This is a genomic window from Mitsuaria sp. BK037 (assembly GCF_014193045.1).
Taxonomy (GTDB): Bacteria; Pseudomonadota; Gammaproteobacteria; order Burkholderiales; family Burkholderiaceae_C; genus Roseateles.
Genome location: NZ_JACHYS010000001.1, coordinates 1,019,069 through 1,075,158 on the forward strand (window position 1 = coordinate 1,019,069; position 56,090 = coordinate 1,075,158).

52 protein-coding genes and 6 tRNA genes (2 of these 58 running past the window's edge) are annotated in these 56,090 nt (G+C 69.4%); 39 read left to right on the forward strand and 19 right to left on the reverse strand.

The annotated features are described in order from the left end of the window. The 4 genes in view from FHT37_RS04435 to FHT37_RS04450 are tightly spaced (at most 21 nt apart) and all read left to right on the forward strand, a layout consistent with a single transcriptional unit that may run on beyond the window. Positions 1-481, forward strand: partial view of a cyclopropane-fatty-acyl-phospholipid synthase family protein gene (locus FHT37_RS04435; RefSeq protein ID WP_183479081.1) — the 3' end only. Its footprint begins 581 nt before the window's first position; 481 of the gene's 1,062 nt are visible here — the last part of the coding sequence; its start codon lies beyond the left edge, outside the window; it ends in the stop codon at positions 479-481. A gap of 14 nt (positions 482-495) precedes the next feature. Further along, positions 496-1,305 carry a DUF1295 domain-containing protein gene (locus tag FHT37_RS04440; protein WP_183479084.1) on the forward strand — a complete coding sequence of 270 codons (810 nt, stop codon included), beginning with the start codon at positions 496-498 and terminating at the stop codon, positions 1,303-1,305. Continuing rightward, entirely contained in the window at positions 1,302-2,120 is an 819-nt protein-coding gene (locus FHT37_RS04445) for a DUF6134 family protein (protein ID WP_183479086.1), read from the forward strand. Before FHT37_RS04440 ends, FHT37_RS04445 begins: the two co-directional genes overlap by 4 nt. A 21-nt stretch (positions 2,121-2,141) precedes the next feature. Beyond that, the gene (locus FHT37_RS04450; RefSeq protein WP_183479088.1) at positions 2,142-2,621 is read left to right on the forward strand and encodes a DUF2177 family protein; all 480 of its coding nucleotides are present in this window, start codon (positions 2,142-2,144) and stop codon (positions 2,619-2,621) included. Here FHT37_RS04450 and FHT37_RS04455 read toward each other — a convergent pair. Both FHT37_RS04455 and FHT37_RS04460 read right to left on the reverse strand, forming a co-directional pair. Beyond that, positions 2,584-3,273: a ChrR family anti-sigma-E factor gene (locus FHT37_RS04455; protein ID WP_091724302.1), complete on the reverse strand. Its 690-nt coding sequence runs from the start codon at positions 3,271-3,273 to the stop codon at positions 2,584-2,586. The two genes, FHT37_RS04450 and FHT37_RS04455, sit on opposite strands and share 38 nt — an antisense overlap. 99 nt (positions 3,274-3,372) lie before the next feature. After that, positions 3,373-3,966, reverse strand: a complete 594-nt coding sequence (locus FHT37_RS04460; protein WP_254783275.1) for a sigma-70 family RNA polymerase sigma factor — start codon at positions 3,964-3,966, stop codon at positions 3,373-3,375. Positions 3,967-4,227: 261 nt separating this feature from the next. On the opposite strand from FHT37_RS04460, the gene FHT37_RS04465 reads away from it, so the two are divergent. The 4 genes from FHT37_RS04465 (at position 4,228) to FHT37_RS04480 (ending at position 8,483) form a co-directional block, all read left to right on the forward strand. Beyond that, entirely contained in the window at positions 4,228-5,637 is a 1,410-nt protein-coding gene (locus FHT37_RS04465) for an NAD(P)/FAD-dependent oxidoreductase (RefSeq protein ID WP_183479090.1), read from the forward strand. Further along, positions 5,634-6,470 (forward strand): DUF1365 domain-containing protein, encoded by an 837-nt coding sequence (locus FHT37_RS04470; RefSeq protein WP_183479092.1) that lies wholly within the window; start codon positions 5,634-5,636, stop codon positions 6,468-6,470. Before FHT37_RS04465 ends, FHT37_RS04470 begins: the two co-directional genes overlap by 4 nt. A 45-nt stretch (positions 6,471-6,515) precedes the next feature. Then, positions 6,516-7,820 carry a cyclopropane-fatty-acyl-phospholipid synthase family protein gene (locus FHT37_RS04475; protein ID WP_183479093.1) on the forward strand — a complete coding sequence of 435 codons (1,305 nt, stop codon included), beginning with the start codon at positions 6,516-6,518 and terminating at the stop codon, positions 7,818-7,820. Positions 7,821-7,940: 120 nt separating this feature from the next. Then, positions 7,941-8,483, forward strand: coding sequence for a GAF domain-containing protein (locus FHT37_RS04480; RefSeq protein WP_183479095.1), 543 nt, complete (start codon positions 7,941-7,943; stop codon positions 8,481-8,483). Positions 8,484-8,532: 49 nt separating this feature from the next. On the opposite strand, the gene FHT37_RS04485 is transcribed toward FHT37_RS04480, so the two are convergent. Together FHT37_RS04485 and FHT37_RS04490 are read right to left on the reverse strand one after the other, a co-directional pair. Further along, positions 8,533-8,973, reverse strand: a complete 441-nt coding sequence (locus tag FHT37_RS04485) for a hypothetical protein (RefSeq protein WP_254783400.1) — start codon at positions 8,971-8,973, stop codon at positions 8,533-8,535. Between the two features lie 230 nt (positions 8,974-9,203). Beyond that, positions 9,204-9,584: a hypothetical protein gene (locus FHT37_RS04490; RefSeq protein ID WP_091724307.1), complete on the reverse strand. Its 381-nt coding sequence runs from the start codon at positions 9,582-9,584 to the stop codon at positions 9,204-9,206. Positions 9,585-9,790: 206 nt separating this feature from the next. Here FHT37_RS04490 and FHT37_RS04495 point away from each other — a divergent pair, with 206 nt between their 5' ends. From FHT37_RS04495 to FHT37_RS04505, 3 genes are all read left to right on the forward strand, one after another. Further along, positions 9,791-10,009, forward strand: a complete 219-nt coding sequence (locus FHT37_RS04495) for a hypothetical protein (protein ID WP_091724308.1) — start codon at positions 9,791-9,793, stop codon at positions 10,007-10,009. A gap of 164 nt (positions 10,010-10,173) precedes the next feature. Continuing rightward, positions 10,174-10,338: a hypothetical protein gene (locus FHT37_RS04500; RefSeq protein ID WP_175538227.1), complete on the forward strand. Its 165-nt coding sequence runs from the start codon at positions 10,174-10,176 to the stop codon at positions 10,336-10,338. A 123-nt stretch (positions 10,339-10,461) separates the two neighbouring features. Continuing rightward, a complete protein-coding gene (locus FHT37_RS04505; protein WP_183479098.1) occupies positions 10,462-12,144 on the forward strand; it encodes an NAD(P)/FAD-dependent oxidoreductase in 1,683 nt (560 codons plus the stop codon). Positions 12,145-12,162: 18 nt separating this feature from the next. Here the strand turns inward: FHT37_RS04505 and FHT37_RS04510 are convergent, their stop codons facing one another. Both FHT37_RS04510 and FHT37_RS04515 read right to left on the reverse strand, forming a co-directional pair. Further along, entirely contained in the window at positions 12,163-14,019 is a 1,857-nt protein-coding gene (locus FHT37_RS04510; protein ID WP_183479100.1) for a hemolysin D, read from the reverse strand. Between the two features lie 140 nt (positions 14,020-14,159). Continuing rightward, positions 14,160-15,317, reverse strand: a complete 1,158-nt coding sequence (locus FHT37_RS04515) for a lytic polysaccharide monooxygenase (protein WP_183479102.1) — start codon at positions 15,315-15,317, stop codon at positions 14,160-14,162. Between the two features lie 224 nt (positions 15,318-15,541). Here FHT37_RS04515 and FHT37_RS04520 point away from each other — a divergent pair, with 224 nt between their 5' ends. The 23 genes from FHT37_RS04520 to FHT37_RS04630 all read left to right on the forward strand — a co-directional run bounded on the left by FHT37_RS04520 (position 15,542) and on the right by FHT37_RS04630 (position 37,071). Further along, positions 15,542-16,516 (forward strand): LysR family transcriptional regulator, encoded by a 975-nt coding sequence (locus tag FHT37_RS04520; RefSeq protein WP_091724312.1) that lies wholly within the window; start codon positions 15,542-15,544, stop codon positions 16,514-16,516. Between the two features lie 33 nt (positions 16,517-16,549). Further along, a complete protein-coding gene (leuC, locus tag FHT37_RS04525; RefSeq protein ID WP_147241613.1) occupies positions 16,550-17,986 on the forward strand; it encodes a 3-isopropylmalate dehydratase large subunit in 1,437 nt (478 codons plus the stop codon). A gap of 23 nt (positions 17,987-18,009) precedes the next feature. Further along, a complete protein-coding gene (leuD, locus tag FHT37_RS04530) occupies positions 18,010-18,660 on the forward strand; it encodes a 3-isopropylmalate dehydratase small subunit (protein ID WP_183479104.1) in 651 nt (216 codons plus the stop codon). A 7-nt stretch (positions 18,661-18,667) separates the two neighbouring features. Next, a complete protein-coding gene (gene leuB, locus FHT37_RS04535) occupies positions 18,668-19,786 on the forward strand; it encodes a 3-isopropylmalate dehydrogenase (RefSeq protein ID WP_183479106.1) in 1,119 nt (372 codons plus the stop codon). A gap of 128 nt (positions 19,787-19,914) precedes the next feature. Next, entirely contained in the window at positions 19,915-21,045 is a 1,131-nt protein-coding gene (asd, locus tag FHT37_RS04540) for an aspartate-semialdehyde dehydrogenase (protein ID WP_183479108.1), read from the forward strand. Between the two features lie 295 nt (positions 21,046-21,340). After that, entirely contained in the window at positions 21,341-24,034 is a 2,694-nt protein-coding gene (locus tag FHT37_RS04545) for a FimV/HubP family polar landmark protein (RefSeq protein ID WP_255489484.1), read from the forward strand. 84 nt (positions 24,035-24,118) lie between these two features. Beyond that, the gene (gene truA, locus FHT37_RS04550) at positions 24,119-24,901 is read left to right on the forward strand and encodes a tRNA pseudouridine(38-40) synthase TruA (protein ID WP_091724318.1); all 783 of its coding nucleotides are present in this window, start codon (positions 24,119-24,121) and stop codon (positions 24,899-24,901) included. Positions 24,902-24,944: 43 nt separating this feature from the next. Next, positions 24,945-25,580: a phosphoribosylanthranilate isomerase gene (locus FHT37_RS04555; RefSeq protein ID WP_147242746.1), complete on the forward strand. Its 636-nt coding sequence runs from the start codon at positions 24,945-24,947 to the stop codon at positions 25,578-25,580. Between the two features lie 87 nt (positions 25,581-25,667). Beyond that, on the forward strand, positions 25,668-26,942 hold the full coding sequence (trpB, locus tag FHT37_RS04560; protein WP_409072702.1) for a tryptophan synthase subunit beta: 1,275 nt from the start codon (positions 25,668-25,670) through the stop codon (positions 26,940-26,942). After that, positions 26,939-27,736, forward strand: coding sequence for a tryptophan synthase subunit alpha (trpA, locus tag FHT37_RS04565; protein WP_091724321.1), 798 nt, complete (start codon positions 26,939-26,941; stop codon positions 27,734-27,736). The genes trpB and trpA overlap by 4 nt, the downstream gene beginning before the upstream one ends. A gap of 52 nt (positions 27,737-27,788) precedes the next feature. Further along, the gene (gene accD / locus FHT37_RS04570; protein WP_183479112.1) at positions 27,789-28,661 is read left to right on the forward strand and encodes an acetyl-CoA carboxylase, carboxyltransferase subunit beta; all 873 of its coding nucleotides are present in this window, start codon (positions 27,789-27,791) and stop codon (positions 28,659-28,661) included. Between the two features lie 80 nt (positions 28,662-28,741). After that, positions 28,742-30,121: a bifunctional tetrahydrofolate synthase/dihydrofolate synthase gene (gene folC / locus FHT37_RS04575; RefSeq protein WP_183479114.1), complete on the forward strand. Its 1,380-nt coding sequence runs from the start codon at positions 28,742-28,744 to the stop codon at positions 30,119-30,121. A gap of 152 nt (positions 30,122-30,273) precedes the next feature. Then, on the forward strand, positions 30,274-31,260 hold the full coding sequence (locus FHT37_RS04580) for an SPOR domain-containing protein (RefSeq protein ID WP_183479116.1): 987 nt from the start codon (positions 30,274-30,276) through the stop codon (positions 31,258-31,260). A gap of 83 nt (positions 31,261-31,343) precedes the next feature. Beyond that, positions 31,344-31,832: a CvpA family protein gene (locus tag FHT37_RS04585; protein WP_091724325.1), complete on the forward strand. Its 489-nt coding sequence runs from the start codon at positions 31,344-31,346 to the stop codon at positions 31,830-31,832. Positions 31,833-31,892: 60 nt separating this feature from the next. Then, complete coding sequence (gene purF / locus FHT37_RS04590) at positions 31,893-33,404, forward strand: amidophosphoribosyltransferase (RefSeq protein ID WP_183479118.1); 1,512 nt, start codon at positions 31,893-31,895, stop codon at positions 33,402-33,404. Next, positions 33,404-34,648, forward strand: a complete 1,245-nt coding sequence (locus FHT37_RS04595; RefSeq protein ID WP_147241279.1) for an O-succinylhomoserine sulfhydrylase — start codon at positions 33,404-33,406, stop codon at positions 34,646-34,648. The genes purF and FHT37_RS04595 overlap by 1 nt, the downstream gene beginning before the upstream one ends. Further along, positions 34,645-36,036, forward strand: coding sequence for a glutamate--tRNA ligase (gltX, locus tag FHT37_RS04600; RefSeq protein WP_147241280.1), 1,392 nt, complete (start codon positions 34,645-34,647; stop codon positions 36,034-36,036). Before FHT37_RS04595 ends, gltX begins: the two co-directional genes overlap by 4 nt. 145 nt (positions 36,037-36,181) lie before the next feature. Further along, a tRNA-Ala gene (locus FHT37_RS04605) sits at positions 36,182-36,257 on the forward strand. Positions 36,258-36,299: 42 nt separating this feature from the next. Further along, positions 36,300-36,375 (forward strand) — tRNA-Glu (locus tag FHT37_RS04610). A gap of 182 nt (positions 36,376-36,557) precedes the next feature. Further along, positions 36,558-36,634 (forward strand) — tRNA-Asp (locus tag FHT37_RS04615). A 47-nt stretch (positions 36,635-36,681) separates the two neighbouring features. Beyond that, positions 36,682-36,757, forward strand: a tRNA-Ala gene (locus tag FHT37_RS04620). Positions 36,758-36,816: 59 nt separating this feature from the next. Then, positions 36,817-36,892: transfer RNA gene (locus FHT37_RS04625), tRNA-Glu, on the forward strand. Between the two features lie 102 nt (positions 36,893-36,994). Continuing rightward, a tRNA-Asp gene (locus FHT37_RS04630) sits at positions 36,995-37,071 on the forward strand. 92 nt (positions 37,072-37,163) lie between these two features. Here the strand turns inward: FHT37_RS04630 and FHT37_RS04635 are convergent. Further along, a complete protein-coding gene (locus FHT37_RS04635; RefSeq protein WP_183479120.1) occupies positions 37,164-37,469 on the reverse strand; it encodes a helix-hairpin-helix domain-containing protein in 306 nt (101 codons plus the stop codon). 17 nt (positions 37,470-37,486) lie between these two features. Further along, the gene (gene lexA / locus FHT37_RS04640) at positions 37,487-38,164 is read right to left on the reverse strand and encodes a transcriptional repressor LexA (RefSeq protein ID WP_183479122.1); all 678 of its coding nucleotides are present in this window, start codon (positions 38,162-38,164) and stop codon (positions 37,487-37,489) included. Positions 38,165-38,278: 114 nt separating this feature from the next. On the opposite strand from lexA, the gene FHT37_RS04645 reads away from it, so the two are divergent. Beyond that, positions 38,279-39,211, forward strand: coding sequence for an asparaginase (locus FHT37_RS04645; protein ID WP_183479124.1), 933 nt, complete (start codon positions 38,279-38,281; stop codon positions 39,209-39,211). 138 nt (positions 39,212-39,349) lie between these two features. Here the strand turns inward: FHT37_RS04645 and FHT37_RS04650 are convergent, their stop codons facing one another. The 10 genes from FHT37_RS04650 to queF all read right to left on the reverse strand — a co-directional run bounded on the left by FHT37_RS04650 (position 39,350) and on the right by queF (position 49,192). After that, entirely contained in the window at positions 39,350-39,784 is a 435-nt protein-coding gene (locus FHT37_RS04650; protein WP_091724331.1) for an organic hydroperoxide resistance protein, read from the reverse strand. A 39-nt stretch (positions 39,785-39,823) separates the two neighbouring features. Further along, a complete protein-coding gene (locus FHT37_RS04655; protein ID WP_183481250.1) occupies positions 39,824-40,330 on the reverse strand; it encodes a MarR family winged helix-turn-helix transcriptional regulator in 507 nt (168 codons plus the stop codon). Positions 40,331-40,708: 378 nt separating this feature from the next. Further along, the gene (locus tag FHT37_RS04660; RefSeq protein WP_183479126.1) at positions 40,709-42,724 is read right to left on the reverse strand and encodes an ATP-binding cassette domain-containing protein; all 2,016 of its coding nucleotides are present in this window, start codon (positions 42,722-42,724) and stop codon (positions 40,709-40,711) included. Continuing rightward, positions 42,721-43,614, reverse strand: coding sequence for a 50S ribosomal protein L3 N(5)-glutamine methyltransferase (gene prmB, locus FHT37_RS04665; protein WP_183479128.1), 894 nt, complete (start codon positions 43,612-43,614; stop codon positions 42,721-42,723). Before prmB ends, FHT37_RS04660 begins: the two co-directional genes overlap by 4 nt. Next, positions 43,611-44,762, reverse strand: coding sequence for a succinyl-diaminopimelate desuccinylase (dapE, locus tag FHT37_RS04670; RefSeq protein WP_183479130.1), 1,152 nt, complete (start codon positions 44,760-44,762; stop codon positions 43,611-43,613). Before dapE ends, prmB begins: the two co-directional genes overlap by 4 nt. A gap of 20 nt (positions 44,763-44,782) precedes the next feature. Continuing rightward, a complete protein-coding gene (locus FHT37_RS04675) occupies positions 44,783-45,949 on the reverse strand; it encodes a PilT/PilU family type 4a pilus ATPase (protein WP_147240184.1) in 1,167 nt (388 codons plus the stop codon). Positions 45,950-46,073: 124 nt separating this feature from the next. Beyond that, entirely contained in the window at positions 46,074-46,892 is an 819-nt protein-coding gene (dapD, locus tag FHT37_RS04680; RefSeq protein ID WP_091724337.1) for a 2,3,4,5-tetrahydropyridine-2,6-dicarboxylate N-succinyltransferase, read from the reverse strand. Positions 46,893-46,973: 81 nt separating this feature from the next. Next, positions 46,974-48,236: a succinyldiaminopimelate transaminase gene (gene dapC / locus FHT37_RS04685; RefSeq protein WP_183479132.1), complete on the reverse strand. Its 1,263-nt coding sequence runs from the start codon at positions 48,234-48,236 to the stop codon at positions 46,974-46,976. Between the two features lie 64 nt (positions 48,237-48,300). Then, positions 48,301-48,726, reverse strand: a complete 426-nt coding sequence (locus FHT37_RS04690; RefSeq protein WP_183479135.1) for an SET domain-containing protein — start codon at positions 48,724-48,726, stop codon at positions 48,301-48,303. 34 nt (positions 48,727-48,760) lie between these two features. Further along, the gene (queF, locus tag FHT37_RS04695; RefSeq protein WP_091725219.1) at positions 48,761-49,192 is read right to left on the reverse strand and encodes a preQ(1) synthase; all 432 of its coding nucleotides are present in this window, start codon (positions 49,190-49,192) and stop codon (positions 48,761-48,763) included. A 230-nt stretch (positions 49,193-49,422) separates the two neighbouring features. Between queF and smc the strand changes: the two genes are divergently transcribed. From smc to FHT37_RS04715, 4 genes are all read left to right on the forward strand, one after another. Next, on the forward strand, positions 49,423-52,935 hold the full coding sequence (gene smc / locus FHT37_RS04700; RefSeq protein WP_183479137.1) for a chromosome segregation protein SMC: 3,513 nt from the start codon (positions 49,423-49,425) through the stop codon (positions 52,933-52,935). 67 nt (positions 52,936-53,002) lie between these two features. Continuing rightward, positions 53,003-54,106 carry a cell division protein FtsZ gene (locus FHT37_RS04705; protein WP_255489485.1) on the forward strand — a complete coding sequence of 368 codons (1,104 nt, stop codon included), beginning with the start codon at positions 53,003-53,005 and terminating at the stop codon, positions 54,104-54,106. A 264-nt stretch (positions 54,107-54,370) separates the two neighbouring features. After that, complete coding sequence (locus tag FHT37_RS04710) at positions 54,371-54,892, forward strand: hypothetical protein (protein WP_183479139.1); 522 nt, start codon at positions 54,371-54,373, stop codon at positions 54,890-54,892. 502 nt (positions 54,893-55,394) lie between these two features. Continuing rightward, positions 55,395-55,574 (forward strand): hypothetical protein, encoded by a 180-nt coding sequence (locus FHT37_RS04715; RefSeq protein ID WP_183479141.1) that lies wholly within the window; start codon positions 55,395-55,397, stop codon positions 55,572-55,574. On the opposite strand, the gene FHT37_RS04720 is transcribed toward FHT37_RS04715, so the two are convergent. Beyond that, positions 55,571-56,090 carry the 3' portion of a phosphoribosyltransferase gene (locus FHT37_RS04720; protein WP_255489486.1) on the reverse strand. 212 nt of this gene lie beyond the right edge of the window, so only the last 520 of its 732 coding nucleotides appear in the window; its start codon lies beyond the right edge, outside the window; the stop codon is at positions 55,571-55,573. The genes FHT37_RS04715 and FHT37_RS04720 overlap by 4 nt on opposite strands.

Below are 56,090 nucleotides of genomic sequence, written 5' to 3' on the forward strand. Positions count from 1 at the left end.
CGACCGGATCGTGTCGGTCGAGATGTTCGAGCACCTGCGCAACTGGCCGCGCGCCTTCCGCAAGGTGTCGAACTGGTTGCGCGACGATGGCCGCTTCTTCCTGCATGTCTTCGCGCATCGCGAGGCGCCCTATGCCTTCGAGGTCCGCGATGACACCGACTGGATGAGCCGGCACTTCTTCTCCGGCGGCATGATGCCCAGCGACGACCTGGCCTTGCTCTGCCAGGACGACCTGGCGCTGCAGCAGCGCTGGCGCTGGGACGGCCGCCATTACGCGCGCACCGCGGCGGCCTGGCTGGAGCGCCTGGATGCGCACCGGGGCGAGCTGATGCCGCTCTTCGAGCGCGTCTACGGCCCCGCCGACGCCTCCATGTGGTGGCAGCGCTGGCGGCTCTTCCTGCTCTCGGTCGAGGAACTGTTCGCCTACGACCAGGGGCAGCAGTGGTGGGTCAGCCACTACCTCTTCGCGCCTCGGCGCTGAGAGCGGGGATGGACATGGCGCCTTCCGCTGTCGAACTCGCCGTCGCGGCCGGCATCGGCCTGTCGATCGCCGTCGCCATCGCGCTGCCCATCTGGCTGGTGAGCCTCACGCGGCGCGACGCGAGCCTGGCCGACCGCGTGTGGTCGGCTTTCATCACCGCGCCGGCGGCCTGCTATGTCGTCAGCCTCGGCGGTGATGCCCGGGCGCAGGTGATGCTGGCGATCACGCTGGTCTGGGCGCTGCGGCTCGGTGTCCATGTCACCGTGCGGAACTGGGGTCATGGCGAGGACCCGCGCTACCAGGCCATCCGCGCGCGCAACCAGCCCGGCTTCGGGCTCAAGAGCCTGTGGCTGGTGTTCCTGCTGCAGGCGGTGCTCGGCTGGGTCGTGTCCTGGCCGATGCTCGCGGCCAGCGGCGGCGGCCGGTCGGTGTGGTCCGCCTGGGACACCGTCGGCGCCACGCTGGCCGCGGGCGGCCTGCTCATCGAGACGATCGCCGACGCGCAGCTCAGCCGCTTCCGCCGCGCGCCGGGGCACCGCGACCGCGTGCTCGACAGCGGGCTGTGGCGCTATTCGCGGCATCCCAATTACTTCGGCGAAAGCTGCGTGTGGTGGGGGCTGGGGCTGATGGCCGTGTCGGCGGGTGGAACCACCGAAGCCTGGTGCCTCGCGTCGCCGGTCCTGATGACGGTGCTGCTGCTCAAGGTCAGCGGCGTGACGCTGCTCGAGCAGGACATCGGTGAGCGGCGTCCCGCCTATCGCGACTACATCGCCCGCACCAGCGCGTTCATCCCGTGGCCGCCGAAACGGAGCGGCGCTCGATGAGGGCGGGCCGAACGCTCGTGCCGAGGCTCGGCCTGCGCGTCGCCGTCCTTGCGGCCGCCTGGATTGGCGGCGCCGCGATCGGCGCCGATGGCGCGCCCGGTGCAGACGGCGCGTCGGCGTCGGGCGCTGTCGCGACGCCCACGCCTCGAGGGGCCGACGCGCGCACGACCGCGAGCGGCGCCTGGGACTTTGAAGTCCGCCTCGACGGCAAGCCGATCGGCACCCATCGCTTCGTCGTCGAGGGCGAGCCCGGGGCCCGTACCGTGCGGAGCCTCGCCCGCTTCGACGTGAAGCTGCTCGGCCTCACGGTCTTCCGCTACCGCCACGAGGCCAGCGAGCGCTGGCGCGGTGATTGCCTGCAGGCGATCCAGAGCCGCACCGACGATGATGGCAAGCCGGTGGAGGTCAACAAGACCTTCAATGCGCGAGGGCCGTCGGCCACATCGCCATCGTCGCAGGCTCCGTCGACATCGACATCGACATCGGCATCGGCATCGGCCGTCGCCGAGTCGGACTGCCTGATGAGCTACGCCTACTGGCATCCGGCGCTGGTGCGACAGCAGCGCCTGCTGAATCCGCAGACCGGCGAGGTCGACGAGGTCCGCATCGAGCGCCTGCCCGATGCCTCGCTTGCGGTGGCCGGCCGCGAGGTCGAGGCGATGCGCTGGCGCCTCACCGCCACGCCGCCCGCCGCCGCCGGCAAGCCCGCGCAGCGCCAGCAGCTGACACTGTGGCGAGACCGGTCCGATGGCCGCTGGATCGGGCTCGATGCGGTGGTCAAGGGCGGGCGGGTGCTGAGCTATCGGCTGCCGTGAACCAACCCCCAGGAGATCGCGATGAATGCATCGACCACGACGACTCGCCCACTGCCTGCCGCCGCGCCCACCTGGCGCTGGCCGCTGGCCTACCTCGCGACGCTGGTCGTCTTCCTGGCGATGGATGCCGTCTGGCTCGGCACCATGACCGCCGCGCTCTACCAGCCGGCCATCGGTCACCTGATGGCCGCCACCGTCGACTGGCGCGCGGTGGCGATCTTCTATCCGCTGTTCGTCGCCGGGCTGGTGCATTTCGCGGTCGCGCCCGCGCTGCGGGGCGGCCGTCCGCGGCTCGCGTTCGCGCAGGGCGCCTGCTTCGGCTTCCTGGCCTACGCGACCTATGACTTCACCAATCAGGCCACGCTGCGCGACTGGCCCTGGTTCATCACCGTCATCGACCTGGCGTGGGGCGCCGTCGTCAGCGGCGCGTCGTCCGGCGTCGCCGCGCTGGTGACAGCCGCCCTCACATCCCGACGAGCGACCCGAACCACCGGGCGATGAAGCCGTCGAAATGCAGCCGGCCGTCGACAGCGGCCACGCAGATGCATTCGCTGCCTTCCTGCACCACCGGCTGATGGTGGACCTCGCCGTCGGCCAGGTCGAAGTCGCCCGGGCCGAACAGCGCGCGCCCGTCGTGGAACCGGCCGTAGATGACCTGCGTCAGCTCGGTCCCGCGGTGCGTGTGCGGCGGCAGGTACTTGCCGGGCCCGATACGCAGCAGGAAGACATTGGCCTGCGGCGCGCCGGGCACGCTGACCTTGCTCCAGCGCATGCCCGGGCCGATCCAGCGCCAGCGCGTCGCGCTGCAGTCGGCCAGCGCCCGCGGCCACACCGCGCCGGTCGGCAGCGGCGGCGGCGCCGGCACCTTGCGGGGAATGGCCGCCCCGTCCGCGCCGGCCACGGCCTCGATCGCGTCCATCGCGTCGATCCGCGCGAACGCCTGCGCCAGCGCGTCATCGCGCATCGGCGCGGCCGCTTCCTCCTCGATCAGCGCCCCGCCGACCGCCCGCAGCATCGCCACCCGCTCGCGGCAGGCGGCGCACAGCTCCAGATGGATTTCCGTCACCAGCCGGATGCCCGTGGGCAGCGTGCCCGCGGCCAGCGACAGCAACAGCTCGTCGGCGGGGTGATGGTGGATGTCGGGCGGGCGCATGGTCGGGCGGTCAGAAGGGGAAGGGCGGTGATTGGTGATGGCTGGCGTGATGGGAACGGTGTGGCGTGATTGATGGGGCGAGGCGATCGCGCGGGCGGCTCAGGGATCCAGCAGCCGGCGCAGGTGCGCCACCGCCAGCCGGATGCGCGATTTCACCGTGCCCAGCGGCAATCCCAGTTCCGAGGCGATCCGCGCATGCGGTTCGTCCTCGTAGAAGGACAGCCGCAGCACCTGCGCCTGCTCCGGCGGCAGGCGCGACAGCGCCTCCCGGATCCGCTGGCCCTGGCGCGCGGCGTCGGCGTGGTCGGCCACGTCGGGCTGGTCGGCCTGGAGGCGGTCAAACTCGAAACACTCGTCGCCGGCGCCGTCCAGCAGGTGGCGCCGCGCGGCATCGATGCGCAGGCGGCGCCCGATGGTGAAGATCCAGGTCGACACCGCCGCCTGCGCCGGATCGAACATCGCCGCCTTGCGCCACACCGTCACCAGCGTGTCCTGCGCGAGTTCCTCGGCGGCGGCGTCGCTGCTGCCGGTGCGCATCAGGTAGCTCTTGAGCCGCGGCGCGAAATGCGAGAACAGCCGGCCGAAGGCCTCCCGATCGTGCTGCTCGGCGACGCGACGCATCAGCGCCGCCCAGTCCGGCTCGGACGGCGGGGGCGCGGACCGGCGGTCCGGATCGAGCGGGACGATCTTCAAGTGGCGGGCTTTCGGCAAGGCGGACGGGGACGCCGCCTCGCCCGGCGCGGAGGCCGGGGCGGAGGTCGGATCGTCGCGATGCGGGGTACCCATGGGCCCTGATACGCGACGGACGGCGGGTCGGATCATCGCCGGGTCGGGCCTCCGACGCCATGCGGGCGACCCTCGCCCGGCCGAGGCCGCGCCCGGAGGGTCGGTTCGCGGGCCGGCGATCCAAATCCGATCGGTTCGCGTACAAGCGCCAAACCCCAGGACGCGACGATGCCCGGCCCAGACCCCCTCCCGCCCGACTTCCCCAGCCCCCCGGACGGCCGTCCGCTGCGCATCGCCGTCGTCGGCGCCGGCATCTCGGGGCTGTCCTGCGCCTGGCTGCTGTCGGGGCGCCACGACGTCCAGGTCTTCGAGGCCGACGGTCGCATCGGCGGCCACAGCCACACGGTCGACGCGCCGGACCGGGGCGCGAGCGTGCCGGTGGACACCGGCTTCATCGTCTACAACGAGCCGGCCTATCCCAACCTGAGCGCGCTGTTCCACCACCTGGCGGTGCCGACGCGCGCGTCGGACATGTCCTTCGCGGTGAGCCTGGACGGCGGCGCGCTGGAATACGCCGGCACCGACCTGAATGGCCTCTTCGCCCAGCGCGCCAACCTGCTGCGTCCGCGCTTCTGGTCGATGCTGCGCGACCTGCTGCGCTTCTACCGGGAAGCCCCGCGCGATGCCCAGGCCAGCGGCGACCTGGCGCTGGACGACTACCTCGACGCGCGCGGCTACGGCCGCGCGTTCCGCGACGACCACCTCTATCCGATGGGCGCCGCGATCTGGTCCTCGACGGCCGCCGACATCGGCCGTTATCCGGTGGCCGCCTTCGTCCGCTTCTGCGAGAACCACGGCCTGCTGCGGGTCAGCGGGCGGCCGGTGTGGCGCACCGTCGAGGGCGGCAGCCGCGAGTACGTGCGACGCCTGACGCAGTCCTTCGCCGACCGCATCCACCGCGACGAGCCGGTCATCGCCGTCGCGCGCGAGCCGGACGGCGTGCGCCTGCGCACCCGGCGCGGCGCCTGGACCGCGCCCTTCGACCACGTCGTGCTGGCCACGCACGCGGACCAGTCGCTGCGCATGCTGCTCGCCCCCAGCGCCGCCGAGCGGCGCCTGCTCGGGGCCATTCCCTACACGCGCAACCTGGCCGTGCTGCACCGCGATCCGGCGCTGATGCCGCGCCGCCGGGCGGTCTGGTCGAGCTGGAACTACCTCGCCTCGCGCCAAGGTGAAAGCGGGCAGGTGGCGCCGACGGTGACCTACTGGATGAACCGGCTGCAGCCGCACCTGCCGCAGGGGCCGGATGCGCAACCGCTGTTCGTGACGCTGAATCCGGCCGTCCCGCCGCATCCCGATCACCTGCTGCGCACCGAGGTCTACGAGCATCCGCGCTTCGACGCGGCCGGCATCGCCGCGCAGCGCGAGCTCTGGTCGCTGCAGGGCCGGCAGCGCACCTGGTTCTGCGGTGCCTGGTTCGGATCGGGCTTCCACGAGGATGGCCTGCAGGCGGGCCTGGCGGTGGCCGAGGGGCTGGGCGGCGTGCGCCGGCCCTGGTCGGTGCCGGACGAATCCGGCCGCATCCACCTGCCGCGCGGCGCGGCCGGGCTGGCCGACCGGGCCGGGGTGGTGGCATGAGCGCACTAGACGGCGCGAGCGCCCCGGGCGCCTCCGCGCTCTACCTCGGCCGGGTGATGCACCAGCGGCTGCGACCGCTGCGTCATCGGCTGAGCTATCGGATGTTCTCGCTGCTGCTGGACCTGGACGAGTTGCCGGCGCTCGATGCGCGGCTGCGCTGGTTCTCGCTGGGGCGGTTCAACCTCTTCAGCTTCCGTCCGTCGGACCATGGCGACGGCCGCGCCGGCGACGTGGCCGGGCTGCGCGCGTGGATCGATGCGCAACTCGCGGCGGCCGGCCTGCCCGCCGGTGGCGCGGTCCGGCTGCTGACGATGCCGCGCCTGCTCGGCTACGCCTTCAATCCGCTGAGCGTGTGGTTCTGCGACGCGCCGGATGGCACGCCGCTGGCGATCCTCTACGAGGTCAACAACACCTTCGGCCAACGGCACAGCTACCTGATCGAAGTCGACCCGGCCCAGCGCGCCGCGCCGCTGATCGAGCAGCGCAGCGACAAGCGGCTGTACGTGTCGCCCTTCCTCGGCATGGCGGTGCACTACCGCTTCCGCATCGAGCCGCCGCGCGAGTCGTTGTCCATCGGCGTCAGCGTGCATGAGGCCGACGGCGCCGCGGTGCTGCATGCCCGGCTCGATGCGCACCGCGCGCCGCTGACCGACGCCCGGCTGCTGCGCTTGCTCGTCGCCTATCCGCTGCTGACGCTGAAGGTCGTCGCCGGCATCCATTGGGAGGCGCTGCGGCTGTGGCTCAAGGGCGCGCGGCTGCATGAACGGCCCGCCGCGCCGGCGTCGCCGCTGACCGTGGTGCGGCGGGACGACGCTCCCACGTCCGTGCCGTGACCGACTTCCCGAGACCGACCCACGAGACCGACTCACGAGACCCTCATGCATCACGACACCAGTTCGATCCTGACCGCGCCTCGCGACGTGCCGTCGTCGGCGGCCACGCTGGCGGGCGATCCGCTCCCGGCGTGGCAGGCGCCGCTGCGGCGGTGGCTGGCGCGAGTCCGGCATGGCCGCCTGACGCTGACCTGGCCCGATGGCCGACGGCTCGAGGTCACCGGCCCCGCGCCGGGACCGCGCGCGGAACTCCGCCTGCATCGGTGGCGGCCGGTGCTGCGCCTGCTGATGGAGGGCGACCTCGGGCTGGCGTTCTCCTACCGCGACGACGACTGGAGCTCGCCCGACCTGACGGCGCTGCTGATGTTCGGCGTCGCCAACGAGGCAGCGCTGGGCGGCGTGACCGCGACGCGCGGCCCGGCGCGCTGGCTCTCGCGGTGGCGCCATCGCGCCAATGCGAATACGCGGCGCGGCAGCCGCCACAACATCGCCGCCCATTACGACCTGGGCAACCGGTTCTACGCGAAGTGGCTGGACGACTCGATGCTCTACTCGAGCGCGATGTACGGCGGTGAAGAGACCGCTGCGGGGGACGTGTCTTGCGCAGATGGGGCCGCGACGCCGGCCGACGCCTCGCTGGAGGCCGCGCAGGCGCGGCGGCTCGACCGCATCGTCGAGCTGCTGGACCTGCGCGCGGGCCAGCGGGTGCTCGAGATCGGTTGCGGCTGGGGCACGCTGGCGGCGACGCTCGCCCGGCGCTGCGGCGTGGAGGTCGTCGGCGTGACCTTGTCGACCGAGCAGCTCGCCTTCGCGCAGCAGCGCGCGGACGAATGGGGCGTCGCCGCGCAGGTCGACCTGCGCCTGCAGGATTACCGCGACATCGAGGGGCGCTTCGATCGCATCGTCTCCATCGAGATGATCGAGGCGGTCGGCGAGGCCTACTGGCCGACCTACTTCGCCACCCTGCGGGACCGGCTGAAGCCGGGCGGCCGGGCGGTGCTGCAGGCCATCACGATCGACGAGGCGCACTTCGAGCGCTACCGCGCCAGTCCGGACTTCATCCAGCGCTGCATCTTCCCCGGCGGCATGCTGCCCACGCCCGAGCGCATGGCCCGGGAGGCGGCGCGCGCCGGGCTGGATTTCCACACCGAGGCCCGCTTCGGCCGCGATTACGCGAGGACGCTGGCGGAATGGCGCCGGCGCTTCCTGGCCGAGTGGCCGGCGATCGAGGCGCAGGGCTTCGACCTGCCGTTCCAGCGGCTGTGGACCTACTACCTGAGCTACTGCGAGGCGGGATTCCTGGCCGGACGCGTCGACGTGGGGCTCTATCGCCTGACGCGCGGCACCTGAGGCCGCGAGGTCCTGCTACACGCGGTAACCTGCGCGCCTTGGCGCCACGGGGACGCCGCGCGGTGGATGAGTAGCATCGACCGCCTGTCTCCGCCGTCCTCCTTCCAACCCTTCGCCCCGATGTACGACCGTCCGTTCACCGCCCAGTCCCTCGATGTCGCCATCTCCGAGCTGCTCGCCGCCACCTCGGACGGCTTCGATCCGGAGCTCGACGCGCGCATCACCCAGGTGCTGCGCGGCCTGCGCGAGCAACTGGGCATGGACGTGGTGTTCGTGTCCGAGTTCCTGGAGGGCGAACGGGTGTTCCGCTTCGTCGACGGCGAGTCCGAGATCGGCGTGCAGGTGGGCGATTCGGCGCCGCTGGAGCAGAGCTACTGCCAGCGCATCGTCGAGGGACGCGCGCCGCAGCTGATGACGAACGCGTCGGCGCTGGCCGAGGCGCTGCAGCTGCCCCCGACGCCGATCCCGATCGGCGCCCACCTGAGCGCGCCGGTCGTGCTGTCCGACGGCCGCATCTTCGGCACCGTGTGCTGCTTCAGCGCGCACCCGAACCCGGGCCTGCAGACCGAGGACCTCTCCCGGCTCAAGGGCTGCGCGCGCCTGGTCGCCCGCAAGGTCGAGGCGCAGGACTTCCTGGACACGATGCCGTTCGAGAACGATTGAGCAACTGGGCCTCGGGGCGGCGGGGCAGGCGGCCCGGTGGGCGACCCGCTCACTTGAGCTTGTGATCCTCCCGCTTGGCTTCCTGCATCGCCTCGGGCTCGAGTTCCTCGGCGGCGCGGTTCAGGCGGATGAACAGCCCCCAGCCCGTCAGCAGCGCACCCACCGCCAGCACCATCGCCGCCGCGTGCAGCAGCAGCGTCGAGTCCGAATGCGCCGAGCGGAAGGTCGCCACCAGCGCCTCGATCGCGAGCGCGACCACGATCACCACCATGAAGCGCGACAGGAAACGCCGCACCCGCGTGGGCGCGCTGATGTGGGCGCTGCGGATCACCTCTTCCTCGGTGATCGTCTGCGCGATCTGCAGCGCCACCACGGCGGCCGCCAGCACGCCCATCGCCTCGATCACCAGCTGCGCGGCCTCGTCGTTCCAGTCCAGGTGCAGCGCCATCCAGGTTTCCTTGGCCGCGATGGCCAGCAGCAGCAAGGCCATGACGGTGAACAGCAGCGCCAGCGCGGCATGCACCACCGAGAAGCCGCGCAGCAGCAGCGGGACGGCGTCCTCGTCGGAGGGCCGAGGGTCCCGTGGAGGGGTGGGGGGCGCGGGAGCTTGCGAATCGGGGGAGGGCGCGGCTGGCTTCATGCGTCGGGTGGAGGCGGGGAGACGGCGGATGCGGTTAGGTGTGGCGAGGTGCGGGGCGTCGAGGGCGACGCGCCGGCCGGTCAGTTCCGGTCGGGCCGTATCGGCAGCGCGCCGGCGGGCTCGGCGGCCTCGGTGACGCGGCCGCTGGCCCGGCGGCTAGAGGGGGCGGTCGGGCGCTCGGCACGGGACGGGGCCGCGGCCTCCGGCCGGGGCTCGGGCGTGTCGACGGGGGGCGGAGGAGCCACAGGAGCCGGCGCGACCGCAGGGGCGGGCGTGGGAGCGGGCGTGGCTGTCGACGCCGCCGGTTGCTGGATCTGCGCCGCGTCCAGCGGTGGGCCCACGACGCCGGACTGCTTGCGGCTCGCGGCCGAGGAGGGCGGCGGTTCCTGCGTCTGGGCGATGGCCGCCGCGGCGACGACGGTCACCGACGCCGTGATGAGGGCGATGCGGAGGTGTTTCATGGCCGTATCCCTTCGACTTTCCGTTCGCGGGTCGGAACACGGGCAATCGGCGGACCCGGCACGGCGGTGGACCTGGCGGGATCGGCGCACGGACGCGCATGGACAGGGCGATATGCGTGATCGACTGCCGCTTGGGCGTCGCGGGAGGCTGGTACCCTGGCGCGAGCGACTCGCCGTTGAGACCCGCACGACTGAAGGAGGCCGCCGTGAAGACCATCGACGAGATGTTGAACCTCGACCTGATCACGCGGGAACAGCACCAGGAAATCGATGCCTGGATCGCCCGCTCCGACACGCCGGAGGACATCCTGGCGATGCCCGCCGCGCTCTGGCAGGCGGTCGAGCGCGCCAGCGAGGTCATGGGCGTGGACGCCGACCTGCTGCGCCCGCCCGCCCTGGATGCCGGCGGTCACGGGCTGGATTGAGCCGGGCACCCGCGCCGCCGCGCCGAGCCGCGCGCGACGCGTGTAAACTCCCGCCCTTCACCGTATTTCCGACGCTGCTCAAGGCAACCGGTCGCCCGCTCGGGCCCGAGGCCGGCGAGTCTGTGACTTCGGGCAGGTGTCTCTCGTTCATTACCGGAGCCAACATGGGCAACAAGATCGTCACCGAAGCCGACCGCAAGGCTTCCCCCCGTCCCGCCGCGCCCAAGGGCGTGACCGTCACCACGCACCGCGGCCAGAAGAGCAGCCTCGAGCGCGGCTCGCACACCCGCTCGAAGAAGAACCCGGGCAAGCGTCCGCACTCGGGTTGAGGTCGCGGGGAGCAAGACCCCAGCGACTCGACAACAGGCCCATGCCTCCCGGCGGGGCCTGTTTTGTTTTCTGCGACGTCCGGCCGCCCGCCGCGACCTCGCCCTGCTGCCCGATCAATCGCCATGATCCGCATCAACGAACTCCGCCTGCCCCTCGACCACCCCGAGGAGGCGCTGCGCGCCGCCGTCCTGCAGCGGCTCGGCATCCCCGACGCGCAACTCAGCGCCTTCACCGTCTTCAAGCGCAGCTATGACGCGCGCAAGAAGACCGCGATGGTCCTGATCTATTCCGTCGACTGCGAGGTCGGCGACGCCGCCGCCGAGGCCGCGCTGCTGCAGCGCCACGGCGGCGACGCCCACATCAAGCCGTCGCCGGACACCCGCTACCAGTTCGTCGGCCATGCGCCGGCCGACTTCCACGCCGGCGAGCGGCCGCGTCCGGTGGTCATCGGCTTCGGCCCCTGCGGCATCTTCGTCGCGCTGATCCTGGCCCAGATGGGCCTGCGGCCGATCGTGCTGGAGCGCGGCAAGCAGGTCCGCGAACGCACCAAGGACACCTGGGGCCTGTGGCGCGAGAGCGTCCTGGACCCGGAATCGAACGTCCAGTTCGGCGAAGGCGGCGCCGGCACCTTTTCCGACGGCAAGCTCTACAGCCAGATCTCCGACCCGCGCTTCCTCACCCGCAAGGTGCTGACGGAGTTCGTCAAGGCCGGCGCGCCCGAAGAGATCCTCTACGTCAGCAAGCCGCACATCGGCACCTTCCGCCTGGTGAGCATGGTCATCAAGATCCGGGCCGAGATCGAGCGCCTGGGCGGCGAGATCCGCTTCCAGCAGAAGGTCACCGACCTGCTGATCGAGCCCGGCGCCGATGGCCAGCGCCAGGTGCGCGGCGTGACGCTGGCCTCGGGCGAGCAGATTCGCGCCGACCATGTCGTCGTCGCCCTCGGCCACAGCGCGCGCGACACCTTCACGATGCTGCACGCCCGCGGCGTCTACATGGAGGCCAAGCCGTTCTCGATCGGCTACCGCATCGAGCATCCGCAGTCGATCATCGACAAGGCGCGCTTCGGCCCCAACGCCGGCCATCCCCTCCTGGGCGCCGCGGACTACAAGCTGGTCCATCACGCGAAGAACGGCCGCTCGGTCTATAGCTTCTGCATGTGCCCGGGCGGCACGGTGGTGGCGGCGACCTCGGAGCCGGACCGCGTCGTCACCAACGGCATGAGCCAGTACTCCCGCGCCGAGCGCAATGCCAATGCCGGCATCGTCGTCGGCATCTCGCCCGAGGACTACCGCCAGGACGGCAAGAAGGACGGCAGCACCGTCAATCCGCTGGATGGCTTCGCGTTCCAGCGTTATTGGGAGTCGCGCGCCTACGAACTGGGCGAGGGCGGCTACAGGGCGCCGGCCGGCCTGGTCGGCGACTTCATCAAGCGCCAGCGCAGCACCGCGCTGGGCGGTGTCGAGCCCAGCTACAAGCCGGGCGTCACGATGACCGACCTGCAGCAGAAGGGCTTCGGCAGCCTGCCCGAGTACGCGCTCGACGCGATCCGCGAGGCACTGCCCGCCTTCGAGCGCCAGATCCGCGGCTTCTCGATGAACGACGCGGTGCTGACCGGCGTGGAGACGCGCACGTCCTCGCCGCTGCGCATCACGCGCGGCAAGGACTACCAGAGCCTGAACGTGCGCGGCCTGTTCCCGGCTGGCGAGGGCGCCGGTTACGCCGGCGGCATCATGTCCGCCGGCGTGGACGGCATCGAGGTGGCGGAGGCGGTGGGCAAGTCCATGCTGGGCCTCCTCGACTGAAGCGCCTGCGCCGGCCGCTCAGCGTGGCGGCGACGGGTCCAGCGACCACTGTCCACTGGGCTGGTTGGGATCGCCGCTGCGGGTGAGGTAGGGCGACTCGCCGGACAGCCACAGATACTGGTTCCAGTAGAGGTTGCGCAGCCCCATGCCGGCTCGCGCCGGGGCCACGCTGAACGAGGCCTCGGCCGGCGACGCGTACAGCTTCACCGCGCCGGTCGCGGCGCGATAGCTCAGGAACAGGTCGCTCTGGTCCGCCGCCCGGAACCAGGAGGCGCCCCCGGCGCCGGACACCTGGACGAACTCCACCGGCGTCCCGGCCCGGTTGTAGAGCCAGGCGTTGTCGACCAGTCCGTCGGGCGCCGTCATCGTCTGCTGGTTGGCCAGGCTGCGCAGGCGCACCCGGTTCCCGCTGTCCGCCGCGGGGATGGGCGGCTGCCAGTTCTCAGGCGCCGGCAGCCAGCTCTGGTCCTTCCACCGCCAATAGAAGGGCAGGCGCAGCTGTGGATCGGCCAGGTCGCCATAGCCGTCCTGCGCCTCGATGTTGAACAGGCATTGCCTGCGGGCCTCCTCGAGCTCGCGCACGCGCACCATCTGGTCGCCGGAGGGCTCGCCCAGGCCGCGCATGCAGTCCGCCACGCTGCGGCCAGGTCCGCGCTGGTTCTGCGCCAGCACGTAGGTGGCGTCGCGGTGGGCCGGCTCGTCGTACCAGGCCTGCATCGCCTGGTCGTCGAAGCTCATCCAGTTCCTGGCGATCGCCTCGGCCTCCTCATTCGCCTTGGCCTCGCGCTGGCCGTAGGGCGTGCCCATCGTGCGGATGAAGGCGGCCCACAGGTCCTTGCTGGCCTCCAGCGCGACCAGCGCCGGCACCTTCATGTTGCTGGGCTTGTAGCCGGACCAGCCGCCTTGCAGCTGCGTGCCGGGACGCCAGATGACGTCGCCGCTCGCGTAGGTCAGCAACTGCCCGTTGTCATGGGTGTGCTGTTCGGAGCCGGCCGCGCACAGGTAGCTCTTGACCTGCAGCAGGCGCTCCAGGTTGGAGCCAGGGTCGCGGACCGTGTGCTCGGTGCTGAAGGAGTCCTGCAGCAGGTGCGCCGCCCGGCCCATCAGGTAGTAGTTGCGGTCCACGGTGTAGGACGTGCTGTAGGCGCCGCCGTCCCAGGTCCGCATCTGCGCGCGCGGCGCCATCGCGGCCGCCACGAAGTACCGCACGAAGCGCTGGCGCGACTGCTGCGCGGCATTCACGCCGCCGTCGCCGTTGCGGTCGTCGTAGCGGCGCATGAAGTGGTCGTACTGGACGTCCGGCGGCTCCTGCGCCACCGCGTCGAAGCAGTTGAACTGGTCCAGATGACCCTTGGCGACATTGGTGCCGCCCAGGTCCACCCAGCGCTCGCCCAGGATGGCGTCGAAGACGAACCGGTAAGTCGACTGGTAGCGCTGGTCCGGATAGGGCAGGGCGCGCAGCCGGGCCAGCTCGGCCTGCGTCGACGCGCCGCTCAGGTCCAGGTTCTTCGCCCGTCCCTGCGTCCAGTTGCGCCGCGGGTCCTGCGGGTCGGTCGGCATGATGGGATCGCCGCCGGTCAGCTCCAGCGCCGCCAGCCGCGTCAGCCATTCATGGCCCATCGGGATGCCGTTGCCCAGGACCACCCCGGCACCGCTTTGCGTGAAGGCGTAGGTGACCGCCGGCGGCAGCGCCGTGGCGATCGCCAGCGCCAGCGGCCAGAGGCCCCATCGCGGCCATGGCGGCCGGGCGGGCCGCCGCCAGCGCTCGCGGGGCGGTCCTGCGGGCGCGCGGCCGGTCGAGGTGCCAGGATGAGCCGCGGCGGCCCGGGTCGAGGACGGGAGCGGCCGGCGGTCGGCCGGGGTGGGCAGTGCCATGGTGAGAGCCTCCACGTGAAAGGGTGGAGCCACTCTCGGCCCGCGGGCCTTCCGAGGCACCCGGCGCCGGACCGGGGCGGGGCCTCGGAATGTCCGAGCCGGGCCTCGGTCCGGCGCGGGGAGGACTCAGCGCGCGGTCATCAGAGCGCCTGCCACAGCGTGGGCGAGCTCGCCGGCGTCCAGCCGGCGCCCACGTAGGCCGTGTGCGCCTGCAGGCAGCGGTAGGAGCGTCCCTGGTAGCTCACCACCTGGCCGACCGTGTAGCTCGCGCCTTCGGTCCAGGTCGTGCCGGGCGGCGTGGTCGGAGGCGTCGTCGGCAGGAGGACGTCCATCGCGTAGCTCGCGCCCGAATTGGCGTTCTGCAGGTACACGTCCATCACCGTCGCGCCGCCGGGCACGACCACGACGCCGCCTTGCAGCGTGCCGATCTTGAGATAGGCGGAACTCTGGTTGACCTTCGTCGCGATCTGGCCGAGCCACGCCGATTTCGTCGCCGCCGCGGTCAGCGTGATCGAGGTCGTCTCCAGGTCGTTGCCCGCGCCGTTGAACACGCGCAGCTTCACCGTGCTGCCCGACGGCAGGTCCTGCGCCGCCGACACCTGGCCGATCTGCTTCAGGTCCGAGGGTGTGCCCGGAGGCGTCGTGCCGCCGCCGAAGTCGACGTCGGAGCAGGCATAGAAGGCTTCGGTGCTGTCCGAGCGCTGCCAGGCCGAGAACAGCACATGCCGGCCGGTGCGCTTGGGCAGCGTGAGCTTCATCGTGTAGATGGTCTTGCCGCTGGTGACGATCTGCTCCGGGCCGAGCTGCTGCACCTGCTCCAGGTCCGACCAGCGCAGCGGCGATGTCGCCGGGTTCCAGCCGTCGCGCGTGAGGAAGAAGGTCCAGTTCAGCGAGCGGTGCGGCGCGGTCGCGTTGTAGCGGTACTCGTACTTCCCATCCGCGCCCGGCGAGTAGGCCGTGGCGGGCCAGTCCGCCCGCGCCAGGTCGAAGCCCTTGAACTTCTCCTGCCCGCCGGCGCAGATCTTCAGGTCCGGCGCCACCGCCTTGTGATTGCCGTTGGCGTTGGCTTGGTTGACCCCGTTCCAGTCATAGATCGCCTGTTCACCGCCATAGGCGATCGCCGCCTGGCAGGCCGGCAAAGAGGGGTTCTTGAAGCAGTTGTACTGGCGCGAGATCGGGAATTCGGGCGCGCCATGGGCGAACGCGGTGCTCGGGGCGACGATCGCGGTCAGCGCGGTCACGGTGGTCGACAACGCGGCCAGCGACCAGGCGCCAGCGGTTCGGGCTCGGGATTGCATGCAAGTCTCCTGATTGAGAAGTGGAATGCCTCGATGAAGTGGCCCGACACCACACCAAAGCAGGACCACCATAGGACCTGATGCAGACCAATACAAGCTAAACAACGGTAACGGCCGTGGCTGAAAATTTTTGAGCTTTCGTTTCGGGCGAAGGAATTATCATGAACGCCCAGAGTCTTGCTCTCTGAGCGAAGGCTACAGTGCAACCCAGCCGCCGCCCCACCATGCGCCTCGACCTCACCACCCTGAACCTCGTGTTGGCGATCGAACAGACCCGCTCCATCACCCGCGGGGCCGAGCGCGAACATCTGGCGCTGGCCGCGGCCAGCAAGCGGATTTCCGACCTGGAAACCCGGCTGGGCGTGCAGCTCTTCGAGCGCCGCGCCCGCGGCGTCGAGCCCACCGAGGCCTGCCGGGCGCTGGTCCGCCACATCCGCTCGCTGCATGCGTCGCTGCACGCGCTGGAGAGCGAGGTCGTCGAATTCGCCCGCGGCATCAAGGGCCACCTGCGCATCGCCGCCAACGCCGGCGCGATCGCCGAGGCGCTGCCGCCCGACCTGGCCGCGTTCTCCCAGGCCCATCCGCAGATCCGCATCAGCCTCGAGGACCAGACCAGCGCCGAAGTCCAGGCCGCCGTGGCCGAAGGCCGCGCCGACGTGGGCGTCTTCACGACGCCGCTGCTGGACAACCGGCTGCAGACCTGGTCCTACCGCACCGGCCGGCTGGCGGTGCTGGTGCCGGCGGCGCACGAGCTGGCGGGGCGCGAGTCGGTCAGCTTCGACGACCTGCTAGATCACGACCTCGTCGGCCTGCACAGCGGGGCCGCGGCGCAGGAACTCATGATGCAGGAGGCCATGACCCGCGGTCGCACGCTGAAGGCGCGGCTGCAGGTGCGCGGCTTCGATGCGATCGCCCAGCTGGTCGAGGCCGGCATGGGCGTCGCGGTGCTGCCGGACGCTCCGGCGCGCCGTTTCGCCCAGGTCTTCGATGTCCGCCGGCTGGCGCTCGATGAAGCCTGGGCCCAGCGCGACTACGTGCTGGGCGTGGCCCGCCAGGAGCGGCTGCCCACCGTCGTGCAGCGCTTCGTCGACGCGCTGTGCCCGGCGGCCCGGGGCGAAGCGTCCGCCTCGACCCCGGCCTCTACCCCGGCCTCGCCCGCGACCTCGTCGACCCCCGTTTCCAAGGGCGCTTCCCGGTGAAGCGCCATTCCTGAAGTGATGGAGAGCCATCCCATGACCGCCAACATCGCCAACGCTGGTGCGCCACGCACCCTCTACGACAAGCTCTGGGACGAGCACGTGGTGCACACCGAGGAGGACGGCACCGCCGTCCTGTACATCGACCGCCACCTGGTCCACGAAGTCACCAGCCCGCAGGCCTTCGAGGGCCTGGACCTGGCCGGCCGCAAGGTCTGGCGCCTGTCGGCCAACCTGGCCGTCAGCGACCACAACGTCCCCACCACCGACCGCAGCCAGGGCATCGCCGATCCGGTCTCGCGGCTGCAGGTCGACACGCTGGACAAGAACTGCGACCGCTTCGGCATCACGCAGTTCAAGATGAGCGACAAGCGCCAGGGCATCGTCCACGTGATCGGCCCGGAGCAGGGCGCCACGCTGCCCGGCATGACCGTCGTCTGCGGCGACAGCCACACCTCGACCCATGGCGCCTTCGGCGCGCTGGCGCATGGCATCGGCACCTCCGAGGTCGAGCACGTGCTGGCCACCCAGACGCTGCTGGCCAAGAAGGCGAAGAACCTGCTGATCAAGGTCGAGGGCCAGGTCATGCCCGGCGTCGGCGCCAAGGACATCGTGCTGGCCATCATCGGCCGCATCGGCACCGCTGGCGGCACCGGCTACACCATCGAGTTCGCCGGCAGCGCCATCCGCGCGCTGTCGATGGAAGGCCGCATGACCGTCTGCAACATGGCGATCGAGGCGGGTGCCCGCGCCGGCCTGATCGCCGTTGACGACACCACGATCCAGTACGTCAAGGGCCGCCCCTTCACGCCCACCGGCGTCGAATGGGACCAGGCCGTGCAGTACTGGCGCACGTTGCACTCCGATCCAGGCGCGACCTTCGACGCGGTCGTCGAGCTGGACGCGACGCAGATCCGCCCGCAGGTGACCTGGGGCACCTCGCCCGAGATGGTCCTGTCCATCGAGGATCGCGTGCCCGATCCCGAGAAGGAGAAGGACGCCGTCAAGCGCGGCGCCATCGAGCGCGCGCTGCAGTACATGGCGCTGGAGCCCAACAAGGCGATCAACGACATCCGCATCGACAAGGTCTTCATCGGCAGCTGCACCAACAGCCGCATCGAGGACATGCGCGAGGCCGCGGCCGTGGTCAAGCGCCTGGGCGGCCGCGTGGCCAGCAACGTCAAGCTGGCGCTGGTGGTGCCGGGCTCCGGCCTGGTGAAGGCGCAGGCGGAGGCCGAAGGCCTGGACCAGATCTTCAAGGCCGCGGGCTTCGAATGGCGCGAGCCGGGCTGCTCGATGTGCCTGGCGATGAACGCGGACCGTCTCGAGCCGGGCGAGCGCTGCGCCTCGACCAGCAACCGCAACTTCGAAGGTCGTCAGGGCGCCGGCGGCCGCACCCACCTCGTCAGCCCCGCGATGGCCGCGGCCGCCGCGATGGAAGGTCACTTCGTCGACGTGCGACGCTTGGCCTGAGCGCCCGGACGCAGGAGCAACACATGGACAAGTTCACCGTGCACAAGGGCCTCGTGGCCCCGATGGATCGCGAGAACGTCGACACCGACGCGATCATCCCCAAGCAATTCCTGAAGTCGATCAAGCGCAGCGGCTTCGGCCCCAATCTCTTCGACGAGTGGCGCTACCTCGATCACGGCGAGCCGGGCCAGGATCCGGCCTCGCGCAAGCCCAATCCGGACTTCGTGCTGAACCAGCCGCGCTACCAGGGCGCCTCGATCCTGATCGCGCGCGGCAACTTCGGCTGCGGCTCCAGCCGTGAGCACGCGCCCTGGGCGCTGCAGCAGTACGGCTTCCGCGCGCTGATCGCGCCCAGCTTCGCCGACATCTTCTTCAACAACACCTTCAAGAACGGCGTGCTGCCGATCGTGCTCCCTGAGAGCCAGGTCGCGCGCCTGTTCGACGAGGTCTTCGCCTTCCCGGGCTATCAGCTGACCGTGGACCTGGAGCGCCAGGTCGTCGTCAAGCCCGATGGTGAGGAACTGCCCTTCGACGTCCAGCCGTTCCGCAAGTACTGCCTGCTCAATGGCTTCGACGACATCGGCCTGACGCTGCGTCACGCCGACAAGATCAAGGCCTTCGAGGCCGAACGCATCGCCACCAAGCCGTGGCTCAACAACCGAATTACTCGCTGAGGACCCCATGAAGATCGCAGTCCTGCCCGGTGATGGCATCGGCACCGAAATCGTCGCGGAGGCCGTCAAGGTCCTGAAGGTCCTGGACCTGCCGCTGGAGATGGAAAGCGCGCCCGTCGGCGGCGCCGCCTACGAGGCCGCCGGTCATCCGCTGCCCGAGGCCACGCTCAAGCTGGCGCAGGCTGCGGACGCGGTGCTGTTCGGCGCCGTCGGCGACTGGAAGTACGACAAGCTCGAGCGCGCGCTGCGCCCCGAGCAGGCGATCCTGGGCCTGCGCAAGGCGCTGGGCCTGTTCGCCAACTTCCGCCCGGCGATCTGCTATGAGCAGCTGACCCATGCGTCCAGCCTCAAGCCGGAACTCGTCGCGGGCCTGGATATCCTGATCATCCGCGAGCTCACCGGCGACATCTATTTCGGTCAGCCGCGCGGCCGCCGCACCGCCGTCGATGGCCACTTCCCCGGCAGCGAGGAAGCCTTCGACACGATGCGCTACTCGCGTCCCGAGATCGAGCGCATCGCCCACGTCGCCTTCCAGGCCGCGCGCAAGCGCAATCGCAAGGTGACCTCCGTCGACAAGGCCAACGTGCTGGAGACCTTCCAGTTCTGGAAGGATGTCGTGACCGAGGTCCACCAGCAGTACCCGGACGTCGAGCTCGAGCACATGTACGTCGACAACGCCGCGATGCAGCTGGTCAAGGCGCCCAAGAAGTTCGACGTCGTCGTCACCGGCAACATGTTCGGCGACATCCTGTCGGACGAGGCGGCCATGCTGACCGGCTCGATCGGCATGCTGCCCAGTGCCTCGTTGGACAAGAACAACAAAGGCCTGTACGAACCGAGTCATGGCAGCGCGCCAGACATAGCAGGAAAGGGGATTGCCAATCCGCTCGCTACAATCCTGTCCGCTGCCATGATGCTCAAGTTCTCCCTCAACCAGCCCGAAGCCGCCGCTCGCATCGAGTCGGCGGTTCAGTCCGTGCTGGCCCAGGGTCTGCGTACCGCGGACATCTGGAGCGAGGGCACCCAGAAGGTGAGCACGCGCGAGATGGGTGATGCCGTCGTCGCCGCCATTGCGTCCAGCAAGGGCACGACCGCCATTACCACGACCAAAACCATCAAGAGCTAGTCCGCTCCGGTTCGTCTCGCCCCCACTCACAAACCCGGCGAAGCGAGCCGGGCAGGCTCCCCAGGGTTTGTGACGGTGTTTGGGCGACATGCCCGGCCAGCAGTGCCGGGCCTCTTCAAGGAACGCAAATGACGACTTTGGTTGGACTGGTGGGTTGGCGCGGCATGGTCGGGTCCGTGCTGATGGACCGCATGGCGCAGGAGCGCGATTTCGACCTGATCGAGCCGCTGTTCTTCAGCACCTCGAACGCCGGCGGCACCGCCCCGTCGTTCGCGAAGAACGAGACCGCGCTGCAGAGCGCCTTCGACATCGAGCAGCTCAAGCGCTGCGAGATCATCATCACCTGCCAGGGTGGCGACTACACGAACGAGGTCTACCCCAAGCTGCGCGCCGCGGGCTGGAACGGCCACTGGATCGATGCCGCGTCCTCGCTGCGCATGGCCGACAACGCCGTGATCGTGCTGGACCCGGTCAACATGCCGGTGATCAAGAGCGCGCTGGCCAAGGGCGGCAAGGACTGGATCGGCGGCAACTGCACCGTCAGCTGCATGCTGATGGGCGTGGGCGCGCTGTACAAGGCGGGCCTGGTCGAGTGGATGTCCACGCAGACCTACCAGGCGGCCTCGGGCGGCGGCGCGCAGCACATGCGCGAGCTGCTGACCCAGTACGGCACGCTCAACGCCGCCGTGCGTCCGCTGCTGGACGACCCCAAGAGCGCCATCCTCGAGATCGACCGCCAGGTCATCGCCAAGCAGCGTTCGCTGTCGGCCGAGGAAACCGCCAATTTCGGCGTGCCGCTGGGCGGCTCGCTGATCCCGTGGATCGACAAGGACCTGGGCAACGGCACCTCCAAGGAAGAGTGGAAGGGCATGGCCGAGACCAACAAGATCCTCGGCCAGGGCGAAGGCTTCGGCTCGCCGGCCGTGCCGGTCGACGGCTTCTGCGTGCGCGTGGGCGCGATGCGCTGCCACTCGCAGGCGCTGACCTTCAAGCTGAAGAAGGATGTGCCGCTGGCCGACATCGAGGCCATGATCGCCGCCGACAACGAGTGGGTGAAGGTCGTCCCCAACACCCGCGAGGCCACGATCAAGGACCTGACGCCCGTGGCCGTGACCGGCACGATGACCATCCCGGTGGGCCGCCTGCGCAAGCTGGCGATGGGCCCGGACTACCTCGGCGCGTTCACGATCGGTGACCAGTTGCTGTGGGGCGCGGCGGAGCCGCTGCGCCGGATGCTGAGGATCCTGCTGGATCGCTGAGCCAGGGGTCGGGAAGCGGTGGCGTGCCACCGCTTTTTTTCGCTCCGATGAGGGAAAGCGAGCACGGCGCTCGCGTTGCCTTCTAGCGACAAGGCCGTAACCACCTGTGAATCGAGGCTGGCTCATGGATGTTATTCATGAGCTACCTCAGCAACGATGCGTATATGCTTGCCACCGTTGTGATTTTCTACCGCGGGATGGGCAGGGAGCCTGCGCGGCGCATGAGTCGCACAACAACAATACGTCATGACGAGCGGTCCTCCGGGTGGGCCGCTTTGTTGCTTTGGGGGACGCCTTGAAAAAACATGCGAGCGCATATGCGCGTTTTGCGCTGAGCCAGGTGGCCGCGGTCACCGCGTTGGGACTGGCGGCGGGCTCCGCCTGGGGTCTGGGACTGGGGAAACTGACGGTCCAGTCGGCGCTCGGCGAAACGCTGCGCGCCGAGATCGACGTCAGCAGCCTGAGCCCTGAAGAGGCGAGTTCGCTGAAGCTGCGCGTCGCGCCGCCGGAGTCCTATCGCGCCTCGGGCCTGGACTACAACGCGGTGCTGGCCAACACGCAGGTGCAGTTGGCCCGCCGCTCCGACGGACGCCCCTACCTGCGCCTGTCCAGCGACCGCGCGGTGCAGGAGCCCTTCGTCGACGTCATCCTCGAGCTGAACTGGTCCAGCGGCCGCCTGACCCGCGAGTTCACGCTGCTGTTCGATCCGCCGAGCAACAACGTCGCGCGTCCCGCCGAACCGACCACCTCGCCGGTGATCTCGGCCCCGGCGCCGTCGCCGGCGACCGCGCGCACGCAGGCGCCGGTGTCTTCCGCGCCGGCCACCCCGGTCAACCAGCCGCCCGCGCCGGCCGTGACCGCGCGCACGCCGCGTCCGGCACCGGCCCCGTCCGCAGCCCCGGCCGCTCCGGCGCCGGCCACGGACGCATCCGAATACACCGTCAAGCCGGGCGACACGCTGTCGCGCATCGCCTCGCGCACCCAGCCCGCGGGCGTGTCGCTGGACCAGATGCTGGTCGGCCTGTACCGCAGCAACCCCGACGCCTTCATCGGCCAGAACATGAACCGGCTGAAGTCCGGCGCGGTGCTGTCGGTGCCGGGCAGCGAGTCGGTCCAGTCGATCACGCCGCAGGAGGCACGCCGCGTCATCCAGGCGCAGAGCAGTGACTTCGGCGGTTACCGCCAGCGCCTGGCCGAAGCCGCGCCGACGCTCAAGCCCGACGAGAACGCCCGCCAGGCCAAGGGCTCGGTGCAGGCGGCCGTCGAGGACCGCAAGCCGGCGACCTCCGCCACGCCCGACAAGCTGACCTTGAGCAAGCCCAACGTCGCCACCGGCGGCGAGGCCAAGGTGTCCAAGGACACCGAGAAGAAGGACTCGGCGGCGCGCGTCGCCGAACTGACGCGCAACGTCGAGGAGCTGAAGAAGCTCTCCGCCGCCGCGAAGCCGTCCGCGCCGACGGCGACCGCCGCCGCACCGGCCCCCGCGCCCGCTCCGGCGCCTGCTCCCGCGCCAGCACCCGCCCCGGTGGTGACGCCGCCGGTGAGCGTGGCCGCGAACGTGCCGCCCGCTTCGGAAGCGCCTGCCGCCGCGTCCGCGCCGGCCTCGGCCGCCGTGGCCGAAGCGCCGGCCTCGCGTCCGGTCGCCGCGTCGGCGCCGCGCGCCGTGCCCGCGCCGCACGCGGAACCGGAGGAGCCCAGCTTCCTGGACTCGCTCGGCGACTACCTGCCCGCGCTGGTCGCGGCACTGGCGGTGATCGCCGGCGGCATCGGCTACAACCGCTGGCGCGCCCGCCGCGACGCGGCTTCCCGCTCGGAGACCGCCTTCGCCGAGAGCCGGCTGGCGCCGGATTCTTTTTTCGGCCATAGCGGCGGCCAGCGCGTCGACACCCGTGACGCGTCGACCACCGGCCAGTCGTCGATGAGCTACTCGCTGAGCCAGCTTGACGCGATCGGCGACGTGGACCCGGTCGCCGAGGCCGATGTCTACCTGGCCTACGGCCGCGACCTGCAGGCCGAGGAAATCCTGAAGGAAGCGCTGCGCGCCAATCCCGAACGCCTGGCCATCCGCCTGAAGCTGCTCGAGGTCTACGGCAAGCGCCGCGACATCAAGGGCTTCGAGCAACTGGCCGTGCAGCTCTACGCCGAGACCAAGGGGCAGGGCGAGGACTGGACCAAGGTGCAGGAACTCGGCCGCCAGGTCGATCCGGAGAATCCGCTGTACCAGCCCGGCGGCGCGCCGACGATGTTCGAGAGCGACGATGAGCGCCCCGAGCCGATGAACGCCAGCACGCTGCCCGCCGCGGGCCTCGCGCACCCGGGCAGCGGCGCGATCGCCCGCGCCGCAGCGGCCGCCGCGGCCGCCGCGCCGCGCGACAGCGGTCCGTCCAGCCTGATGGATCTGGACCTCGACCTGGACCTGGCGTCGCCGCCCGCACCGGCACCGGCCATGGCCGCCACGCAGGCGCTGCCGTCGTCCGCCAGCCAGGCGCCGATGAACATGGATCTGGACCTGAGCACGCCGCCGGCGGCGCCGGCCCCGTCCAATGCCCGCGAGCTGGAGTTCGACCTCGGTGACCTGGACGACCTGGGCGGCGCGCCGGCCCCGGCGCCCGCGCAGGATCCGTCGTCGCTGGACTTCGACCTGTCGAGCATCGACCTGGACCTGCCGTCCGACGCGCCGGCAAGCCCTGGCAAGGCGGGCCAGTCGTTCGAGACCCAGGACATCGCCTCGATCGACCTGCCGGCCCTGGACGCGCTGCCGGACACCCGGTCGACCCCGGACACGATGAGCCTGGATGACCTGGGCGTCGACCTGGACAGCATCGACCCGAACGACGACGAGGCGCTGCAGCGTCAGCTGGAGCTGGCCGAGGAGTTCCGCCAGATCGGCGATACCGAAGGCGCGCGCGACGTGCTGCAGGAGCTGGTCGGCAAGGCCTCCGGTCCGGTGCGCGATCGCGCTCAGCAGATGCTGGACCAGCTTCGCTAAACTGCGGCCGGTTCACGACAAGGCGCTCGGCCTGGCCGGGCGCCTTTTCTTTTTGGCGGCTTCCTTTCGAGTTCGGAGACCTGCATGCGCGTGGCGCTGGGCGTGAGTTATCGCGGCGAAGCCTACAAGGGCTGGCAGAGTCAGCCCGGCGGCGGCACGGTGCAGGACGCGCTGGAAGCGGCGCTGGCGCAGTTCGTCGCGCAACCGATCCGCACCATCTGCGCCGGCCGCACCGACACCGGCGTCCATGGGCTCAACCAGGTGGTCCACTTCGACTCGCCGGTGGCGCGCGAAGCCTTCTCCTGGGTGCGTGGCGTCAACCGCTACCTGCCGCGCGACATCGCGATCCAGTGGGCCGCCTTTCCCGGCGAGGACTTCCATGCGCGCAACTGGGCGCGCGGCCGCCGCTACTGGTTCCTGCTGCTGGAGTCCAACGTGCGCCCGTCCATCCAGGCCGGCGGGGTGGGGTGGACCTTCCGCCCGCTGGATGGCGAGGCGATGCGCGACGCGGCCTCGCGCCTGGTCGGCGAGCATGACTTCAGCTCCTTCCGCTCGTCGGAGTGCCAGGCCGCCTCGCCGGTGAAGATCCTGCACGGCATCCGCATCGAGAAGCGCGGCGCCTACTGGCGCTTCGAGTTCGACGGCATCGCCTTCCTGCATCACATGATCCGCAACATCATGGGCTGCCTGGTCGCGGTCGGTGCCGGACAGAAACCGCCCGCGTGGATGGACGAGGTGCTGGCGGCGCGCTCGCGCGACGCGGCGGCGCCGACCTTCCCGCCGGACGGGCTGTACTTCGTCGGCCCGACCTACGACGACCACCTGAACCTGCCGCGGCACACCGCCGCGATGGACTGGTTGCCGTGAGCGGAGTCCTCGCCGTCCGAGAACCTGCCTAGACTGGCGCCCCATGAGCCGAACCCGAATCAAGATCTGCGGCCTGACCCGCGAAGCCGATGTCGATGCCGCCGTCGAGGCCGGCGCCGACGCGATCGGTCTGGTGTTCTACGAGAAGAGCCCGCGCGCCGTGAGCGTCGCGCGCGCCGCCGAGCTGGCGCGGCGCCTGCCGCCGTTCGTGACGCCGGTGGGCCTGTTCGTCAACGCCGCGCCGGCGGCGATCGAGGCGGCGCTGGCCGCGATCCCGACGCTGACGCTGCAGTTCCACGGCGACGAGTCGCCCGAGGACTGCGACCGCTGGTCGCGCCCCTATCTGCGCGCGGCGCGCATGGCGCCGGGCTTCGATTTGCTAGACTTCGCGACTCGTTTCTCCCGCGCCCAGGCCGTGCTGGTCGACGCCTTCGTCGACGGCTACGGTGGAGGCGGAAAGGTCTTCGATTGGTCACTGCTGCCTCCAAGCGTTCCCTCTCCGGTCGTTTTGTCTGGTGGGTTGAGTGCAGCCAACGTGATCGATGGCGTGCGGCAGGTCCGGCCCTGGGCCGTTGACGTCAGCTCCGGCGTGGAGGCCGCCAAGGGCCTCAAGGACGCCGTGAAGATCCGCCAGTTCTGCGATGCCGTGCGCGAGGCCGACCGCCTGAAGTCGGCCTGATTCCGCTTCGAAGCGCGCGGGCATCCTCATAGAGGACCCCTCATGTCCAAGACCATCCCCGATTCGATCCCGTTCGTCACGGGACCGCTGGCCGGCTATGCGCAGCCTGACGCGCAAGGCCGCTTCGGCCCCGTGCCGACCGCCAACGCCCATGGCTACTACGGTGGCCGCTTCGTCGCCGAGACGCTGATCCATGCGCTCGACGAGCTGAATGAGGCCTACGCCCGCTACAGCCAGGATCCGGAGTTCATCCGCGAGTTCCAGTACGAGCTGGCCCATTTCGTCGGCCGTCCGAGCCCGATCTATCACGCCCGGCGCCTGAGCAGCGAGCTGGGCGGCGCGCAGATCTTCCTCAAGCGGGAGGACCTGAACCACACCGGCGCGCACAAGGTCAACAACACCATCGGCCAGGCGCTGCTGGCGCGCCGCATGGGCAAGAAGCGCGTCATCGCCGAGACCGGCGCCGGCCAGCACGGCGTGGCCACCGCCACCATCTGCGCCCGCTATGGCATGGAGTGCGTCGTCTACATGGGCTCGGAGGACGTGAAGCGCCAGTCGCCCAACGTCTACCGGATGAACCTGCTTGGAGCGAAGGTCGTCCCGGTGGAGTCCGGCTCCAAGACGCTCAAGGACGCGCTCAACGAGGCGATGCGCGACTGGGTCACCCACATCGAGTCGACCTTCTACATCATCGGCACCGTGGCCGGCCCGCATCCGTATCCGATGATGGTCCGAGACTTCCAGCGCATCATCGGCGACGAATGCCTGGTCCAGATGCCGCAGATGATCGGCAAGCAACCCGATGCGGTCATCGCCTGCGTCGGCGGCGGCAGCAACGCGATCGGCATCTTCTATCCCTACATCCCGCATCAGGACGTGCGACTGATCGGCGTCGAGGCAGCGGGGCAGGGCGTCGACACGCCCAAGCACGCGGCCACGCTGAGCGCCGGTTCGCCGGGCGTGCTGCACGGCAACCGCACCTACCTGCTGCAGGACGAGGCCGGCCAGATCATCGAGACCCACTCGATCTCCGCCGGCCTGGACTATCCGGGCGTCGGGCCCGAGCACGCCTACCTGAAGGACATCGGCCGCGCCGAGTACGTCGGCGCCACCGATGCCGAGGCGCTCGCCGCCTTCCATCGGCTGTGCCGCACCGAGGGCATCATCCCGGCGCTGGAATCGAGCCACGCGCTCGCGCATGCGATCAAGCTCGCGCCGACGATGCGCCCCGACCAGCACCTGCTGGTGAACCTGTCCGGCCGCGGCGACAAGGACATCGGCACCGTCGCCGACCTGTCGGGCGCCGAGTATTTCGACCGGCCCTCGATGGCCGGCCACGCCGTGAAGGGAGGTGCCCAATGAGCCGCATCCAGGCCACGTTCGAGCGGCTGGCCGCCGCGGGCCGCAAGGCGCTGATTCCCTACGTCACCGCCGGCGATCCGTATGCCGACGTGACGGTCGAGCTGATGCTGGCGATGGCCCAGGCCGGCGCCGACGTCATCGAGCTGGGGGTGCCGTTCTCCGATCCGATGGCCGACGGCCCGGTGATCCAGAAGGCCAGCGAACGCGCGCTGGCCAAGGGCATCACGCTGGCACGCGTGCTGGAGATGGTGCGCGAGTTCCGTCGCCAGGACGACGCGACGCCGGTCGTGCTGATGGGCTACGCCAATCCGGTGGAGCGCTTCGGCCTGGAGCGCTTCGTCACCGAGGCCAAGGCGGCCGGCGTCGATGGCGTGCTGGTGGTCGACTATCCGCCCGAGGAGTGCGAGGCCTTCGCCACCGCGCTCAAGGCCAAGGGACTGGATCCGATCTTCCTGCTGGCGCCGACTTCCACCGACGAGCGCGTCGAGCGTCTGGGCCGGCTGGCCAGCGGCTACGTCTACTACGTCTCGCTCAAGGGGGTGACCGGCGCCGGCCACCTGGACACCGGCGCCGTCGCCGACGCGATGCCGCGCCTGCGCCGGCATGTGAAGGTGCCGCTGGGCGTGGGTTTCGGCATCCGTGACGGGGCGACGGCCGCCGCCGTGGCCCGGCATGCGGACGCGGTGGTGATCGGTTCGGCCCTGGTTCAGCTGATCGAGGTGCAATCCAGGGATAATGTCGCGATCCAGGCTGCGGCCTTCATCCGAGACATCCGCGCCGCGCTGGACGCCTGAGCGGGGCAATCTGCCCCGCTTTCGCGTTTCGCGACAGACATAGGAGCCCGCCATGAGTTGGCTTGAGAAACTTCTTCCGCCCAAGATCCAGCAGACCGACCCCGACCAGCGCCGCACGGTGCCGGAAGGCTTGTGGATCAAGTGCCCGTCCTGCGAGACGGTGCTCTACAAGACCGACCTCGAGCAGAACGTCAACGTCTGCCCGAAGTGCGGCCACCACCACCGCATCGGCGCCCGCGCCCGCCTGGACGCGTTCCTGGACGGGGAAGGGCGCTACGAGGTCGGCCAGGAGGTGCTGCCGGTCGACGCGCTGAAGTTCAAGGACAGCAAGAAGTATCCCGACCGCCTCAAGGAAGCGCTGGAGAACACCGGCGAGACCGACGCGCTGGTCGTCATGGGCGGCGCGGTGATGAGCATCCCCGTGGTCGTCGCCTGCTTCGAGTTCGACTTCATGGGCGGCTCGATGGGCTCCGTGGTCGGCGAGCGCTTCGCGCGCGGCGTCGAGACCGCGCTGGAGCAGAAGACCCCCTTCATCTGCTTCACCGCCACCGGCGGCGCACGGATGCAGGAAGGCCTGCTCTCGCTGATGCAGATGGCCAAGACCAACGCCGCGCTGACGCGCCTGGCCAAGGCCAAGCTCCCCTACATCAGCGTGCTGACCGATCCGACCATGGGCGGCGTCTCGGCGAGTTTTGCGTTCGTGGGTGACATCGTCATCGCCGAGCCCAAGGCGCTGATCGGCTTCGCGGGCCCGCGCGTGATCGAGAACACCGTGCGCGAGAAGCTGCCCGCCGGCTTCCAGCGCGCCGAGTTCCTGATGGAGAAGGGCGCGATCGACATGATCGTGGACCGCCGCAAGCTGCGCGAGGTCGTGGCCCGCAACCTGGCCATCCTGCAGCGCCAGAGCGCCGACGCGGTCGCCTGACGCAACCAGGCGGTCCCGGTACTCAGCACGGCCAGACCGGACCCGGTCTGGCCGTCTTCATTTGAGCCTTGGACATTCCGATGACTTCTTCCCTGAACGACCTCTCGATCCCGCAACTGACCCCGGGCGGCGATGCCCAGCAGGTGCTGGAGGCCTGGCTGTCGCGCTGCGAACGGCTGCACCCCAAGGAGATCGACATGACCCTGGCCCGGGTCGCCGAGGTGCGCGACCGGCTGGGCCTGCGCTTTAGCGCCGACACGCCGGTGGTGATGGTGGCCGGCACCAACGGCAAGGGCTCGACCTGCGCGATGCTGGAGAGCATCGCGCTGCAGGCCGGCTACCGCGTCGGCCTCTACATCAAGCCGCACCTGGTGCACTTCCAGGAGCGCTGCCGCGTCGGCGGCGCGCCGGTGGACGCGGCCTCGCTGCTGCCGCACTTCGAGGCGGTCGAGCAGGCCCGCGGCGAGCTGACGCTGACCTACTTCGAATTCACCACGCTGGCGATCCTGCACCGCCTGGCCTCGGAGCCGCTGGACCTGGTGATCCTGGAGGTCGGCCTGGGCGGCCGGCTGGACGCGGTCAACGTGATCGACGCCGATTGCAGCGTCATCACCAGCATCGACCTGGACCACACCGAGTACCTCGGCCCGGACCGCGAGTCGGTCGGGCGCGAGAAGGCGCACATCATGCGGCCGGGCAAGCCGGCGATCGTCTCCGACCCGATGCCGCCGGCCTCGGTCGCGGCGCATGCCGAGGCCGTCGGCGCGGACCTGCGCCAGCTCGGACGCGATTTCAGCTACTCGGGCGACCGCCAGCAGTGGCAGTGGGCCGGCCGCGCGCGGCGCTACAGCGGCATGTCCTATCCGGCGCTGCGCGGCGTCAACCAGTTGCTGAACGCCTCGGGCGTGCTGGCGGTGTTCGAGGCGCTGTACGAGCGCCTGCCGATCTCCGCCCAGGCCGTGCGGGCCGGCCTCGCGCTGGTGGAGCTGCCGGGGCGCTTCCAGGTGATTCCGGGCTCCCCGATGCTGGTGCTGGACGTGGCGCACAACCCGCACGCGGTGGCGGCGCTGGCGCAGAACCTGGACCAGATGGGCTTCTATCCGCGAACGCGCGCGGTGTTCGGCGCGATGGCCGACAAGGACCTGGCCAACATCCTGGCCCGGATCTCGCCGCTGATCGATCACTGGCACTTCTGCGACCTGCCGATCGCCCGTGCGGCGAGCGCCCAGGCGCTCCAGCAGCGCTTCGACGAGGCCCGCGCCGCCGGCGCGCTGCAGACGCCGAAGGAAGTGGGCAGTTCTCTGCATCCGGACCCCGCGTCGGCGCTGGCCGCCGCGGCGGCCGAGGCGGACCCCGCTGATAGAATTTTGGTCTTTGGTTCGTTCTTCACCGTGGGCGGCATCCTCAAGCACGGCATCCCGAGATTGGGCGGCGGCGTCCAGCCGGAAGCTGGGCCCTGAGAGACCGCCCATGCCGCGCCAACCGCGCGTTGAACGCTTCGCAACGCTGCATTCGAATCTGTCGCGATTGAAGTCGGCGGCCCTGTCCGCAGATGCGCCAGGACCGCTTTCCGCTCCGGGGCGGCGCGGCACCAACCAGGTCTTCCGAGTACATGGGATTTCTTTCCTTCCTGAAGCGCGGCGAAGCGAATGAGGCCGGCGATCGCGGTGCCGAGCGGGGGCGCTCCGGCGACGGCGGCCGTGGCCGTGCCCGCGGTGGCGCCGAGGCGGTGGACGACGTCCAGCAACTGCGCCTGCGGGCCCGGCGGCGCCTGATCGGCGCGGCGGTGCTGGTGGGGGTGGCGGTGATCGTGTTCCCGCTGCTGTTCGAGACCCAGCCCCGTCCCATCCCGGTGGACCTGCCGATCGACATCCCGCGCAAGGACGGCGCCGCGCCGCTGAACATCCCGGCGCCGACCGCCCAGACCTCGCGTCCCCCGGCCGCCGATGGCGATGCCGGTCGCGGCATCATCACCGAGTCCGCCGAGCAGGCCGCCGCCGACCGCGCGGTGCCGCCGCCCCAGACCGCGACGCCGGAGCAGCAGGTCGCCCAGGCGATGCCGCCGACGCGCATGGCGACGCAGCCCGACGAGCGCGCCACGATGGCCGAACCGGCGCGCCCGGCGCGCGTCGAGCCCAAGCCGGAGTCCAGACCGGACACCCGGGCCGAGTCCAAGCCTGAAAGCAGCAAGCCCGAAAGCAGCAAGCCGGAGCGCAAGCCCGAGCCGAAACCCGAAGCCAAGCCGGAGCGCAAAGCGGAAGCCAAGCCAGAATCGAAGCCCGACACCCGGTCGGCCGACGCCGCCCGCGCTCAGGCCTTGCTGGAAGGCCGGTCCGCGGCGGACCGCAAGCCCGATGCCGCCGCCGGTGGCGCTCGCTTCATCGTCCAGGTCGGTGCCTACGCCGACGGCAAGGCCGCGCAGGACGTGCGCGCCAAGGTCGAGCGGCTCGGGCTGAAGACCTACACGCAGGCGGTCGAGACTGCCGACGGCAAGCGCATCCGGGTGCGGGTGGGGCCGTTCAATTCGCGGGACGAGGCGGACAAGGTCGCGGCGAAGGTGCGCGGCGGTGGTCTCTCCTCGGCCGTGCTGACGCTCTGACGGGCCGGCACGGAGACCAGGACGATGCCCGGCCATGAACGCTTCGCGCCCCGATCGCCAGTTGTCCGTCGCGGAGTACCGCGATGAACTGGGTCGACATCGCGCTGCTGAGCCTGCTGGCGATCTCGGTGCTGCTGGGCGCCTGGCGCGGCCTGGTGTTCGAGCTGATGACGATCGCGGGCTGGGGTGTGGCCTACCTGGCCTCGCCCTTCGTCGCCCCGTTCATCGAGCGCTTCATCCCGCCGGAGAAGGTCGGCCCGGCGCTGATCCATGCGCTGGGACTGGTGCTGGGCTTCATCCTCGTCCTGCTGGTGTGGGGCCTGGGCGCGAAGCTGGTCCGGGCGCTGATCCACGCGACGCCGCTGGGCGTGATCGACCGGCTCGGCGGCGCGGCCTTCGGCGTGCTGCGCGCGGTGCTGCTGGCGCTGCTGGCCACCGTCATCGTCGGCATGACACCGGCGGTGCGCTCGCAGGCCTGGACCGAATCGCAGGCCGCGCCTTGGCTGCAGGCGGCGCTGACGCAGCTGCGGCCGCTGTTGCCGGCGGCGCTGCACGACTACATTCCGGCCTGAGCGTCACGAGCGCCCGGGTCTTCGCTTTCCTCCCGTTTCCAGAGCATTGAAGGACCTCCCATGTGCGGCATCGTCGGTGTGATTTCCAAGGCGCCGGTCAACCAGCTGATCTATGACGCGCTGCTGCTGCTGCAGCACCGCGGCCAGGACGCGGCCGGCATCGTCACGATGCAGGGCCACAAGTGCTTCATGCACAAGGCGCGCGGCATGGTGCGCGATGTCTTCCGCACTCGCAACATGCGCGCGCTGCCCGGCAACGTGGGCCTGGGCCAGGTCCGCTACCCGACCGCCGGCAATGCCTACTCCGAGGAAGAGGCCCAGCCGTTCTACGTCAACGCCCCCTACGGCATCGTGCTGGTCCACAACGGCAACCTGACCAACGCGCATGCGCTGAAGGACGAGCTGTTCGAGGTCGATCGCCGCCACATCAACACCGAGAGCGACACCGAGGTGCTGATCAACGTGCTGGCGCATGAGCTGGAGATGGCCGGCCGCGACCTGCCGCTGACGCCGGCACAGATCTTCAAGGCCGTGGGCACGGTGCACAAGCGCATCAAGGGCTCCTACGGCGTGATCGCGCTGATCGCCGGTCATGGCCTGCTCGCCTTCCGCGATCCCTACGGCATCCGGCCGTTGTGCTTCGGCCAGTCGGGCGACGGCGAGGTGATGGTGGCCAGCGAGAGCGTCGCGCTCGAGGGCACCGGTCACACGCTGACGCGCGACCTTGCGCCCGGCGAGGCCCTGTTCATCGACACCAGCGGCACCATTCACACGCAGCAGTGCGCCGAGCACCCGACGCTGAACCCCTGCATGTTCGAGTTCGTCTACCTGGCGCGCCCGGACTCGGTGATGGACGGCATCTCGGTCTACCAGGCGCGCCTGAACATGGGCGAGACGCTGGCCCAGCGCCTGATCTCGACGATCCCGCCCAGCGAGATCGACGTCGTCATCCCGATCCCGGAATCGAGCCGCCCGTCGGCGATGCAGCTCGCGCACCGCATCGGCAAGCCGTACCGCGAGGGCTTCGTCAAGAACCGCTACGTCGGCCGGACCTTCATCATGCCGGGCCAGTCCACGCGCAAGAAGTCGGTGCGCCAGAAGCTCAACGCGATCGGCCTGGAGTTCAACGGCCGCAACGTGCTGCTGGTCGACGATTCCATCGTGCGCGGCACCACCTCCAAGGAGATCGTCCAGATGGCCCGCGAGGCCGGCGCCAACAAGGTCTACCTGGCCTCGGCCGCGCCACCGGTGCGCTTCCCCAACGTCTACGGCATCGACATGCCGACCAAGGAGGAGCTGATCGCCCATGGCCGCTCGATCGAGGAGATCCGCCAGTTCATCGGCGCCGATGCGCTGATCTACCAGGACGTCGACGCGATGAAACGCGTCGTCGCCCAACTGCGTCCGGGTCTGAACGGCTTCGAGGCCTCCTGCTTTGACGGCCAGTACATCACCGGCGACGTGTCGGCCGAGGACTTCGCGACGCTGCAGGCGCAGCGCAAGTCGCAGCCCGAGGAGGAGGACCTGCCGGCGCGCAGCCGCCTCGCGCTGCAGAGCGGCGGAGACCAATGATGGCCAACGAAAAGCAAGGGGGCATCCCGCGCGTGGACCTGCCGGCCGACGCGCGCCTGGACACGCTCGCGGTCCGCGAGGGCCTGCCGCCGTCGCCCTGGGGCGAGAACTCCGAGGCGCTGTACCTGACCAGCTCCTTCGTGCATCCGGACGCGGCCACCGCCGCGCGCCGCTTCGCCAACGAGGAGGAGGCCTTCGTCTACAGCCGCTTCTCCAACCCGACGGTGATGATGATGGAGCGCCGGCTCGCGGCGCTGGAGGGCACCGAGGCCTGCATCGCGACGTCCTCGGGCATGTCCGCGATCATGCTGCTCGTGATGGGCCTGCTGAAGGCCGGCGATCACGTCGTGTGCTCGCGCTCGGTCTTCGGCTCGACGATCAAGCTGCTGCAGGGCGAGTTCGGCAAGTTCGGCGTCCAGACGACCTTCGTCTCCCAGACCGACCTGGCGGAATGGAAGAACGCGCTGCAGCCCAATACCAGGCTGCTGTTCGCCGAGACCCCGACCAATCCGCTGACCGAGGTCTGCGATGTCGCCGCGCTGGCGGACATCGCGCACGGCCACGGTGCGCTGCTCGCGGTCGACAACTGCTTCGCATCCCCCGCGCTGCAGCAGCCGGCGAAGATGGGCGCGGACTTCATCATCCACTCCGGCACCAAGTACCTCGATGGCCAGGGCCGCGTGATCGCCGGCGCGATCTGCGCGTCGTCGAAACATGTGGACGAGGTGTTCACGCCGGTGATGCGTTCGGTGGGCATGTCGCTGTCGCCGTTCAACGCCTGGGTCGTGCTCAAGGGCATGGAGACGCTGTCGGTGCGCATGAAGGCGCAGACCGCCAGCGCCGCGCGGCTGGCCGAATGGCTGGAGGCCCATCCCGGCGTCGAGCGCGTCTATTACCCGGGCCTGAAGTCGCACCCGCAGCATGAGCTCGCGATGCGCCAGCAAGGCGGGCAGGGCGGGGCGGTGGTGTCCTTCATCGTCAAGGGCGGCGCCCGGGCGGCCGAGGACGGTGGTCGCGCCGCCGCCTTCCACGTGATCGACCAGACACGCATCTGCTCCATCACCGCCAACCTGGGCGACACCAAGACCACCATCACCCATCCGGCCAGCACCTCGCACGGCCGGCTCACCGAGCCGCAACGCCAGGCGGCCGGCATCACGCAGGGGCTGATCCGCGTCGCGGTGGGCCTCGAAGACATCGAAGACATCAAGGCCGACCTGGCCCGTGGTTTGAACTCGCTATGACCTCTCCCATCCGCACCCGCATCGCGCCGTCGCCGACGGGCTTCCTGCACCTGGGCACGGCCCGCACCGCGCTCTTCTCGTGGGCCTATGCGCGTCACCATGGCGGCGAATTCGTGCTGCGCATCGAGGACACCGATGTCGCGCGGTCGACGCAGGATTCGGTCGACCAGATCCTGGCGTCGATGAAGTGGCTGGGGCTCGACTACGACGAGGGCCCGGTCTACCAGATGCAGCGCCTGGAGCGCTACCACGCGGTGATCGAGCAGATGATCGCCGCGGGCACCGCCTATCGCTGTTACTGCTCGCCCGAAGAGCTGGCCGCGATGAAGGCCGGCCAGGAAGCGCGCGGCGAGAAGCGCCGCTACGACGGCACCTGGCGCCCGGAGCCAGGCAAGACGCTGCCGGTGATCCCGGCCGGCGTGTCGCCGGTGGTCCGATTCAAGAATCCGATCGACGGCGATGTCAGCTGGGACGACCTGGTCAAGGGCACCATCACGATCAACAACCGCGAGATCGACGACCTGATCCTGTTGCGTCCGGACGGCGTGCCGACCTACAACTTCGCGGTGGTGGTCGACGATTGGGACATGAAGATCACCCATGTCTTCCGCGGCGACGAGCACATCAACAACACGCCCTGGCAGATCAACCTGTTCAATGCGCTGGGCGCACCTTTGCCGGCCTTCGGGCACATCCCGGTGATCCTGGGCGACGACGGGCTGAAGCTGTCCAAGCGCCGCGGCGCAGTCAGCGTGACCGCCTACGAGGACAACGGTTATCTGCCCGAGGCGATGCTGAACTACCTGTCGCGCCTGGGCTGGAGCCACGGCGACGACGAGCTGTTCTCGCGCGAGCAGCTGGTGTCGTGGTTCGACGGCAGCCACATTTCCAAGAGCCCCGCGCAGTGGGACCCGGCCAAGCTGGAATGGGTCAATGCGCATTACATCAAGCTGGCCGATGACGCCCGTCTGGCGGAACTGGTGAGCGCTCAACTGGCCAAGCGCGGCCTGAGCGCGCCGCAGCGGCTGGAGGCGATGTGCGGCCTGTTCAAGGACCGTTGCAGCACGACGGTCGCGTTGGCCGACTGGCTGGCGATGTATGTGTCGCCGGTGACGCCCAGCGAGGCCGACCGCGCGCAGCACCTGACCGATGCGGTCAAGCCGGCGGTGCTCGCGTTCGCCGACAAGCTCGAGGCGCTGGCCAGTTGGGACAAGGCTTCCATCAGCGCCGCCATCAAGGAAACGATCGCGGCGCACGGCCTGAAGATGCCGCAACTGGCCATCCCGGTGCGCGTGCTGGCCTGTGGCCGCGCGCAGACGCCGTCGGTCGATGCGGTGCTGGAACTCTTCGACAAAGAAATTTTGTTGAACCGCTTGCGTTCCGTTTAAAACTCGTTCTATACTCTCGTTCTCGCTTGAACAGCGCGTTGTTCGAAACGAACTTCGAAGCAGCAGACGGCGAATCAAAACGGGGAGCGCGAGCTCCCCGATGAGATTCAAAAACAGCTGAAACGAATCGGTTCGAATCCCCAAAGGGGGTATAGCTCAGCTGGGAGAGCGCTTGCATGGCATGCAAGAGGTCAGCGGTTCGATCCCGCTTACCTCCACCAAACTTCGGTTTGCGTGGCGCGCGGTTCAAGGAAGAAGGTTCAGTCCCCTTCGTCTAGAGGCCTAGGACACCACCCTTTCACGGTGATTACAGGGGTTCGAATCCCCTAGGGGACGCCAAGTTTTCGAGCTTGGTTACTGACTGAGATTGAACGTGAAAATCGAAAATTCTTCGGAACTCGATTTAAGCGTTGTCAAAATCAGGTATAGTAACGAAATCGACGCAGAGAAGCGATCAAGTCATTGATCGAATCAAAGCGAGACCAGTTTGATGCGAAGAAATCGAAAGATTCTGAGTATCTGGAGTGGTAGTTCAGTTGGTTAGAATACCGGCCTGTCACGCCGGGGGTCGCGGGTTCGAGCCCCGTCCACTCCGCCAACACAGTTGAGGCTCGGGCAGCGTACCGATTCGATGCGTCAGCATTCGGGGGTATAGCTCAGCTGGGAGAGCGCTTGCATGGCATGCAAGAGGTCAGCGGTTCGATCCCGCTTACCTCCACCAGATTCCTTGGGAGTCTGGGTTGCCGGTACGCACTGACCGAGTCACAGCAAGAAGGTTCAGTCCCCTTCGTCTAGAGGCCTAGGACACCACCCTTTCACGGTGATTACAGGGGTTCGAATCCCCTAGGGGACGCCAAGTTTGACAAGGCTTGGCTGCATCGCGGTTCTGAATGGATCCGTTGGCTTGCAGCGAAACTTGTTCGCGAATGATATCGACGCGCTCAACAGCGTCGAATCTGGAGTGGTAGTTCAGTTGGTTAGAATACCGGCCTGTCACGCCGGGGGTCGCGGGTTCGAGCCCCGTCCACTCCGCCAATATTGAAACCCTGTCGATACAAATCGGCAGGGTTTTTTCTTTACCCGTTCCGGTCTCATTCTGGTTAAGGCGGGTCACGCCCACGGAATATTCAGAGGTCCGGATACTCGCGCTTGCGCTGGGCGGTATAACTCCACCAATCTCTGGGCGAGGCACCGTTCATGAAATCGACGGCCGCCATATAGGTATCCAGAACGCAGGGATCGTGGCGCTTGCCGGTCAGTTTGCAAATCCGCTGATAGAGCGCAAATGCATCGGCGCCGATGAGATCCGCGGGCTGCCGAATCCCCATCGATTCAAAATCCCGAACCATCGCAGGACCGATGTTGGGAATTTGCCGCAGCGTGAGGCATTCAGCGGCCGAAGCCGCTTTCGTGTGCGTCTTTCGCGCAGCCATGCGGCACTCGTACCCGCTCAGTGAAACCCGCCGGAGCGGATCAATCCCACCGCCAGGCCTTCGATGGCGAACTGCTCATCCGGCGTAACCTCGATCGGGGCGAAATCGGCGTTCTCCGGGAGAAGTCGGATGCCATCCGGATGGCGTTGGAAGCGCTTCACGGTGACCTCGTCACCCAGGCGCGCGACGACGACTTGGCCGTTGCGCGCTTCGCTGGTCTTCTTCACGGCGAGCAGGTCGCCGTCCATGATGCCGATGTCCTTCATGCTCATGCCTTTCACGCGCAGCAGGAAGTCCGGCGCCTTCGAGAACATCGAGGGGTCGACGCTATAGTGCTGCTCCACATGTTCCTCGGCGAGGATGGGCGCGCCGGCAGCGACGCGGCCGACCAGCGGCAGCGTCAGCTGCGCCAGGCTGGCCAGCGGCAGGGCGAACTGGCTGTGCTCCCGGGCGCGGTTGACCTGGCGCAGCGCGGTCGACGGCAGGCGGATGCCGCGCGCGGTGCCCCCCACCAGTTCGATGACGCCTTTGCGGGCGAGCGCTTGCAGGTGTTCCTCGGCGGCGTTCGCGGACTTGAAGCCGAGTTGCTGCGCGATCTCGGCGCGCGTGGGCGGCGAGCCGGTGCTCTCGATGCTGTCGCGGACCAGATCGAAGATCTGTTGTTGGCGGGCGGTGAGTTTGGGCGGTGTATCCACGAGCACAGGCCTTTATTCCATGGAGGACTGGTTGGAATGCAAAACGGCTTCGAGGGTTCGAAAGCCGCCTGAGAATCCATCCAGCATCTGGATTTTTATACAGGAGACGACAAATTGCAAAGCGCGCCCCAGACCCTCGTGATCATCGGCACCGGCGGGACGATCGCCGGCGCCTCCGGCAGCGTCACGGACAACGTCGGCTACAAGGCGGGTTCGCTGTCGGTGGAATCGCTGGTGAAGGCAGTCCCGGCGCTGGCGGCGAAGTCGCTGGAGGCTGAACAGCTGGCGCAGCTCGACAGCAAGGACATGGATCACGCCACCTGGGCGCGGTTGGCGAAGCGGGTGCGGGAGCACCTGGACCGGCCCGAGGTCCGCGGCGTGGTGATCACGCACGGCACCGACACGCTGGAAGAGACCGCCTACCTGCTGCAGCGCGTGCTGGCGCCGGAAAAGCCGGTCGTGCTGACCGCCGCGATGCGGCCGGCGACCGCCATCCAGGCGGATGGTCCGCAGAACCTGCTGGACGCCGTCGCCGTTGCCGAGAGCGAAGGCGTGCGAGGCGTCATTGCCGTCGTGGCGGGCCAGGTCTGGTCCGGGCTCGAACTGCGCAAGACGCACAGCTACCGGCTCGACGCCTTCGAGGCAGGGCCTGACGCCGGGCCGCTGGCCGTGGTGGAGGAGGGCGTCGTGCGGCGCTTCCGCGACTGGCCGGCGGGCGAGGCGCTCGGCGCGGCGCTGTTGCCGGAGGACGCGACCCAGTGGCCCTGGGTGGAGGTGCTCGCCAGCCATGCGGGCGCCGATGCGCGGTCGCTCGAGGCCTGGCGGGCGGCCGGTCTCCAGGGGCTGGTGCTGGCGTGCACGGGCAACGGCACGGTGAATCAGGCGCTCGAGGCGCCGCTGCGCGCGCTCAAGGAGGCCGGCGTGCCGGTGTGGCGGACGACGCGGTGCGCGCAGGGACGCATCGTGGGCGCCAGCGATGAGCCCGCCGCCGCGCTGTCGCCGTGGGCGGCGCGCGTCGAGTTGATGCTCAGCCTGCTGCAACGCTGAACCGCAGCCGTCGCGACGACGCTTCGTCAGTCGCGACGGAGCGACGCGTCGACGGCTGGACCCACGAATGAAAAGCGCCGGCATGACCGGCGCTTTTCTTTGTGCTCGACCCGGTGGTGACCGGGCGCCGCGGAAGGCTTAGACGATCGTCAGCGTGACGTCGACGTTGCCGCGGGTGGCGTTCGAGTAGGGGCAGACCTCGTGGGCATCGGCCACCAGCTTTTCCAGCTGCGCGCGGTCCATGCCCGGCACCGAGATCTTCATCGCCACGGCGATGCCGAAGGCGCCCGGCTTGTTGGCGTGCGGGCCGATGCCGACTTCGCTGGTGATCGAGACTTCGGCCGGCAGGGCGACCTTGTTGCGGGCCGAGACGGCCTTCATCGCGCCGATGAAGCAGGCGGAATAGCCTGCGGCGAACAGCTGTTCCGGGTTGGTGCCGGCGCCGTCGTCGCCGCCCAGCGCCTTGGGCGTGGACAGCTGGACCTTCAGGCGGTCGTCGGACGATTGCGCGGTGCCGGAGCGGCCGCCGGTGGCGGTGGCGGTGGCGGTGTAGAGGGCTTTTTCGATGGCCATGTGGGGCTCCTTGGTGGTGAGGGGAAAGAACGCTTGGGGTCAGGGGTTGCCGTCCTCGCCGTCGCTCTCCGTGAGCGCGGCGGGATCGGCGGCGGAATCTGCGGCGAGGTGGGTCAGCAGGTTGGTGCGCAAGGCCTGCAGACGGCGTGTCAGCGATTCGAGCTCGGCCGGCCCGCAGGCGCTGGCGCAGGCCAGTTGCTCGGGAATGCCTACCGCCTGATCGCGCAGTGCGCGGCCAGCGGCGGTCAGATGGATTTCGACGCGGCGCTCGTCGCCGCGGGCGCGCTGGCGCTCGATCAGCGCGCTGGCCTCGAGCCGCTTCAGCAGCGGCGTGAGCGTGCCGGAATCCAGGCTCAGACGCTGTCCCAGCTCCGAGACGCCCAGGCCCTCCGTCTCCCACAGCACCAGCATCACCAGGTATTGCGGGTAGGTCAGGCCCAGCGGCGCCAGCAGCGGCTTGTAGAGCTTGGTCATCGCCAGCGAGGTCGAATACAGCGCGAAGCAGAGCTGAACGTCCAGCTTCAGCCAGTCGGTGCTGGCGGGCATCGAGGGCTGGCCGCCAGCGGTGCTGACGGCGGCGGCGTCCTCGGGGCTGGAAGGGTTCGTCTTCGGCATGGGATGAAATGTAGCGAGCAATTCAATTGCACGCAATTGAAATGGTCTTTGTCCGCTGTTGAGGCGAACTATCGATGCCTGGGGCGAGCGCCGCCAGCACGGAAAAAGGGGACGCGAAGGAGCCCCACCCGTCCGAAGCCGCTCATTCGGAGCCACCCGTTCGACGCCACCCGTTCGACGCCACCCGTTCGACGCCACCCGTTCGACGCCACCCGTTCGAAGGTCTCGGTGAGATCACCCTCTCCCGCGTTGCGGGAGAGGGAGGGGTGAGGGCAAAGCCCTGCGCAGATCGCTGAGCCTTGCGAGCGCTCAGCCTGCGGATTGAATGGCGTCGACTTGCTCGCTCAGCTCCAGCCAGCGCATCTCGGCTTCGTCGATCTCATCGCCGATGGCCTTCAGGCGCTTTCCCGCGTCGGCGATCTGCGCGGGCGTCTGACCGGGATTGGAGAGCTGCGCTTCCAGCGCCGCGCGTTCCTCCGCCCAGGCCTTCATCTTCGCGTCGATCTGCTCCATCTCCTTGCGCAGCGGGCGCGTCTGCTCATTGAGCTTCTGGCGGGCCTGGCCGCTGAGCTTGCGGTCCTCGCGCTTGACGGGCGCTGGCGCTGCGGCGGGTGGCGGCGCGACGGCCGGGGCCGGTGCAGCTGCAACGGGCGGTGCCTCAGCCTTGCCAGTGGCCCGTGCCTCGCGAATCGCCTGCTTGGCCTGTTCCTTCGCCAGCTTCGCGGCTTCCTTGGACTGCTCCAGCAGCCAGCGCTGGTAGTCGTCGAGGTCGCCATCGAAGGGCGCGAGCTTGCCGTCGGCCACCAGCCAGAACTCGTCGCAGACCTCGCGCAGCAGCGCACGATCGTGGCTGACCAGCATGACGGTGCCTTCGAACTCGTTGAGCGCCATCGACAGCGCCTCGCGGGTCTGCAGGTCCAGGTGGTTGGTCGGCTCGTCCAGCAGCAGCAGGTTGGGGCGCTGCCACACCAGCATCGCCAGCACCAGCCGCGCCTTCTCGCCGCCGGACAGGCTGCCGACCTCCTGGTTCACCATGTCGCCGACGAAGCGGAACTGGCCCAGGAAGTCGCGCAGTTCCTGTTCGCGCGCATTCGGGCTGACCTCCTTGGCCAGCCGGATCATGTGCATCAGCGGCCCCTCATCGGGCCGCAGCACGTCCATCTCCTGCTGCGCGAAGTAGCCGATCGACAGGCCCTTGCCCTCGGTGATCGTGCCGCCCATCGCGCGCTGCATGCGCGCCACCGTCTTCACGAAAGTCGACTTGCCCTGGCCGTTCGCGCCCAGGATGCCGAAGCGCTGGCCCGCCAGCACCGAGCGGTCGATGCCGCGCACGATGACCTTCTCGCCCTCGTCCGTGTCGTAGCCGACCGAGACCGTGTCGAACATCAGCATCGGGTTGGGCAGGTTCAGCGGCTCGCGGAACTCGAAGCTGAAGTCCGACGCGGTGAGCACGGGTGCCAGCTTCTCCATGCGCTCGAGCGCCTTGACGCGGCTCTGCGCCTGCTTGGCCTTGGAGGCCTTGGCCTTGAAGCGGTCGATGAATTTCTGCAGGTGCGCCATGCGCTCCTGCTGCTTGTCGAAGGCCTGCTGCTGCTGGAGCATGCGCTCGGCGCGCATCGACTCGAAGGCGGTGTAGTTGCCGCCGTAGCGATGCAGCTTCGCATCGTCCAGATGGAGCGTGACCTTGGTGATCGCGTCCAGGAATTCGCGGTCGTGGCTGATGATGATCAGCGTGCCTTCATAGCGCTGCAGCCAGGCTTCCAGCCAGACCAGGGCGTCCAGGTCCAGGTGGTTGGTGGGCTCGTCCAGCAGCATCAGGTCGGACGGGCACATCAGCGCGCGCGCCAGCTGCAGCCGCATGCGCCAGCCGCCGGAGAAGCTGTTCACCGGCGCATCGACCTGCGTGCCCTTGAAGCCCAGGCCCATCAGCAGCGCCTGCGCGCGGGCCGGGGCATCGAGGCTGCCGGCGTCCATCAGCTGCGCGTAGGCATCGGCGATCGCATGGCCGTCGTCGGCCGCTTCCGCGTCGGCCAGCGCCTGGCGGGCGGCCATCAGCCGGATGTCGCCCTCGAGCACGAACTCGGTGGCCGGCATGTCGGTCTCGGGCATGTGCTGGGCGACCTCGGCCAGCGCCCAGTGGCGCGGAATCTCGACGTCGCCCTTGTCGCTGTGCAGCCGGTCGGTCAGGAGCGCGAAGAGGCTGGACTTGCCCGCGCCGTTGCGGCCGACCAGGCCGACCTTCTCGCCGGGCTGCAGCACGACGCTCGCATCGTCCAGGACGACCTTGGTGCCGCGCCGCAGCACCACGTTGCGCAAGGTGATCATGCGGACGCTCCCTCGGCGCCGAAGCCGGCGGCGACCAGCGCCTCGCGCGTCAGCAGCAGCACCTGGTCCTCGCCGGCCGAGGTCTCGAGCCAGGCCGCTTCGAGCTGCGGGAAGGCGGCCTCGAAGAACGCGCGCTCGTTGCCGATCTCCAGGACCAGCACCGCATGCTCGTTCATCCGCGCCGGCGCGTCGGCCAGCAGGCGGCGGATGAAGTCCATGCCGTCATCGCCGCCGGCCAGCGCGAGTTCGGGCTCGGCGCGGTATTCGTCGGGCAGCGCGGCCATCGAGGCGCTGTTCACATAGGGCGGATTGCAGAGGATCAGGTCATACGCCCCCTGCGCCGGCGCCAGGCCGTCGCCCTGCAGCAGCCGCACGCGGTCGCCGAGTTGATGGCGCTCGACGTTGATCGCCGCGACCGCGAGCGCGTCCGCGCTCAGGTCGATCGCGTCGACCGACACCTCCGGCCAAGCCATCGCCGCCAGCACGGCGAGGCTGCCGTTGCCGGTGCACAGGTCCAGCACGCGGGTGGTCTGGTCCGACAGCCAGGCATCGATGGTCGCGTCGGCGAGCAGCTCCGCGATGAAGCTGCGCGGCACGATGGCGCGCTCGTCGACGTAGAAGGGCACGCCCTGCAGCCAGGCCTCGCGTGTCAGGTAGGCGGCCGGCTTGCGGGTGGCGATGCGCTGCTCGACCAGGACCTCCACCTTCTCGCGGCCCGCGTCGTCGACGGGCTCGCCCGCATGCGCGTCCAGCGCGTCCAGCGGCAGGTCCAGCGCCCACAGGCTCAGCCAGGCGGCCTCGTCGAAGGCGTTCGTGGTGCCATGCCCAAATGAAACGCCCGCCTCGGTGAGGCGGGCGGCCTGGGCCTCGATCAATTCCAACAGCGTCACAGCAGCAAATTCTCCAGCGTGCGGCGGTAGATGCGCGTCAGCGGCGCGATCTGGTCCAGCGGCACGTATTCATCGATCTTGTGGATGCTCGCATTGAGCGGTCCGAATTCCACCACCTGGGGGCACAGCTTGGCGATGAATCGCCCATCCGAGGTGCCGCCGGTCGTGGAGAGTTCGGTGGTCACGCCGGTTTCGGCCTCGATGGCGGCGCTGATCGCGGCCGACAGCGCGCCCACCGGCGTCAGGAAGGGCTCGCCCGAGAGCGACCAGTCCAGCGTGTACTCCAGCCCATGGCGATCGAGCAGCGCGTGCACTCGTTGGCGCAGCGTGTCGGGCGTCGATTCGGTCGAGAAGCGGAAGTTGAAGTCCACCACCAGCTCGCCGGGGATCACGTTGCCCACGCCGGTGCCGGCGGCGATGTTGGAGATCTGGAAGGTCGTCGGCGGGAAGTAGGCGTTGCCGCCGTCCCACTCGGTCACCGCGAGTTCCGCCAGCGCCGGCGCGGCCTGGTGCACCGGATTGCGCGCCAGCTGCGGATAGGCGACGTGGCCCTGGATGCCGATCACGCGCAGCTTGCCCGACAACGAGCCGCGGCGGCCGTTCTTGACCGTGTCGCCGAGGCGCTCGACCGAGGTCGGCTCGCCGACGATGCAGTAGTCCAGCCGCTCGCCGCGCGCGCGCAGGCGCTCGACGCAGACGACGGTGCCATCGCGCGCCGGGCCTTCCTCGTCGCTGGTCAGCAGGAAGGCGACGCTGCCGCGGTGGTCCGGATGCGCGGCGACGAAGGCCTCGGCCGCCACCACCATCGCCGCCAGCGAGGTCTTCATGTCCGCCGTGCCGCGTCCGTAGAGGCGACCGTCGCGCACCGTGGGCACGAAGGGATCGCTGCTCCACTTGGCCAGATCGCCGGTGGGGACGACATCGGTGTGGCCGGCGAAGACCAGGACCGGCGCTTCCGCCGCGGCGCCGCGGCGCACCGCCCACAGGTTGCTGACGCGGAAGTCGTCCGGTCCGCTGTCCATCCGTTCGAGCGCGAAACCGGCCGCTTCCAGCCGGGCGCCGATGAGCTCCAGGCAGCCGGCATCCCGCGGCGTCACCGACGCGCGGGCGATCAGCTGCTCGAGCAGCGCAAGGGTGTCGTCGTCCATGGGATCAGGGTGGGCGGGCATCAACCCGGCTGCACGTCCAGCGTGATCGAGGTGAAGTTGGCGGTGTCCTCGGCCGGCTCTTCCTTCTTCGACGCGCCCGGGCCGCCGGGCTTGACGCCGGGGCCGTCGTTCTGCAGGCGCCAGAGCAGGTTGGTCGGCGAGTCGGCGAAGGCCAGGCCTTCCTCGCGGGTGATCGTGCCCTCGGTGATCAGCTTGGCGAAGTGCTCCTCGAAGCTCTGCGAGCCTTCGGCGATCGACTTCTCCATCGCCTCCTTCACGCCGGCGAAGTCGCCTTGCTCGATCAGTTCGGCGATCAGCTTGGTGTTCAGCAGGATCTCGGTGACGGGCACGCGGCCGCCCGCGGCGGCGCGCACCAGGCGCTGCGAGATCACCGCCTTCAGGCCCGCGCCCAGGTCGTTCAGCATCGCCGGGCGGGACTCCGGCGTGTAGAAGGACATGATCCGGTTGAGCGCGTGGTAGCTGTTGTTGCCGTGCAGCGTGGCGACCACCAGGTGGCCCGACAGCGCGTACGAGATCGCCGCCGTCATCGTCTCGCGGTCGCGGATCTCACCGATCAGGATGCAGTCCGGCGCCTGGCGCAGCGCGTTCTTCAGCGCGGTGTTCAGCGAGGCGGTGTCGCGGCCGACCTCGCGCTGGTTGACCAGCGAGCGCTTGTTGGTGAACAGGTATTCGATCGGATCCTCGATCGTGAGGATGTGACCGGTCATCGTCTGGTTGCGGTGCTCCAGCATCGACGCGAGCGTGGTGCTCTTGCCGGTGCCGGTGGCGCCGACCATCAGGATCAGGCCCCGCTTCTCGGTGATCAGCTTGCCCAGCACGGGCGGCAGGGTCAGGCTGTCCAGCGTCGGGATGACGTGCGGGATGTGGCGGAACACCGCCGCGATCGAGCCGCGCTGGCGGAAGCCCGAGAGCCGGAAGCTGCCGACCTTGGGAATCGAGACCGCCATGTTGAGCTCGCCATTGGCGTCGAGCTCGGCCAGGTGCTGCGGGTCGAGGACCTCGGAGATCAGCGCCCGCGGCTGGGCTGGCGTCAGCAGCTGGTCCGACAGCTGCAGCATCTGCCCGTTGATCCGGATCAGCACCGGCATGTTGGCCGACAGGTAGGTGTCGGACGCGCCTTTCTCGGCCATCAGGCGCAGGATGCGCTCCATGTTTCCAGTGCTCATCTCCGTCCCTTCCAAAGCGGATAGTTCGTTTTACCAAGCGGAGCCCTGAGGCTGGCTTTGCCAGGCTCACGGGCTCGCCCCCTCTTGAGGGGGCCGGCGAAGCCGGTAGGGGGTGGGCCCGATTTCAGGCGCGCAGGAGCTCGTTGATGCTGGTTTTCGCGCGCGTGCCGGCGTCGACCTTCTTCACGATGATCGCGGCGTACAGGCTGTACTTGTCGTTCTTGGGCAGGCTGCCGCTGATGACCACCGAGCCCGCCGGCACGCGGCCGTAGGAGACGGTGTCGGTCTCGCGGTCGTAGATCGGGGTGCTCTGGCCGATGTACACGCCCATCGAGATCACCGAGTTCTCCTCGACGATCACGCCTTCGACGATCTCGGAGCGGGCGCCGATGAAGCAGTTGTCCTCGATGATGGTCGGGTTGGCCTGCAGCGGCTCCAGCACGCCGCCGATGCCCACGCCGCCGGACAGGTGGACGTTCTTGCCGATCTGGGCGCAGGAACCGACGGTGGCCCAGGTGTCCACCATCGTGCCCTCGTCGACGTAGGCGCCGATGTTCACGTAGGACGGCATCAGCACCACGTTCTTCGCCATGAAGCTGCCACGGCGGGCCACGGCCGGCGGCACCACGCGCACGCCGGTGGCGCGCAGTGCCTCGTCGCTCATGCCGCCGAACTTGGTCGGGACCTTGTCGAAGAAAGTCATGTCGCCGGCGCCCATCTGGCGGTTGTCGTTCAGGCGGAAGGACAGCAGCACGGCCTTCTTGACCCACTGGTGCACGGTCCACTCGCCGACGGCCTTGCGCTCGGCCACGCGCAGCGTGCCGGCGTCCAGGCGGGCCAGGACCTCGTCCACGGCGGCGCGCACTTCCGGGCTGTTGGCCGAGGTCAGGTTGGCGCGGCCTTCCCAGGCCAGGTCGATGATGGATTGCAGGTCTTGCGTCATGGTGGGGATCTCGAGGATTCGATCGATTCGGGTCGGTGGGACACGTCCGGCGGCACGCGCGGTGCCGCGCGGCGGGACGGATCAGGCGGAGGTCTTGAGTTGCTTCGCGAAGGAGACGATGCGGTGGGCGGCTTCCAGGCATTCGGCCTGTCCGGCCACCAGCGCCAGGCGGATGCGGCCGGCGCCCGGGTTGAGGCCGTGGGCGTCTCGGGCCAGCAGGCTGCCGGGCAGAACGCCGACATTGTATTGAGCGAGCAGGCCCTGGGCGAAGCCAATATCGTTACCGTCTGGCACCGCCGCCCACAGGTAGAAACCCGCGTCGGGCAGGGCGACGTCCAGCACGTCGGCCAGCAGCGGCGTGACGGCGGCGAACTTGGCGCGGTACTGCGCGCGGTTCTCGATCACGTGGGCCTCGTCGTTCCAGGCGGCGATGCTGGCGGCCTGGATCAGCGGGCTCATCGCCGAGCCGTGGTAAGTGCGATAGAGCAGGAAGCGCTTGATCCAGGCGGCATCGCCGGCCACGAAGCCCGAGCGCATGCCCGGCACGTTGGAGCGCTTGGACAGGCTGGTGAACGCGATCAGGTTGCGGAAGTCCGGCCGGCCGAGCTGGACCGCGGCCTGCAGGCCCGACAGCGGCGCGGCGTCGGGGCCGTCGCGGAAGTAGATCTCGGAGTAGCACTCGTCCGAGGCGATCACGAAGCCGTGCCGGTCGCTGAGCTCGAACAGCGTCTGCCACTCCGACAGCGGCATCACCGCGCCGGTCGGATTGCCCGGCGAGCAGACGTAGAGCAGCTGCGTGCGGGCCCAGGTGGCGTCGTCGATCTGCGACCAGTCGGCGGCGAAGTTGCGCGCCGGGTCGGAGTTCGCGAAGGCCGGCGTGGCGCCGGCCAGCAGCGCGGCGCCTTCATAGATTTGATAGAACGGATTCGGGCAGACAACGGTGGCGCCCGGGCGGCTCGGATCGATCACGACCTGCGCCAGTGCGAACAGCGCCTCGCGCGAACCGTTGACTGGCAGGATCTGCGTGGCCGGGTCCAGGCTCAGCGCGTAGCGACGCTGCAGCCAGCCGGCGATGGCCTCGCGCAGCCTGGGCTCGCCGGCCGTGGCGGGGTAGCTGGACAGGCCCTTCAGGTTGGCCATCAGCGCGTCCTCGACCAGCTTGGGCGCCGGATGCTTGGGCTCGCCGATGCCCAGCGAGATGGGGCGGTAATCGGGGTTGGGGACGATGCCCTGGGTCAGGGCGCGCAGGCGCTCGAAGGGGTAGGGGTTCAGGAGCGCCAATCGCGGGTTGACCGGGGGAGGGGCCGCGGGATCGGCCAGGGGCGAGGCGGGGGACGTGCTCATGCGCGGAATCATAGGCGGCCCCCTCGCGGCGGCCGTACTCGGCTGGACAACGCTGGGTTGACGCTCAGAGCGAGCCTCGGCAGCCGGGCGCGCCGCAGCGGCAGGGCAGGCGGCCCTCGTGGTGGGTCACGCCGTAGTCGACGGTGATCTCGTCGCCGGGGCGCAGGTCCTCGGTCGCGAAGAAGCTGACCTCGCCGTCCTCGACCTGGATGCGGGCGTTGGGCCGGCAGCTGTGGTTGGTGAAGCGCATCGCGTCCTGCGAGCGGCTGGCGTCGATCGCCCGCGCCGGCGAGAGCTCCACCAGCATCAGCCGGCGGCTTTGCTGCGCGCGGCGCCGGGCCTCGGCCACGGTGATCGATTCGCCGGTCAGCAATCCGAGCCGCGTGCCGGCGGGGATGTCCTCGGCGGCGAACACACCGTAGCCGTCGATGCGGCTGCGCTTGAGCGCGACCCCGACGAACTGCGTGGCGAGGTCGTAGGCGAGGGCCATCCGGCGGGACCTGGTGCGGGATGCGAGGCGCGGATCAGCGCAGCAGGCCGGTCTCGAAGCCGTGCGCCGGCAGGTCGACCGCCGGCAGCGGCTTCCAGCCCTTCTTGCGGTGCTCGGCCACGACGTTGGTGTAGATGCCGCCGCGCACGTACCACTTGGCGGTGATGCGGATGAAGCGCGGATTGGTCACCTTCACGATGTCCTCGAGGATGGTGTTGGTCACCTTCTCGTGGAACGCGCCTTCGTCGCGGTAGCTCCAGAAGTACATCTTCAGGCTCTTGAGCTCGACGCAGTACTGGTCCGCGATCATGTCGATCGTGAAGTGCGCGAAGTCCGGCTGGCCCGTCAGCGGGCAGTGGCAGGTGAACTCGGGGATCTGGAACTGGATGACGTAGTCGCGCTCGGGGGCCGGGTTGGGGAAGACGTGGATCTCCTTGCTGGGCCGGCTGGGCGGGTTGGGCGGCATCTCGCGCATCTTGGGCGCGACGGCGGGTTTGGCGGTCGGTTTGGCGGCCTTGGCGCCGGCCTTGGCGGCCGGCTTGGCGGAGGGATTCTTGGCCATGGGGCTGGGGAAAAGACGAAGGGCGCGATGGTATCATCCGCCGCGAATCGAGCGCCCCGTCAAGGGGCGTTTCCACAATCAAATCAAAGGCTTAGATCACGCGCAGGCTGTGGCGGCCCGGTGATCACACCCCGATGCGACTGAACTCGATCAAGCTCTCGGGCTTCAAGTCCTTTGCCGATCCGACGAACTTCCAGCTGCCCGGCCAGCTGGTCGGCGTGGTCGGCCCCAACGGCTGCGGCAAGTCCAACATCATGGATGCGGTGCGCTGGGTGCTGGGCGAAAGCAAGGCCAGCGAACTGCGTGGCGAGTCCATGCAGGACGTGATCTTCAACGGCTCCGGCAACCGCAAGCCGGCCAGCCGCTCCAGCGTGGAACTGGTGTTCGACAACACCAGCGCCAGAGCCGGCGGCCAGTGGAACCAGTTCACCGAGATCGCCGTCAAGCGCGTGCTGACGCGTGACGGGACGTCCAGCTACTTCATCAACAACCAGCCGGTGCGCCGGCGCGACGTGCAGGACGTGTTCCTGGGCACCGGCCTGGGCCCGCGCGCCTACGCCATCATCGGCCAGGGCACGATCAGCCGGATCATCGAATCCAAGCCCGAGGAACTGCGCATGTTCCTCGAGGAAGCCGCCGGCGTCTCCAAGTACAAGGAGCGCCGCCGCGAGACCGAGAACCGCCTCAAGGACACGCGCGAGAACCTGACCCGCGTCGAGGACATCCTCCGGGAGCTCAACAGCAACCTCGAGAAGCTGGAGCGCCAGGCCGAGGTCGCCGCCAACTACCGCCACCTGCAGGACCAGGGCACGCTGAAGCTGCATCAGCTGTGGTTCCTGAAGCACCGCGACGCGGCCGGCGAGGCCACGCGAGTGAAGACCGAGCACGCGGAGGCGGTCAACGCGCTCGAGGCCAAGATGGCCGAACTGCGCCAGCTCGAGGCCGAGCTCGAGACCATCCGCCAGGCCCACTACGGCGCCGGCGACGAACTGCATGCCGCGCAGGGCCGCATGGCCGAGGCGCAGATGGAGGTCAGCCGGCTCGAGGAGCGCATCCGCTACGTCGTCGAGGGCCGCCAGCGGCTGGAGCAGCGGCTGGTCGAGCTGCAGGCGCAGAACCAGCAGTGGCAGGAGCGCGCCGAGCAGGCGCAGCTGGAGCTGGACGACGTCGCCACCCAGATCGCGCAGGCCGAGGAGCAGAGCGAGATCCTCGCCGCCCAGGCCGAAGACCAGGCGATGAAGCTGCCCGAGGTCGAGGACCAGGTGCGCGCCGCGCAGGCGCGCGCCAACGAGCAGCGCACGCAGGTCACGCAGGTGCAGCAGCAGATCCAGGTGCTGGCGGCGGAAAGCCGCAGCGTCGATGAGCAGCTCAAGGGCCTGCGCGGCCGCCGCGAGCGCTTGGCTCAGGAACGCCAGGGCCTGGCCGCGCCGCAGCACGACAAGCTCGACGAGGTGAAGCGGCTGTCTGTCGCCGCCGACGAGCAGCAGGCGGTGGCCGACGCGCGGCTGGCGGAACTCGCGGAAGCAGCGCCTGCCGCCGACGAGGCGCGCCAGCAGGCCCAGCAGGAATCGCAGCAGCAGGCCGCGAAGCTGACCGACATCGTCGCGCGGCTGACCGCGCTGCGGGCGCTGCAGGAGAAGGTGCAGACCGAGGGCAAGCTCAAGCCCTGGCTGGCCAAGCATGGGCTGCAGGACATCAAGGGCCTGTGGACGCAGCTGCATATCACGCCGGGCTGGGAGAACGCGCTCGAGGCGGCGATGCGCGAGCGCATGGGCGCGCTGTCGGTGGGCCGGCTGGAGACGGTGCAGGCCTTCGCGTCCGATCCGCCGCCGGCGCGGCTGGCGTTCTACTCGCTGCCCAGCGGCGACATCGCCAACACGCATCGCGCGCTGCCGCCGCTGACCGACCAGCTCAAGCTGGAGTCCAGCGGCCTGAAGGCGCTGATGAACGACTGGCTCGAGGGCATCTACACCGCGGAGTCCATCGCGGACGCGCTGGCGGAGCGCCCCAAGCTCAGCCACGGCGAACTCATCATGACCCGCGAGGGCCACGCGGTGAGCCAGTTCGCGGTCAGCTTCTACGCGCCGGACTCCGAAACCGCCGGCCTGCTGGCGCGCGCGCAGGAGATCGAGAACCTGGAGCGCGAGCAGCGCGCGCAGACGCTGATCGCCGACGAGTCGCGCGCCCAGGCGGTCCGCGCCGAGGCCGTCTACACCGATGCGTCGCAGCGCCTGGCGGTGGTGCGGCGCGAGGCGAGCGAGACGCAGGCCCGTGCCCATCAACTGCAGGTCGAGCTGCTGCGCCTGGCGCAGCAGACCGAGGCCGCCGTCGCGCGGCGCACGCAGCTCGATGACGAGCTGGGCGAGATCGACGCCCAGACCGAGGCGCTGATGGAGCGCCGCATGGAGGGCGAGGCGCGCTTCGAGGAGCTGGACCTGCAGCTCGCGGCGACGCAGGAGAAGCACGCCGAGCTCGACGAGTCGGTGATCAACGCCGAGCGCAAGCTGACCGAGGCGCGCGAGCATCAGCGCGTGCTGGAGCGGCGCGCGCAGGAGGCGGTGTTCAGCGCCCGTGCGCTGGCGGCCAAGCGCGGCGAGCTGCAGCGCAGCATCGAGACCTCGCGCCAGCAGGTGCAGGTCAACGAGCAGACGGTGCAGAACATGGCGCAGGAGCGCGCCGAACTGGACGACGCCGCGGCGCAGGCCGGGCTGCAGGACGCGCTGGCGCTGAAGATGGAGCGCGAGCAGGCGCTGGCCGTCGTGCGCGCCAACTACGACGACCTCAGCCAGCGCCTCAAGCGCAGCGAGGAGCAGCGCATGACGATCGAGCGCGCGCTCGATCCGCTGCGCGAGCGCATCACCCGGCTGCAGCTCGACGAGCAGGCCGCCGCGCTGGGCGGTCAGCAGTTCATGGAGCAGCTGGTGGCGCAGAACGTCGACCTGGAGGCGCTGGCCAAGGGCATCGAGGAAGGCGGCGTGAAGCTGTACGGGCTGCAGGGCGAGATCGACCGCATCAACCGCGACATCGCGGCGCTGGGCGCGGTGAACCTGGCGGCGCTGGACGAGCTGGGCGCCGCGCGCGAGCGCAAGACCTTCCTGGACTCGCAGTTCGCCGACCTGACCAGCGCAATCACCACGCTGGAGGACGCGATCCACAAGATCGACCTGGAGACCCGCGACCTGCTGGGCTCCACCTTTAACCAGGTCAACGAGCATTTCGGCCGCATGTTCCCGAGCCTCTTCGGCGGCGGCCAGGCCAAGCTGGTCATGACCGGCGACGAGATCCTGGATGCCGGCGTGCAGGTGATGGCGCAGCCGCCGGGCAAGAAGAACTCGACCATCCATCTGCTGTCGGGCGGCGAGAAGGCGCTGACGGCGATCGCGCTGGTGTTCGCGATCTTCCAGCTGAATCCGGCGCCGTTCTGCCTGCTGGACGAGGTCGACGCGCCGCTGGACGACGCCAACACCGAGCGCTACGCGCGGCTGGTGTCGGAGATGAGCAAGATCACGCAGTTCCTGTTCATCTCCCACAACAAGATCGCGATGGAGATGGCCAAGCAGCTGATCGGCGTGACGATGCAGGAGCAGGGCGTGTCGCGCATCGTGGCGGTGGACATGGAATCCGCGCTGGCGATGGCCGAGCAATGAGGATGACGACGGTGATCGCGGCGCCTGTGGGGCACGAGGCGCGCGAGGCCGCAGGAGCAAACGAGCGATGACGACGGACTGGAACCTGACGACGCTGTTGGCCGCGCTGGGCGGCGTGGTGCTGGTGGGGCTGCTGGCGCAGGGCTGGTGGAGCGCGCGCAAGGCGGGGCCGCGACGCGCGGAGCCGCTCGCGCCGGTGGGCGACCGTCAGGAGCCCAGCCTGGGTGCCGGCGGTGCCGCGCCGGGCCAGGCGCCGGTGACGCTGGACGGCGCCGCCGACGGGGAGCCGCTGCCGGACTTGCGGACGCTGGACGAGACCGTCCCGGCGGTGGCCCGCACGCGCAAGGCCTCGACCCGCATCGATGCGCTGATCGACGCGATCGCGACGCTGGCGCCGGACTCGCCGGTGAGCGGCGAGATGGCGCTGTCGCACCTGCCGGGCAGCCGGCGCGCCGGGACCAAGCCCTTCCAGATCGAAGGCTTGAACGCGGACAGCGGTGAGTGGGAGCTGCCGCATCCGGGCCAGCGCTACGGCGAGTTCCAGGCGGGGCTGCAGATGGCCAACCGCAGCGGCGCGCTCAACGAGATCGAGTACTCGGAGTTCGTGCAGAAGATCCAGGGTTTCGCGGACGGCATCGGCGCGATGCCGGAGTTCCCCGACATGCTGGACGTGGTGGCGCGGGCGCGCGAGCTCGACCAGTTCGCGGCCAGCCACGACGCGCAGCTGGCGATCGTGCTGCGCGCCCGGGGCGCGGCCTGGACGCTGGGCTTCGTGCAGCAGGGCGCGCTGCGCCACGGCTTCGTGCCGGGCGCGATGCCGGGCCGGCTGGTGCTGCCGTCGGCCGAGGAGGGCGCGCCGCCGCTGCTGACGCTCAACTTCGATGCGCAGGCGGCGCTGGCGGACGATCCGCAGGCCTCGTCGCTGCGCGAGCTGACGCTGTCGCTGGACGTGCTGCAGACGCCAGAGGCGCTGGAGCCCTTCGCGACCTGGCAGGAGTCGGCGCGCAACCTGGCGCGCAACTTCGAGGCCGACATCTGCGACGACCGCAACCAGGTCCTGAACCTGCATGCGTTCCAGTCCATCGGGCAGGAACTGGCGGAGCTCTACAAGTCGCTGGCCGCGCGCGACCTCGCGGCAGGCAGTCCGGTGGCGCGGCGGCTGTTCAGCTGATTCCGGCGGTTCTCGCCGACGACGAAGACGGGCGCCCTCGGGCGCCCGTTTGCATGGGAGCGCCGCATGGCGGCGTCGCGCACAAGTTCGAGTGGGCGTGACTGCGCGTTCTTCTAGGCATGGACTCGGTTGGCAGGGATTTCGGTCATCGTGTGACGGACGCGCGATCGGCACAGTGGTGGACCTCTGTGTTGATGGACGCGGCCTCGGTAACGAGGTACCGATGACGAAGTGATCGAAACTCTTGACCCTCGAGCCGTTTCAATGTCGAAGCCCGCCAGCACGATGCCCGGGATCGATGCCTTGGCCTTTCCGAGTGATCCTGCGCCGGAAGTCAATGCGCATGTCTTCATACTTGCTACGACGTTCGGGTCGAAAGCGCAACTGGCGGCCTTGCTCCAGGTGAGCCCGGCGACGGTCGAGCAGATGGACCGGGACCGGCAACTGTTCAGCTTCGTCAGCCGATCCAAGCGATATCGGCTGTATGGCCTCTATCAGGCATTGCCGGAGGTGGCTGGTGCGCCGCTGAAGGCCATCCTCGCCCGCTTCTACGGGGCCATTGATGCCGGGCAGACGTGGATGACGGAGCAGCACTTCGCCTCCTTCTTCAGGGCACCCAACAACATGCTGGCGTGGGCGACGCCATTGGAAGTGTTGTTGGGACATCGGCTGTACGACGCGCCGATCGAGCAGGAAGCCGCATGGCTGTATGCACAGGACGCTTCCTGCCGCCTTCGCGCCGTGCTCGGCGCGGCGCACGACGAACTGATGCATCGGAGGAACTGATGGACGACGTCCAAGTGCCCGTGCGCGTGCCGCCGTTCCGTGGGCAGGAACTCCAATTGGAACTTCTCGATGCGGGGACGGTCACGCTTTTGCGGTCCTATCAGCACCCCAACGCAGATTGGGAACCCCCACCTGTTGAGTTCCGTACCAACCGAGTCGATCCCCCGCCAGGGCACGGTGAGTCCTTCGCCGTCATGTACACGTCGACCAACATTCAATCGAGCGCAATGGAGGTCCGCGCGCTGTTCTGGGACGCGGATGACGATCGCTTCTACTGGGACGAAGATGCGGCCTCCAAGTTCCATGTGGTGAGGTTCTCACCGGGACGACCGGCGATCTTCATCCCTATCGACGGGCGTAATCGTGCGGCGTTCCGTCTTCAGGGAAAGCTGGAACCCAGCTACGAATCGACCCGTTGGATCGCCTTGGAGCTATATCGCCGATACGGGCATCTCGTCCACGGCATCAGCTACGAGTCCTTCACCGTCATCAGTTGGGTCGCGTGTATGCGATCTGGCATTCGCGCAAGGATGATCTCGACCTCTCGGCCAGCGCGGAGCGACCTCTGCTCACCGAAGATGCGGAGTTTCTGGCCTTTCTGGCGGCCCACCCCTTCATCGACCTGCTGCGAACGGGCCCGACCCCGAATCCGCAAGGGAATCCGGCACTCGCCGCGGCCTAGGTCTTTGCCATGGCCCGGCATTCCGCCGAGTTGGCCAGCAAGCGCCGCACCTCGTCATCCGTCGTCTGCTCGAAAGTCTCGTACCACTGCCCGACCGAGCGGAAGCGCTCCGGCGTCTGCCCGCAGACGACCTCGTCCGCGTCCTGCGAGATCAGGTGGCAGGTTTCGGCCGCCGAGACCGGCACCGCCACCACGATGCGTGCCGGTTGCAGGTCGCGCAGCGCCTGCACCCCCGCGCGCATCGTGGCCCCGGTGGCCATGCCGTCGTCGACCAGGATCACCTGCCGACCCTCGATCGCCGGCATCGGCCGGTCGCCGCGGTAGAGCCGCTCGCGCCGGTGCAGCTCACGCATCTCCGCCCGCGTGACGATGTCGATGGCCGAGTAGCTGATCGCCAGCTGCTGGATCACCTGTGTGTTGAGCACCCGCACGTCCCCCGACGCGATCGCGCCCATCGCGTACTCGGGCTGGCCGGGCAGTCCGAGCTTGCGCACCACCAGGATGTCGAGCGGCGCG

Bases quoted from the DNA above. Each gene is read 5' to 3' on its own strand.
- FHT37_RS04440 (WP_183479084.1), top strand. From the start codon at position 496: ATGGCGCCTTCCGCTGTCGAACTCGCCGTCGCGGCCGGCATCGGCCTG.
- FHT37_RS04445 (WP_183479086.1), top strand. From the start codon at position 1,302: ATGAGGGCGGGCCGAACGCTCGTGCCGAGGCTCGGCCTGCGCGTCGCC.
- FHT37_RS04450 (WP_183479088.1), top strand. From the start codon at position 2,142: ATGAATGCATCGACCACGACGACTCGCCCACTGCCTGCCGCCGCGCCC.
- FHT37_RS04455 (WP_091724302.1), bottom strand. From the start codon at position 3,273: ATGCGCCCGCCCGACATCCACCATCACCCCGCCGACGAGCTGTTGCTG.
- FHT37_RS04465 (WP_183479090.1), top strand. From the start codon at position 4,228: ATGCCCGGCCCAGACCCCCTCCCGCCCGACTTCCCCAGCCCCCCGGAC.
- FHT37_RS04470 (WP_183479092.1), top strand. From the start codon at position 5,634: ATGAGCGCACTAGACGGCGCGAGCGCCCCGGGCGCCTCCGCGCTCTAC.
- FHT37_RS04475 (WP_183479093.1), top strand. From the start codon at position 6,516: ATGCATCACGACACCAGTTCGATCCTGACCGCGCCTCGCGACGTGCCG.
- FHT37_RS04480 (WP_183479095.1), top strand. From the start codon at position 7,941: ATGTACGACCGTCCGTTCACCGCCCAGTCCCTCGATGTCGCCATCTCC.
- FHT37_RS04485 (WP_254783400.1), bottom strand. From the start codon at position 8,973: ATGGCCTTGCTGCTGCTGGCCATCGCGGCCAAGGAAACCTGGATGGCG.
- FHT37_RS04490 (WP_091724307.1), bottom strand. From the start codon at position 9,584: ATGAAACACCTCCGCATCGCCCTCATCACGGCGTCGGTGACCGTCGTC.
- FHT37_RS04500 (WP_175538227.1), top strand. From the start codon at position 10,174: ATGGGCAACAAGATCGTCACCGAAGCCGACCGCAAGGCTTCCCCCCGT.
- FHT37_RS04505 (WP_183479098.1), top strand. From the start codon at position 10,462: ATGATCCGCATCAACGAACTCCGCCTGCCCCTCGACCACCCCGAGGAG.
- FHT37_RS04510 (WP_183479100.1), bottom strand. From the start codon at position 14,019: ATGGCACTGCCCACCCCGGCCGACCGCCGGCCGCTCCCGTCCTCGACC.
- FHT37_RS04515 (WP_183479102.1), bottom strand. From the start codon at position 15,317: ATGCAATCCCGAGCCCGAACCGCTGGCGCCTGGTCGCTGGCCGCGTTG.
- FHT37_RS04520 (WP_091724312.1), top strand. From the start codon at position 15,542: ATGCGCCTCGACCTCACCACCCTGAACCTCGTGTTGGCGATCGAACAG.
- leuC (WP_147241613.1), top strand. From the start codon at position 16,550: ATGACCGCCAACATCGCCAACGCTGGTGCGCCACGCACCCTCTACGAC.
- leuD (WP_183479104.1), top strand. From the start codon at position 18,010: ATGGACAAGTTCACCGTGCACAAGGGCCTCGTGGCCCCGATGGATCGC.
- leuB (WP_183479106.1), top strand. From the start codon at position 18,668: ATGAAGATCGCAGTCCTGCCCGGTGATGGCATCGGCACCGAAATCGTC.
- asd (WP_183479108.1), top strand. From the start codon at position 19,915: ATGACGACTTTGGTTGGACTGGTGGGTTGGCGCGGCATGGTCGGGTCC.
- truA (WP_091724318.1), top strand. From the start codon at position 24,119: ATGCGCGTGGCGCTGGGCGTGAGTTATCGCGGCGAAGCCTACAAGGGC.
- FHT37_RS04555 (WP_147242746.1), top strand. From the start codon at position 24,945: ATGAGCCGAACCCGAATCAAGATCTGCGGCCTGACCCGCGAAGCCGAT.
- trpA (WP_091724321.1), top strand. From the start codon at position 26,939: ATGAGCCGCATCCAGGCCACGTTCGAGCGGCTGGCCGCCGCGGGCCGC.
- accD (WP_183479112.1), top strand. From the start codon at position 27,789: ATGAGTTGGCTTGAGAAACTTCTTCCGCCCAAGATCCAGCAGACCGAC.
- folC (WP_183479114.1), top strand. From the start codon at position 28,742: ATGACTTCTTCCCTGAACGACCTCTCGATCCCGCAACTGACCCCGGGC.
- FHT37_RS04580 (WP_183479116.1), top strand. From the start codon at position 30,274: ATGGGATTTCTTTCCTTCCTGAAGCGCGGCGAAGCGAATGAGGCCGGC.
- FHT37_RS04585 (WP_091724325.1), top strand. From the start codon at position 31,344: ATGAACTGGGTCGACATCGCGCTGCTGAGCCTGCTGGCGATCTCGGTG.
- purF (WP_183479118.1), top strand. From the start codon at position 31,893: ATGTGCGGCATCGTCGGTGTGATTTCCAAGGCGCCGGTCAACCAGCTG.
- FHT37_RS04595 (WP_147241279.1), top strand. From the start codon at position 33,404: ATGGCCAACGAAAAGCAAGGGGGCATCCCGCGCGTGGACCTGCCGGCC.
- gltX (WP_147241280.1), top strand. From the start codon at position 34,645: ATGACCTCTCCCATCCGCACCCGCATCGCGCCGTCGCCGACGGGCTTC.
- FHT37_RS04635 (WP_183479120.1), bottom strand. From the start codon at position 37,469: ATGGCTGCGCGAAAGACGCACACGAAAGCGGCTTCGGCCGCTGAATGC.
- FHT37_RS04650 (WP_091724331.1), bottom strand. From the start codon at position 39,784: ATGGCCATCGAAAAAGCCCTCTACACCGCCACCGCCACCGCCACCGGC.
- FHT37_RS04655 (WP_183481250.1), bottom strand. From the start codon at position 40,330: ATGCCCGCCAGCACCGACTGGCTGAAGCTGGACGTTCAGCTCTGCTTC.
- FHT37_RS04660 (WP_183479126.1), bottom strand. From the start codon at position 42,724: ATGATCACCTTGCGCAACGTGGTGCTGCGGCGCGGCACCAAGGTCGTC.
- dapE (WP_183479130.1), bottom strand. From the start codon at position 44,762: ATGGACGACGACACCCTTGCGCTGCTCGAGCAGCTGATCGCCCGCGCG.
- FHT37_RS04675 (WP_147240184.1), bottom strand. From the start codon at position 45,949: ATGAGCACTGGAAACATGGAGCGCATCCTGCGCCTGATGGCCGAGAAA.
- dapD (WP_091724337.1), bottom strand. From the start codon at position 46,892: ATGACGCAAGACCTGCAATCCATCATCGACCTGGCCTGGGAAGGCCGC.
- dapC (WP_183479132.1), bottom strand. From the start codon at position 48,236: ATGAGCACGTCCCCCGCCTCGCCCCTGGCCGATCCCGCGGCCCCTCCC.
- FHT37_RS04690 (WP_183479135.1), bottom strand. From the start codon at position 48,726: ATGGCCCTCGCCTACGACCTCGCCACGCAGTTCGTCGGGGTCGCGCTC.
- queF (WP_091725219.1), bottom strand. From the start codon at position 49,192: ATGCCGCCCAACCCGCCCAGCCGGCCCAGCAAGGAGATCCACGTCTTC.
- smc (WP_183479137.1), top strand. From the start codon at position 49,423: ATGCGACTGAACTCGATCAAGCTCTCGGGCTTCAAGTCCTTTGCCGAT.
- FHT37_RS04705 (WP_255489485.1), top strand. From the start codon at position 53,003: ATGACGACGGACTGGAACCTGACGACGCTGTTGGCCGCGCTGGGCGGC.
- FHT37_RS04710 (WP_183479139.1), top strand. From the start codon at position 54,371: ATGTCGAAGCCCGCCAGCACGATGCCCGGGATCGATGCCTTGGCCTTT.